Here is a 57,671-nt window from a genome sequence, read left to right as displayed (position 1 = left end):
TCAGTTTCCAAATGAATTTCCAAAAATTATTTTAGAGTCTAGTTTTGAGAAAGCCAAAACAGATAAAAAAATGCTAAAGAAGAAACGTTGGTTAGAAAAAAGGATAGCCAAACTTAATATTACAGACTCGTTTATATTTGGTTCCACAGTATATACGCCTAATAAAGCAAATGATTTCGATTTAGCTATGTTAGTCGAACAAAATTCAATACCATTAAACGGCAACCTGAACAAAAATTTAGAAGACATAAAGTTTGATTACAAGATTAAATTTAAACAAGATTTGCATCTTACTATTTTTAATAAAACCGAAAAGTCAGATTATGAAACATTTGCCAATGACAATAATTTAAAAATAGTAATGTAAAAAATGGGAAAAAATTTACACTACTCTATTCGACCATTTATAGAAAAAGCATTAAATAATCATAATGCTGTAGAAAAGTTGGAAAAAATAGAAACCGATGACTTTTACGCATATAAGATTACACGAAGAAGAGGTTTGTCTAGTTTAATAGTTGTATTAAGTGATGATTATTACTTTAATTCTGAGTCTATTCAAAAAAAACCAGCAATTCTGAAAGATGGAGGCTTTTTTCTTAAAGCTAGACCTGAAGGAGGTGGAATTGAAGAAAGTATTCCTGAAGAAAAATTGGGTTTAGGAAAAATTGGAAAACTTTTGGGAGCTATAAATAAGGAAGACTTTTGGAACTATGAACCACCTGTTAAAGATGATTGAAAACTACTGCCAACAATGTATATAATTCATTGTTAGTTATAACTGACTTACGAAAGTCCTCGCGGATTTTCTATCTGTGGTTTATTTGCTAACTTTAGTACTTAAACCACGCAATGAAATCATACACAAACACATTAAGCGAACTCCTTCAAAATTCATAATCTCACTTCTATTCCGTAACTTTGTTAAGCTATAAAAGAAACAATTTTCAGATTCCTGTTTATTCAGGAATAATACTATGATAAATATCCACAAAAAAACACTACAAGATTTAGAGTTTGCTACTGTTTTAGAACAAATTAGCGAATATTGTGTTACCAATTTAGGCAATAAAGAAGCTTTAACTATAGAACCTTATAGAGATAAAGAGCAATTACTAAACGCCTTACAATTAACAAATGAATATGTATCGTCATTTTACAACGATAACCGCATACCAAATCATGGTTTCGATGCTATAACTAAAGAGTTACAATTATTAAATATTGAAAACACCTATTTAGAAACACATAGTTTAAAAAAAATTGTATCTATCTCGATAACAGCAAACGAGATTGTTAAGTTTCTAAATAAATTTGAAGAATACTATCCAAACTTAAAACAATTTGCTTCACGTATAGAAGTTACTACTGTAATTATAGAAAAAATAGACAGTATTGTTGATCGTTTTGGAGATGTAAAAGATAACGCCTCTACTCTACTTTACGAGATTAGACAATCTATGAATGTGCTTAAAGGTAAAATTAATTCAAGTTTTACATCGGCTTTAAACCAATACCATAATTTAGATTACTTAGACGATATTAGGGAATCTGTAGTAGAAAACAAACGTGTTTTAGCTGTAAAAGCTATGTATAGACGTAAAGTTAAAGGTGCTATTATGGGCGGAAGTAAAACAGGAAGCATTGTTTATATTGAACCTGAAACTACGCTACAACACACACGAGAACTTAATAATCTTGAATACGAAGAAAGCGAAGAAGTTGTACGTATTTTAAAAGATGTCACTAATTTTTTACGAGATTTTTTACCGTTAATAGAACAATATCAAACGTTTTTAATTGCCATAGATGTTATTGCTGCAAAGGCAAAATACGCTAAATCTATGGATGCTATTTTACCAGAAATTAGCGATAAAAAAGAATTATTTTTACGCGACGCCTACCATCCTATTCTATATTTAAATAATTTAGAAAAAAAAGAAAAAACCTTTCCGCAAACCATACAATTAAATAACGATAGTAGAATTATTGTTATTTCTGGACCAAATGCTGGAGGAAAAAGTATTACATTAAAAACAGTTGGCTTACTGCAATTAATGCTACAAAGTGGTATGTTAATTCCTGTTCACGAGCGTAGTGTAGTTACAATTTTCGACAGAATTCTTACAGATATTGGAGACAACCAATCCATAGAAAACCATTTAAGTACTTACAGCTACCGTTTAAAACAAATGAATTACTTTTTAAAGAAAGTAAATAAAAACACATTATTTTTAATAGACGAATTTGGTACAGGATCCGATCCAGAATTAGGTGGAGCTTTAGCCGAAACGTTTTTAGAAGAATTTTATGCCAGAAATGCCTTTGGTATAATTACTACACATTATGCTAATCTTAAAATGTTAGCTAATGAAAAAGATGAAATGATAAATGCTAACATGATGTTTGATGAGCGTACATTAGAACCTATGTACAAGTTAGCATTAGGTCAAGCAGGAAGCTCGTTTACTTTTGAAGTAGCACAAAAAAATGGAATTCCGTATAGTTTAATAAACCGTTCTAAAAAGAAAATAGAACGTTCTAAAGTTAGGTTTGATGCTACAATTGCTAAATTGCAAAAGCAAAGAGCAAAGCTTGAAAAAACAAGTGAATCTCTAAAAGTAAATGAAAAGAAAAAACAATCTGAAGCAGATAAACTTGAGGAAATAAATGCGAAAATTCAAAAAAAACTAGAAAACTACCAAGAATTGTACGACAGTAACCAGCGTTTAATTTATTTAGGACAAAAGGTTAACGATATTTCCGAGAAGTATTTTAGAGACAAAAGAAAACGTGAGCTTATGGCAGAACTTTTTAAGCTAGTACAAATTGAAAACTCTAAGCGTAAAAAGATATCTGCAAAACAAGCTAAAGCAGAAAAAAATAAAGAGAAACAAATAAAGCAAGAAGCAGAGAAAAAGGTAGAAGTTATTCGTAAAAAAAAGAAGGCAGAAAAAGCGAAAGCTAAACTTGTACCAGAAAAACCTAAACCTGTTTTAAAAATTGGTGATCGCGTAAGAATGCACGATGGTCGTGCAATTGGCACCATAGATACGCTAGAAAAAAATAAAGCTGTAGTAAATTATGGCATATTTACTACCAATGTAAATGTAGATTTGCTAGAATTGGTAGAAGCAGTAAAAAAGTAATAAATTATTATTAAAATAAGAGTATAAAAAAAAACGCAATCAAAATAATGATTGCGTTTTTTTTATTTGTGTTCAATCTTAAAGAGATCCCAAAATAAATTTGGAATAAGCGATTCACACAATTTTGTTTTACAAAACTGGTTCTCTGCTTACTTTACTTCTTCAAAATCTACATCCTCAACATCATCTGTAGCGTCTGCTGCTTGACCTTTAGCTCCTGCTCCTGCATCAGTTGGTCCACCTTCTTGTGCTCCACCTTGTGCTTCTTGCTGTGCTTTGTACATTTCTTCACTTGCTACTTTCCAAGCTTCGTTAATTTTCTCTAACGCTGGCTCGATTACAGCAATATCTTTAGTTTCGTAAGCTGCTTTTAATTCTGTTAAAGCTTCTTCAATTGGTGTCTTTTTATCGTCAGATAATTTATCACCAAATTCTTTAAGTTGTTTTTCCGTTTGGAAAATCATAGAATCTGCTTCGTTTAATTTCTTAGCATTTTCTGCTGCTTTTGCATCTGCTTCTGCATTTGCTTCAGCATCTGCTTTCATTTTCTGGATTTCTTCTTCAGTTAAACCAGAAGATGCTTCAATACGAATATCTTGAGATTTGTTTGTAGCTTTATCTGTAGCCGATACTTTAATAATTCCGTTAGCATCAATATCAAACGTTACTTCAATTTGTGGTACACCTCTTTGTGCTGGCGGAATACCGTCTAAGTGAAAACGTCCTATTGTTTTGTTATCTCCTGCCATGGCACGTTCACCTTGTAATACGTGGATTTCCACTGAAGGTTGATTGTCTGCTGCTGTAGAGAATACTTGTGACTTTTTAGTTGGAATTGTAGTATTAGCTTCAATAAGTTTTGTCATTACATTACCCATTGTTTCAATACCTAATGATAAAGGTGTTACATCTAAAAGTAATACATCTTTAACATCTCCTGTTAAAACTCCACCTTGAATTGCTGCTCCTAAAGATACAACTTCGTCTGGGTTCACACCTTTACTTGGCGCTTTTCCAAAGAATTTTTCTACTGCTTGCTGTACCGCTGGGATACGTGTAGATCCACCTACTAATATAATTTCATCGATATCAGATTTTGATAATCCTGCAGATTTTAATGCTGCTTGACAAGGCTCAATAGTTCTTTTTACTAAATCGTCAATTAACTGCTCGAATTTAGAACGAGTTAATGTACGTACTAAGTGTTTTGGTCCAGATGCAGTAGCAGTAATATAAGGTAAGTTAATTTCTGTTTGCTCAGAAGACGATAACTCAATCTTAGCTTTTTCTGCTGCTTCTTTTAAACGTTGTAAAGACATTGGATCTTTACGTAAATCCATAGACTCTTCAGCGTTAAACTCATCGGCTAACCAGTTAATAATTTTCTCATCTACGTCATCTCCACCTAAGTGCGTATCACCATCTGTAGCTAAAACTTCAAATACACCATCTCCTAATTCAAGGATAGATACATCGTGTGTTCCACCACCAAAATCGAATACTACTATTTTTTGGTCTGTTCCTTTTTTGTCCATACCATAAGCTAAAGCTGCTGCTGTAGGCTCGTTAATAATACGACGTACTTTTAAACCTGCAATTTCACCAGCTTCTTTTGTAGCTTGACGTTGTGCATCGTTAAAGTATGCTGGTACAGTAATAACAGCTTCTCCTACTGAAGTCCCTAAGTAATCTTCGGCAGTTTTCTTCATTTTTTGTAATACCATTGCAGATAACTCTTGTGGCGTATATAAACGACCGTCAACATCTACACGAGGTGTATCGTTATCTCCTTTTACTACTTTATATGGTACACGTTCTGCTTCGTTTTTAGACTCAGAATATTTGTTACCCATAAAACGTTTAATAGAATAAACAGTTTTTGTTGGGTTTGTTACTGCTTGTCTTTTTGCTGGATCTCCAACTTTAATTTCTCCACCTTCTACAAAGGCGATTACTGATGGTGTTGTTCTTTTACCTTCAGCATTCGGGATAACTACTGGCTCGTTACCTTCCATTACAGAAACGCAAGAGTTGGTAGTTCCTAAATCGATTCCAATAATCTTACTCATAATTTATGTTTTTGTTTTTATATTTTTCCGCGTAAGCGAAAGTTATTTTAATTAATATTTACGATTGGAATAAGTCAATGATTATGCCATTAGAAAAAATGTGACAGGTTGTCATAACACAAAAAAAATATGAGTTATTTTAAAATACCATAGAAACCAAAAACCTATATTTGCTTAACTAAAAAAAGGATTAAATAATTATGGAATGTATTTCGGTTTTCGATATGCTTAAAATTGGTGTAGGACCTTCAAGCTCTCACACTTTAGGACCTTGGCGTGCTGCCGAAAGATGGTTGCATGAATTAAAACAAGACAATGTTTTTAACGATGTAACTAGAGTTCAAGTAGATTTATATGGTTCTTTATCACTAACAGGTAAAGGTCATGCCACAGACTTAGCTGTAATGTTAGGTTTAAGCGGAAGCGATCCAGAATACATACCAACAGAAACTATAGATATTATTATTGCATCTATAGAGAATACAGAGAAATTGGTTTTAGGGAATGAAAAAATAATAGATTTTGATAAAAACTCTGAAATTATTTTTAACCGCGTATTTCTCCCATTTCATTCTAACGCAATTACATTTACTGCTTTTAGTATGAATACAGAAATTCATCAATCTACATTTTATTCCATTGGTGGTGGCTTTGTTATAAAAGAAGAACGTACCGTTGATGCCGAAAATAAAGAGTTAATAAAAGAATTTCCTTTTCCAAGTCATACCGCAAAACAGCTTTTAAATTTTTGTAATACCGAAAACAAATCTATTTCTGAAATTGTTTTAGAAAACGAACGCTCTCTAAGAGACGATGAAAAAATAGATTTTGAATTAAATAGAATTTGGCAAACCATGCTTGACTGTATGTTTACAGGCTGCCACACAGAAGGCACTTTACCTGGAGGATTAAATGTGCGTAGGCGTGCTTTTGATATGCATAAGAAATTAAATATCGAAATGCCATACGTTACCTCTCAAGACTGGCTACAGTCTATAAGACAAAGTGAAGTAAAATTTCGCCAAATTTTAAAATGGGTAAGTTGCTTCGCATTATCTGTAAACGAAGTTAATGCTTCTCTTGGCCGTGTAGTTACAGCTCCTACAAATGGTAGTGCTGGAGTAATACCAGCTGTATTAATGTATTATATGGTTATAGAAAATCATGATGCAAGTTTTAAAGAAATTAAACAATTTCTTTTAGTAGCCGGAGAAATTGGCAGTATCTTTAAAAAAGGTGCTACAATCTCTGCTGCAATGGGAGGCTGCCAAGCCGAAATTGGAGTGAGCTCTGCAATGGCTGCTGGTGCCTTAACAGAACTTCTTGGTGGTACACCAGAACAAGTTATGATTGCTGCAGAAATTGCTATGGAACACCATCTTGGTCTTACTTGCGATCCTATTGGCGGATTAGTACAAATTCCTTGTATAGAAAGAAACTCTATGGGAGCAATAAAAGCAATTAACGCTGCTGAACTTGCACTAGAAACAGACCCAAAAAATGTAAAAGTACCTTTAGATAAAGTGGTTGATACTATGTGGGAAACAGCAAAAGATATGAATAATAAATACAAAGAAACTTCCACTGGAGGTTTAGCTGTAAGAGTAAATATGGCAGATTGCTAATTTAATTTTTAAATAAGCTTTAAACTATTGCTTACAATTTTCACGTCTTCGTGTATCTACTAAATAAAAAATTTGCCAAGTATTATTCTGTTTAATTAATTGAAAAGAGTTTACACCGCAATGGCTAAATTTTGAATTAAACCAAAACTCGTAATTTGTCCATACATTAGCCATATTGCCATCTATTTGAATATTATAACTCAATATTTTTTCTTGAAATGTGCTTTCTTTTGGTATAGAAACTATAGATTTTAAAAAGTCTGATCCCTTTGTTGTAGAAAGTTCTACAACTACTCCTCTATCTTTACCTACAGTTTGTAATATTAAAGACTTATGCATTAAAGGTTTCATTATCAAACTATCTTGTTTGTGAAAACCTTCAAAAAAAGTTTCAATTGTGTTTTTAATTTCAATTTCATTTTGAGTTTGCGCATTAATACTTCCATATAAAAATAAAGAAAGGATTACTATAACTTGTTTCATAATTTTATAGAATATTTAATAGCAAGGTATTGTTTTTTAGAATTAAATAAAAATAACGCTATATATAGTAAATTTAGTATTTTTACAGTCTATACTTAATTTTAAATAAATGTCTGTAGCAAAAAAAGAATATAAAAGAGTCACTGTCAAATCTTTAGTCGATATGAAAAAACGTGGAGAAAAAATCTCTATGTTAACTGCTTATGATTATACAATGGCAAAAATTGTTGATGGTGCTGGTATTGATGTTATTTTAGTTGGTGATTCTGCTAGTAATGTTATGGCTGGTCATGAAACTACACTACCAATAACTTTAGACCAAATGATTTATCATGCATCTTCTGTTATTCGTGCCATAGAACGTGCTCTTGTTGTTGTAGATTTACCTTTTGGTAGCTACCAAAGCGATCCAAAAGAAGCCTTACGCTCTGCCATAAGAATAATGAAAGAATCTGGTGGGCATGCAGTAAAAATGGAAGGTGGTAAAGAAGTAAAAGATTCTATAAAACGTATTCTTCATGCTGGAATTCCTGTAATGGGACACTTAGGTTTAACACCACAATCTATATATAAATTTGGAACTTATACTGTTCGTGCTAAAGAAGAACAAGAAGCACAACGTCTTAAAGAAGACGCTATTATGCTTGAAAAAGCAGGTTGTTTTGCTATTGTTTTAGAAAAAATACCAGCAAAATTAGCTCAAGAAGTTGCTAAAAGTGTTTCTATACCTGTAATTGGCATTGGTGCTGGTGCTGGTGTAGATGGCCAAGTTTTAGTTACACATGACATGATTGGAATGACTCATGAATTTAATCCTCGTTTTTTACGTAGATATATGAATTTATATGAAGAAATGACCAACGCTTTTACACAATATGGAGAAGATGTAAAATCTGGTGATTTTCCAAATAACGATGAGCAATATTAATCAACTAGCATTTAGCAGTTAAGCTATTTATTATTCTTGTTTTTGTGACTAAATTTTCAGACAAAGTACTATCAAACAAAAATAACTTACAAGTTATTTATGAAGATAACCATATTATTGTGGTTAATAAACGTGCTGGAGATATTGTACAAGGTGATAAAACTGGAGACAAACCATTAAGCGATGTTGTAAAAGAATATATCGCAGATAAATACAATAAGCCAGGTAATGTGTATTTAGGTACAGTACATAGGCTAGATAGACCAACAACTGGCTTAGTAATATTTTCTAAAACTAGTAAAGCATTACCTCGATTAAATAAGCTATTTGTATCTAAAGATATTTCAAAAACTTATTGGGCTTTAGTAAAAAACTCACCAGAAAAAGAGATAGGCACTTTAATACATTGGTTAAAAAAGAATCCAAAAAACAATAAATCCAAAGCTCATAAAAATGAAGTACCAGATAGCAAAAAAGCTATTTTACACTATAAAACTATTAAACAATTAGATAACTATTATCTTTTAGAAGTAAATTTAGAAACTGGTCGTCATCATCAAATTAGAGTGCAATTATCAACTATTGGTTGTCCTATAAAAGGAGATTTAAAATATGGATTCGATCGTAGTAATAAGGATGCAAGTATAAGTTTACACGCTAGAAACATTAAATTTATACATCCTGTTTCTAAAATTAACTTAAATATTACCGCACCATTACCAATAGATACTGTTTGGCAAGCGTGTTTGTAACGCAATTTAATATTCTTAAGATTTATAAATCTAAAAGGATATTGTAACTTTATTCTCTAATATATTTTTTATGATACCTGAATTATTACAATCTCAAAAAGACTATTTTAAAACTGGTGAAACTAAAAATATTAATTTTAGAAAAAAGCTTTTAAAAAAATTAAGAGAAGAACTTGTAAATCAAGAAAATGCTATAATTGAAGCTTTAGCTAAGGACTTTAATAAACCTGCTTTTGAAAGTGTTTTAACAGAAACCTCTGTTGTACTTTCAGATTTAGATTTAATGATTAAAAATCTAAAAAAATGGTCTAAACCTAAGCGTGTAATTCCTGCTTTGTTAAATTTTCCGTCGACCGATAAATTATACTCAGAGCCTTACGGACAGACTTTAATTATTGCACCTTGGAACTATCCTTATCAATTAGCAATTGCACCAATGGTTGCCGCAATTGCTGCTGGAAACACTGTAATATTAAAACCTAGTGAGCTTACTCCTAACACATCTGCTTTATTAAAAAATATAATTGAAAAAGTTTTTAAACCAGAACATGTTAGTGTTGTTGAAGGTGGTGTAGATGTTTCTACAAAATTACTTGAGCAACGTTGGGACTATATATTCTTTACAGGTAGTGTAAATGTGGGAAAAATTGTAGCTAAGGCAGCTGCTAACTACTTAACTCCTGTAACTTTAGAATTAGGCGGAAAAAATCCATGCATAATCGATGAAACAGCAAATATAAAATTAACCGCTAAACGTATTGTTTGGGGCAAATTTATAAATGCTGGACAAACTTGTATTGCACCAGACTATATATTAATTCAAAAAAATAAAAAAGAAGAATTTTATATAGCAATACAAAATGAAATTGAAAATGCTTATTCTAAAAACCCAGAAAATTCAGAAGATTTTTGCCGTATTATAAATACCAAAAATTTTGAACGTTTAAAAAATATGCTTGTAAACCAAAAATGCATTATCGGCGGTATTACTAATGCTAAAAATAATTACATTGCTCCCACTGTAATTGATGAGCCAAGTATAGATAGTGAGGTTATGCAAGATGAAATATTTGGACCAATACTTCCTGTTATTTCATATAAAGATGAAAATGAAATAGAATCTATTATAAGTAACTACAATAAACCTCTATCTCTTTATGTATTTACTAATAATTCTACAAAAGCTAAAAATATAATTGAAAAATACTCCTTTGGAGGCGGCTGCATAAACGATACTGTTGTACACTTTGCAAATCATAGATTACCATTTGGTGGAGTTGGTAATAGTGGAATTGGTGCTTATCATGGTAAACTTTCTTTTGATACTTTCTCTCATAAAAAAGCAATAGTTAAAAAAGGTAATTGGTTAGATTTACCTGTAAGATATGCACCATATAATGGAAAATTAAAAACAATAAAAAAATTCTTAAAATGGATTTAAAACAACTTGCTTTATTAAAATTTTAATAATTAAAATATTTATTTTTACAATATGCTTAAAATAGAATATACTTTAAAAGATATAGACACTGTAGCAAAAAAAATTTTACAACAATCAACGTCTAAAACCTTTCTCTTTAAAGCCGAAATGGGAGTTGGCAAAACAACACTTATTAAAGCACTAGTTAAAGCTTTAGGCTCTAACGATACAGTAAGCAGCCCAACTTTTTCTTTAGTAAATGAATATCAATCTAACACTGAAACTATATATCATTTTGATTTATACAGAGTTGAAGACCAAAACGAATTATACGATTTTGGTATAGAAGATTATTTAGACACTGAAGCTTATCTATTTGTAGAATGGCCTCAATTAGCAGAAAATTTATTTACAAATTATAATACAATATCAATTTCATTAGAAAAGGATAGTTTTAGGATTCTAAAAATGACTGAAAATTAATTTTTTTACATTTTTATATCTCCCTAAAAAGTGTATTTTTGGGCAGATTACGGTTTTTACCGTAACGAAAAATTAATAAAAAAGGTTTTTTAACATAAATTTAACATTTAGCGACTTTTTTGACTAGAGATTTATATAAATTTGAGTAATTAATTAATTTAAATCCCTATAATTATGAAAACAAAAAAGTATGTAATAGCATTAGCTATTTTCGGAGGTGCATTGTTCACCGCAAACGCAACAAACATCATTGACTTAAATGAGCAAACAGAAACTGGAATTGAAAAATGGAGAATTAAAATCCCTACACACGGATAAAAAGAAATTTATCCTAGGGAGTTTCATTGCTTTAATGATAGCAATATCTCCTTATTTATTTTACTTATACGAAAGTGTTCCAGACGATAAAGTTTGGGACACTTTTCTTTTTACTTACGACAGTAATTTTTATGAAAGTGCACAAATTGCTTTCTGGACTTTAAGTAATAAACTAATTCCATTATATTTTTTAATATTATGGTTCTTTACTTGTAGACATTGGTGGCATCATGCTATAATAATTCCTATATTAACATATATTTTTCAAATAGCTTTTATATTAAATGAGGACATGAAATATGTAGATAGTTTTCAATTTAAATATTCAATACCTATAATGGCTATTATTATACCTTCTATTTATTTAATTAGAGCAAGAATATTTAACAGATTAAACACTGTAGATAAAACAACTCAAGAGCTTGAAGACGAGCTTAAGTTTAAGCCAAAAACGTTTTGGGGGAAAGTAAAACAGTATTTTTAGTAGAATTTATATTCTATAAATTCCATTTAAAAATGTCTTGTTCTTTTGCATTTTATTTGTAATTTAAAACTCTATAAATAACGCATAATAACACATGGCAAAATCCATTACTCCGTTTTCTAAAGCAGAATTATTACCTCAAGAAGAAACCTTAGAAATTTTAAAACAAAAAAGTTCATTATTTATAGGTATACCAAAGGAAACTGCTTTTCAAGAAAAACGTGTTTGCTTGACTCCGGATGCTGTTTCTGCTATTGTAAACAATGGTCATCGTGTACTTATAGAGTCTGGCGCAGGAAAAGGTTCAAAATTTAGTGATAAAGATTATAGCGAAAATGGTGCAGAAATAACTAGCGATGTTGCTAAAGTTTATAGTTGCCCAATGATTTTAAAAGTAGAACCTCCTACTCTAGAAGAATTAAAGTTAATAAACCCTCAAACCATTTTAATTTCTGCATTACAATTAAAAATGCAGTCTAAAAAATATTTTGAGACTTTAGCCAGTAAACGCATAACTGCTTTAGCGTTCGAGTTTATTCGAGATGACGATGGTGCATATCCAGCAGTTCGTGCTTTAAGTGAAATTGCAGGTACCGCATCTGTATTAATTGCATCAGAGTTATTAAGTAATACCAGTAACGGTAATGGTTTAATGTTTGGTAATATTAGCGGTGTACCACCTGTAGAAGTGGTTATTTTAGGAGCTGGAACAGTTGGAGAATTTGCTGCTAGAAGCGCTATTGGTTTAGGTGCAAATGTAAAAATATTTGACAACTCTATAACTAAGCTTCGCTGTGTACAAACAAATCTAGGAAGAACGCTTTATACTTCTACAATTCAGCCCAAATATTTAAACAAAGCTTTAAAGCGTTGTGATGTTGTAATTGGTGCAGTTCGTGGAAAAGATCGCTCGCCTGTTATAGTTACAGAAGCAATGGTAGAGCAAATGAAAAAAGGTTCTGTAATTATAGATGTTAGTATAGATATGGGTGGTTGTTTTGAAACTAGCGATGTTACTACTCACAAAAATCCAGTTTTTGAAAAACATGGAGTTATACACTATTGCGTACCTAACATTCCTGCTCGTTACTCTAGAACAGCTTCTGCTTCTATAAGTAATATATTTACGCCATACTTGCTTAAAATTGGAGAAGATGGAGGTTTAGAACATTCATTACGTATGGATCGAGGTCTTAAAAGCGGACTTTATTTCTATCATGGTATTCTAACAAATCGTGCGGTTGGCGAGTGGTTTAACATGAGTTATAACGATATTAACTTACTTATTTTTTAAAATAGATTTTCTTTAATTAATCAGTTTAATTCACGAATTTTGCTTTTAATTAAATTTCCTATATAATAAGAACTATAGGAGTTTTTAACAAAAATTAAAAAATCTATGAGTTTACTAAAAAGGTTTGGTTATTATTTTGGAGGATTTGCAATTGGACTAGTAATTTTAGCATTTTTCCTAAATGGCAAAAAAGCATCTTGCGATTATGGACCAGATGCTAGAGTTTTAAAAAATATAAGATCTAAAACCTTAGCTTATTCCAATAATGCAGAAATATTTATGTCTTCAAAAAACATAGATACTACTAAAATAAACTACATTTTATATAAAGGAGATGTTAATTTTTCAGATAGCGATACTAGAAAAAAACCTTGTGGTATCTATCTTGTAGAAGGAAAAATAGAAGAAAACAAAACCAGATTAACAGTAGAAAACTGTGAAACTATAGCAACTATAAACAATATAGAATATATAGATTAAGCTTTTCTACGTGAGCGTTCTTTTTTAAGTAAAGACAACTCACGACTTGTTTGTCCGGCAACAGAAGTATTCTCTTCTGCACGACGTATTAAATAAGGCATAACATCTTTTACCGGTCCAAATGGTAAGTATTTTGCCACATTGTACCCTCGTTTAGCAAGATTAAAACTAATATGGTCACTCATACCATACAATTGCCCAAACCAAACACGATTATCTTCTTTACTTATATTTAAGTTCTCCATCTGCTCTAAAGCCAAATAAGTACTTTCTTCATTATGCGTTCCTATAAATATAGAAATCTCGTTTAAGTTTTCTAAAATATATTTTTGGCAATTATTAAAATTATCATCTGTAGTTTTCTTATCTGCACAAATTGGAGACTCGTAACCTTTCTCTAAAGCACGTTCACGCTCTTTTTCCATATATGCACCACGAACAATTTTATATCCTAATTTATAACCGTGTTCTTTAGCTCTTTTATGGGTTGCTTTTAAAAAGTCAAACCTATCCCAACGGTAAGTTTGTAATGTATTATAAACGTAAGGAACTTCTTTATTATAGCGTTCCATCATTTTCTCTATAATCTCATCTGCTGCATCTTGCATCCAGCTTTCTTCAGCATCTATTAAAACTTCAACATCGCTAGCTTTTGCAAGATTGCATAATTTATCTAAACGTCCTATTACTCTATTCCACTCCGCTTCTTCTTCCTTAGTAAACTCTTTACCTTCTCCTCTTTTTTGAAATAAATAAAAACGCCCTAAAGCCGTAGGTTTAAAAACAACAATTGGCATTGCGTCTTTTTTCTCTGAAAATTCAATTATTTTAATAAGTCTTTCGGTAGCATCATCAAATTGATTTTCTGAAGCTTTACCTTCAACCGAATAATCTAATACAGAACAAACACCTGCAGTATACATATTGTCTATTACTGGCAAACAATCTTTCTCGTTTACACCTCCACAAAAATGATCAAAAACTGTTGCTCTAATTAAACCTTCTACAGGTAATTTAGCCTTTAAAGCAAATCTAGTTGCTGCTGTACCAATACGAACTAATGGCTCGTTTGCAATCATTTTAAATAAAAAATAAGCGCGTTCTAATTGAGAATCACTTTTTAAACTGAAAGCAACTTCAGTATTATCGAAGATATTTTTTAATGTCATTTAGTAAAAAATAATTTCTACAAATATAAATTATCAAAGTTATAATTCTTTTAAAAGTACGTATTTTTACAGTATAATAATTCACATTTTAATGACAACAATTACAACTCAAGATTATTCTATATATTTTAACAATAATGGCTATAAAGCTTTAAATAAACACTTAAAAAAATTAAAATATTCTAAAGTTTTTATTTTATGCGATACCAATACAAATATAGATTGCGTACCATTTTTATTAGCTAATATAGATACAGATATAACTTACGATATTTTAGAAATCGATCCAGGAGAAGAGTCTAAAAACCTTGATATATGTTTAGGGCTTTGGGAAACGCTATCTGAGTATGGTGCCGATAGAAAGAGTGTTATTATAAATGTAGGTGGCGGAGTTGTTACAGATTTAGGCGGATTTGTAGCCTCTACTTTTAAACGAGGTATAGATTTTATAAACGTTCCCACATCCTTATTAGCAATGGTAGATGCCTCAATTGGTGGCAAAACAGGAATTGATTTAGGTGCTTTAAAAAATCAAATAGGAGTTATAAGTACTCCAGAATTAATTGTAGTCGATACTTCATTTTTAGGCACTTTACCTCAATTAGAAATGCGCTCTGGTTTAGCTGAAATGCTAAAGCATGGCCTTATTTACGATGAAAGCTATTGGAATAAACTACAAGATTTATCTGAATCTACAATAGATGATTTAGATGCGTTAATTTACGAGTCTATAATTATAAAGAAGAATATTGTTGAGCAAGATCCTACAGAGCAAAACTTACGTAAAACATTAAATTATGGTCATACTTTGGGTCATGCTATAGAATCCTATTTTATGAAGAATGACACTAAGAAAAGACTTTTACATGGCGAAGCTATTGCTATAGGTATTATTTTAGCTAATTACTTATCTGTAAAATACTGTGGTTTTTCAGAAAACAAAAGCAATTCTATAAAAGCTATCATAAAAGCTATTTATGGACATGTAGAGATTAATGAAACTGACTACACTCCTATAATTGAGCTTTTAAAATATGATAAGAAAAATGAACACGGCAACATTAACTTTGTACTATTAGAAGCCATTGGTAAACCTAAAACAGATTGTATAGTAGAAAATGAAGCTATATTAGAGGCTTTTAAGTTTTACGATGCTTAATATGTTTTTTAGCTAAAAATTTGTATTTTTATATAACACCTTACTAAAATTAACTTTTAACTTAAAAATTAAATGTTATGAAAAGAGTTATTGTAGATTATAAAAAACTAACACCACAAGTTCTAAACTTACTTACATTAAAATATCCAGATGGTTACGGTGATGATGATATTGTTGTTTTCGACAATCATAAAAATGAAACCATAGAAGCGGTTGAAGTTAAAACCGAAGACACAGTTTATTTAGTAAAAGTTGGTAGTAAACTGCATTATACTATGGCCAATCTTGGTGATACCGATGATTTATTACTAAATGAAGATGGACATATTTTAATTGAAGAATCTATAAAAAACGGAGAAGAAGAATAATTACAAATATCTTTCTTTAATAACTTCGCAATGGTGCTTTTCATGGCCTGATACCAAAAAACCTAATGCTCTAACAGACACTTCTCCTCCACTTGCAATACCAGTTCTTTTAAGTATTTCACTATCACTACCAAATGTTTTATACAATGCAATGGTAGATTTTCTTACTAATATATATTCCTCTAATAAGTCCTCTATAGTTCTATTATTAGCAAAACTCTCTATAGCATAGTCGTTTTCTTCAAAACCAGCAACAGGAGTTTTATCTTTTCTTGCAAAACGTAAAGCTCTATAGGCAAAAACACGTTCGGAGTCTATTAAATGATTAATAATTTCTTTTATAGACCACTTACCTTCCGCATAACTATACTCTAACTTTTCAGCAGGAATAGATTTAAAAAACTGTATTGTTTTATCCAAACCATCTTCTAAACCGTCTAACAATATTAAATCACCTATTCTATCTATATAAGGTTGAAAATATGGCAAGTATTCGTTTTTATTTAAGTCTTTTACTTTCATAATATTTAAAATAAGAATAAAAAAAATCCTTTAGCAAGATAACTAAAGGACTTTAATATAAAATTTTTAAAACTACAAAGAATTAAAAATATCGTGCATTAAACGTTTTTTATCGTTTAAACTCTCTTCTAGAGAGATCATAGTTTCGGTTCTATAAACACCTTCAATATCATCTAGCATAAATATAACATCTTTTGCATGCTCCGTATTTTTTGCTCTAATTTTACAAAAAACATTAAACTTACCAGTAGTTACATGAGCTACAGTTACAAAAGGAATTTCGTTAATACGCTCTAAAACAAACTTTGTTTGTGATGTGTTTTTAAGAAAGACACCTACATAAGCAATAAAAGAGTATCCTAACTTTTTATAATCTAAAGTTAAAGAAGAACCTTTTATAATTCCTGCATCTTCCATTTTCTTAACTCTAACATGAACAGTTCCTGCAGAAATTAGTAATTTTTTTGCAATATCTGTAAAAGGAACTCTAGTGTTATCGATTAACATATCGAGAATTTGATGATCTACTTCGTCTAATTTAAATTTCGCCATTTTGTATTTTTTCTTATATAAAAAACAAAAATAATACATTTTTGATGAATTATCCTCACCTAAAATGCAGATTAATCAAATTTTAATGAATATTTTGAATTATTTACAATTACGAAATCGTTTTCGACACCTATAGATAATGTATGGCCATCCTTATCTAAAACTGTATTATTACTAGCATCAATAACATTATGAGCAAAATAATTATCTAACTTATCAATTTTTTCAACTTTTGGCGAAAAAATTATCTTATCATCAATTAATTTTTCTTGATACTGTATTGCAATGTCTAAAATTTCATTATTAAAGCGCGCATTTTTAATTATAACATCAAAAAATAACTTTTCGTTTTGTGGTATTTTAAGATACTCGTTAAAATCTTCTAAATTAATATCATTATTAACTATAGTAGTTAAAGCAATTAAATAAGACTGAAAAACATAACGTCTTACCTCTTCTCTATCATAATCGTTACTGTAATGTCCTGCCTCAAACAGCACTGTTGGTACATTTAAACTTTGAAATGTATCTCCTACACAGTTTATATTATAAGCATCATCATAAGTACCTACTTGATTAGGAATTTCTGCTTGAAGCATAGTGTTTATTTTTACTATAATAGACATTGCTTTTTTTCTATTATCTGTAATTGTACAATCTTTATCTTGAGCAGGAGATAGAAACGAAAGACTAGCAGAGTTATTAGTAGCACCAGCACTAAAAATAGTACGTTGTCCATGCAAATTAAAGCAGTAATGAGGTTTAAAACTATTAAATAAGTCTTTTAACACAATACTTTCTGGCTGAGTTAAATTTTGCGCATCTCTATTTAAATCTACATTATTAGCATTTAAGCGCGTGTAAGCTTTAGCACCATCTGGATTTAAAATTGGTATTATAACAATTGTACAAGCATTTAAAATAGATTCTGAAAGTGGATTATCTGTAAAAAAATTAAGTAAGTCGAATATTGATTTTGTGGTTGTAGATTCATTACCGTGCATTTGAGACCACATTAAAATTCTTTTTTTTCCAGCACCAATTTTTATAGAATGAATATTTTCTTTTAAAACCGATTGCCCTATAACTTCAATTTTAAAATTATCCTCATGCTTTTTTAAAAGAGGAATAATATGTTTTAAGTTTATATAACGACCAAAAAGAGCAGTCTCTTTATGCTCATTAAATATAGCCTTTAGTGCTTTATCTTTCATATTAGATTTTATTTGTGTTACAAATGTAAACAATATCTATTTTACAAATGTAAACAACAAAATTTACAATTGTAATTTACATATGTAACGGTTTTTATAAGTATTTTATTCGCATTACTCCTTTAAAGACAACAAAATAAATCACATATTAAAATAAACTCACAAAATACTTATTTTCAGTCATTTAAATACGTTTATTTAAAGTTAAAGTTTTGATAAAAACACCTTTAAATAGCCTTATTTGTATAATTATTTGTGTTAAATATACAAATGTAAACACTGTGTTTTAATAAGATTGTTTACATTTGTATAGCTATGATAAACAACGAAGAATTTACTAAAAGACTTAAAAAAGTAATTGATTTTTACGGAGAAAGCGCCTCTTCCTTTGCCGAAAAAATTGGTGTGCAACGCTCTAGTATTTCGCACATACTTTCTGGTAGAAATAAACCAAGTTTAGAATTTGTTTTAAAAGTACTCTCCTCTTTTCCTGAAGTAGAATTATATTGGTTAATGAATGGAAAAGGAAATTTTCCTTCTGGAAAAAATAGCGAACCGCAAATTGAAAAAAAATCAACTGTACAAAATCAAAATTTATTTTCAAGTTCAGAAAACGAAAATGCACAAAAAGAAATTACAGTTGAAAAAATAATTTCTTCAAATTCTAAAAAAGAAATTGAACGCATCATTATATTTTATAAAGATGGTAGTTTTTCAAATTTTGAAAATTAAGCACTATCTTCTATTTATTTTGAAATATGCAATTCTAAGAGATTAACAAAAAAGTGTTTTCTATCTATTCATTTTGTAATTTTGCTAAAACTTATATTTAAAATGAAAAATATATTCCTATTAGTTACACTTAGTATAATAATTTTAAGTTGCCAACAACCTGAAAGAAATTGCACAGATTTTAAAACAGGCTTTTTTAAATTTAATTATACTGAAAAAGGAGTTGAAAAAACTGGATATATTTTAAGGAGTGAGAATCTTCAAATTGAAACCTACGATGGCAAAACAGATTCCTCAGAAGTTAGATGGATTAATGATTGTGAAGTTATTTTTAAAACTATAAATCCTAAACGTATGGTTGATAAAAATGATATTCATTTAAAAATTCTTACCACTACAGATTCTAGTTACACTTTTGAATATTCCTACGTTGGAGAAACAAAAAAACAAAAAGGAACTGTTACAAAAACAAAGCTAACAAAATAATTATGTTAGATTTTTTATTATCATCAGACGCTATTTTTGCACTATTAACTCTTACTTTTCTAGAGATTATTCTTGGTATAGATAATATTATATTTATTTCTATTGCCGCAAATAAATTACCAGAAGAACAAAGAAAAAAGGCTACTAATATTGGCTTGTTATTAGCCATGGTTCAACGTGTAATTTTATTATTTTTTGTATCATTTTTAATAGGCTTGTCTGAACCTTTTTATTCTATTAAAACGAGCTGGCTTACTTTAGATTTAACTTGGCAAAGTATTATTCTTTTTGCTGGAGGATTGTTTTTAATATATAAGAGTACTTCTGAAATTAGAGAAAAAGTGGAAACACCAAATCATGATGAAAATAGCATGAAAGGAAAAGTGATAAAATCTTTACAACAAGCTTTAGTACAAATTTTAATTATTGACTTTATTTTCTCTATAGACTCCATATTAACCGCAGTTGGTATGACTAATGGATTAAGTGACAACCACAATTACAATCTTGTTTTAATGATTATTGCTGTAATAATTTCTATTGCAGTAATGATTGGTTTTGCTAATAAAATTAGGCTTTTTATAGAAAAACACCCAAGTATTCAAGTGCTAGCTTTAGCCTTTTTAATATTAATAGGTTTTATGCTAATAACAGAGGCTGCCCATTTAAGCGAAACTGCATTATTTGGAAAAACCGTTGGAGCGATACCAAAAGGTTATTTGTATTTTGCAATTGCATTCTCTCTTTTTATTGAATTTTTAAACCACAAAATTAGCAGGTCTAAAACCAAGAAATAATTTTAAAATTACTTATTGTTAAAACAATGTGGTTTGATCTTTTCCACCTTGATTATCTTTTTTCTTTTTAATAGCACGTTCTAAAGCTTTTTTAGCCTTTTCTTCTTTGCTAATAAAATCTTTTTTAGGTTGTTGCTCTACTTCAGGAACATCTATCGGCAGTTTGTTTTCTACAACAATTTCATCACTAACCTCTAATTCTTCGGCATGAATTTCTTCTGGAGCTTCGTAAGGTAAAGGATCTAATAAACTTACTTGATTTACTTTGTATTTAGTAAGTTGGTTTCCTAAAGCTGATATGCCTTTAACTGCAATAAAATCTTCAATATTAACCTCTTCATTATCTCGTCTATCTTTACCTCTTTCTTTAGCAAATACAATTTCTGCAACTGGTCTCCAATCTGTAGATACAATTTCTAGTTGTGAATTTTCATGATCTGAGATAAATAACTCTTCTTTATCTTCATTTTCAATTAGAAAACGTTTTACGTAATATTTCTCCTTTTCTCCATCATAATATATTGCAGAAATAGGTTTTTTAGGAATCCATTTTTCCATAACTATCATATCACTATCAAAATGCAGTGTTACTTCTGGTGTTACGGTTTTTGCAATTCCTTTTTGATTTATAATTAGTAATTTATCTTCTCCTCTAAATTCTCCAACTAAATCTCCTCTTCCATCTACATTTAATCGCTGTACAGCATCGTCAAACCAAATTTTTCTTGGTTTTAATGTAGAAACACCTTCTTCTTTTAGTTCTATTTTTTTAATGGCATATTTTGTAACCACATTTCCTTTACTTGCTCGACCTTTTATTAAAATATCGGCAAAATCAATATCCCATTTTAATTTTTTTATACTACCTACTTGACGTAAAAACACCGATATAACTTCGGCTTCACCATTTGGATTTGCAGAAAAATACCAAAGTTTAGAGCCTTTACTACCGTTTGTTAAATCGTACTCTTTATCTCTTGTCATAGAGGTTACAGCAAAACGCTTAATATAGCTCGCTCCTTTTGTACCATCGCGATATATCATATTATAGATAGTACGTTTGTCTTTCTTTTTAAAGACTGCAACATGAATAATATTTTTACCTATAAACGTTTTAGAGTCTACTTTGGTAACCATCATTTTTCCAGATGCTGTAAAAGCTATAATATCATCTATGTCACTACAATCACAAACATACTCATCACGACGTAATGATGTACCTATAAAACCTTCTTCTCTATTTACGTAAAGTTTTGTGTTTCTAATAACTACTTTTGTAGCATCTACATCTTCAAAAGCACGAATTTCTGTTTTACGCTCTTTACCTTCGCCATATTCTTTTTTCAACCTTTTAAAATAAGCAATGGCGTAATCTATTAAGTTTGCTAAATGATGTTTTACTTCTGCTATTTGCTCTTCTAAAGCATCAATTTTTTGCTGTGCTTTATCGATATCAAATTTTGAAATACGTTTAATTCTAATTTCGGTTAAACGTGTAATATCTTCAACTGTTATTGCTCTTTTTAAATGTTTTATATGTGGCTGAAGTCCTTTATCTATAGCGCTAATTACACCATCCCAGGTTTCTTCTTCTTCTATATCGCGATAAATTCTATTTTCTATAAAAATACGTTCTAAACTTGCAAAGTGCCATTGCTCTTCAAATTCGCCAAGTTTTATTTCTAATTCTTGTTTTAATAATTGAACGGTGTTATCTGTAGAGCGTCTAAGCATCTCTGTAACACCAATAAATAATGGTTTGTTATCTTCAATTACACAGCCTAATGGTGAAATTGAACTTTCGCAACTTGTAAAAGCGTATAAAGCATCGATGGTTTTATCTGGCGATAAACCTGATGGTAAATGAATTAATATTTCTACTTCGGCAGCAGTATTATCTTCAATTTTTTTAATTTTTATTTTTCCTTTATCATTTGCTTTTAGAATAGAATCTATAAGTGATGATGTTGTGGTACCAAAAGGAATCTCGGTTATTGCTAGCGTTGTTTTGTCTACTTGAGAAATTTTTGCACGAACACGCACTTTTCCTCCACGTAAACCATCGTTATAATTAGAAAAATCTGCAATTCCTGCTGTTGGAAAATCTGGAACTAGCGTAAAGCGTTTGCCTTGTAAATGTTTAATTGAAGCTTCTATTAACTCTATAAAATTGTGAGGTAAAATTTTTGTTGAAAGTCCAACTGCAATTCCTTCTCCTCCTTGCGCTAACAATAGCGGAAACATTACTGGTAAATTTACAGGCTCTTTTCTACGCCCATCATAACTTGCCTGCCACTCTGTTATTTTAGGATTATAAACAACATCTAAACCAAATTTTGAAATACGAGCTTCAATATATCTTGAGGCTGCTGCACGATCTCCTGTTAATATATTTCCCCAGTTTCCTTGGGTGTCTATTAGCAAATCTTTTTGGCCAATTTGCACCATAGCATCTGCAATACTGGCGTCACCGTGCGGATGATACTGCATGGTATGACCAACAATATTAGCTACTTTATTGTAACGCCCATCGTCAAGATCCTTCATTGAGTGCATGATACGACGTTGTACAGGTTTAAAACCATCTTCAATTGCTGGTACTGCACGTTCTAAAATTACATACGAAGCGTAATCTAAAAACCACTCTTTATACATACCAGTAATCCTGGTAATAGTTTCTTGTGGTTCTTGATTTTCTATGTTTTCGTTTGTTAGGTCGTCGTTTTCTTCTGTCATATTTACTATTTCTGCAAAAACAGAAATTTATTTTTTCTTTTGTGGATTCCGCATTAAATACAGAATGACAAATGGTTTATTTATCTTCCTCAATTAAATCTAATTCCACCTTTAAATTATCAATAATAAATTCTTGTCTTGTTGGTGTGTTTTTTCCCATGTAAAAAGATAATAGCTCGTCTATAGACATATTATCGTCTAACATTACAGGATCTAAACGAATGTCTTCACCAATAAAATGAACAAATTCATCTGGTGAAATTTCACCTAAACCTTTAAATCGCGTGATTTCTGGTTTTGGTTTTAATTTTTCTATGGCATCGCGTCGTTCCTCTTCAGAATAGCAATAAATAGTTTCCTTTTTATTTCGCACTCTAAATAATGGCGTTTGTAATATATATAAATGGCCTTCTTTTATTACTTCTGGAAAAAACTGAAGAAAAAATGTTATTAGTAATAAGCGAATGTGCATACCATCTACATCGGCATCGGTTGCTATTACTACATTGTTATAACGCAAATCTTCTAGAGATTCTTCAATATTTAATGCTGCTTGCAAGAGATTAAACTCTTCGTTTTCGTAAACAATTTTCTTTGTTAAACCGTAACAATTTAATGGTTTTCCTTTTAAACTAAATACAGCTTGTGTATTTACATCTCTTGATTTTGTAATACTACCAGATGCTGAGTCTCCCTCGGTAATAAACAAGGTCGTTTCAAGGTTTCTTTCGTTTTTAGTATCGCCAAAATGCACACGACAGTCACGTAGTTTTTTGTTGTGTAAACTGGCTTTTTTTGCTCTGTCTTTAGCTAATTTTCTTATTCCAGATAATTCTTTACGCTCACGTTCTGCTTGAAGAATTTTACGTTGTATTTTTTCTGCAGTGTCTGGGTTTTTATGTAAATAATTATCTAAATATGTTTTTAAAAAATCGTTTATATAGGTTCTTACGGTTGGCAAATCGCCTCCCATATCTGTAGATCCTAATTTTGTTTTTGTTTGACTTTCAAAAACAGGTTCCATTACTTTTATGGCTATGGCAGAAATTATAGATTTTCTAATATCTGAAGCATCATATTGTTTACCATAAAAATCACGAATGGTTTTTACAACAGCTTCTCTAAAAGCATTTAAATGCGTTCCTCCTTGAGTAGTATTTTGTCCGTTTACAAAACTATTGTACTCTTCGCTATACTGCGTTTTACTGTGCGTTAGTGCAACTTCAATATCATCGCCACGAAGATGAATAATTGGATATAATAAATCGGTTTCACTAGTTTTTTCAGCTAAAAGATCCTTTAAACCATTTTCGCTGTAATATTTTTCGCCATTAAAAACTATGGTTAATCCTGGATTAAGGTATACGTAGTTTTTAAGCATTTTAACAACATACTCACTACGAAATTTATAGTTTTTAAAAATTATATCGTCTGGAATAAAAGATACCTTTGTTCCTTTTCTACGTGATGTTTCTTCTAAAAACTCTTGATTTACAAGGTTTCCTTGTTCAAAATCTGCCGATGCACTTTTTCCGTCTCTTGAAGATTCTACTCTAAAGTATGATGATAATGCGTTTACGGCTTTTGTACCAACACCGTTTAATCCTACAGATTTTTTAAAAGCTTTAGAATCGTACTTTCCGCCGGTATTCATTTTAGATACAACGTCTACTACTTTTCCTAAAGGAATACCACGACCGTAATCACGAACAATCACTTTGCTACCTTGCACAGAAATTTCTATTGTTTTTCCTGCTCCCATAACAAACTCATCTATAGAGTTATCGAGTACTTCTTTTAAAAGTATATAAATACCATCGTCTGGCGACGATCCATCTCCTAATTTACCAATATACATACCTGGACGCATACGTATATGCTCTTTCCAATCTAACGAGCGTATATTATCTTCGGTATATTTGGTTTGTTCAGACATAGAATTGAGTAAATTTTCGTGATAGGTTGCTAATATAATACAACGCCATAAAAAATGAAATAGGCTTTGCAGAAAGTAATTAACAATAAAAAGCCAATGTTGTTGAGAACATTGGCTTTTATATTGTTATGGTAAAATGAGCTTATACATTGAATAAAAAATGCATAACATCGCCATCTTTTACAACGTACGATTTACCTTCTACTCTCATTTTACCTGCTTCTTTTACTTTTGCCTCACTTCCATACTCTATATAGTCGTTATAGCCAATTACTTCGGCACGAATAAAACCTTTTTCAAAATCGGTGTGTATTACTCCTGCTGCTTGTGGAGCTGTTGCTCCAATATTAATAGTCCAAGCTCTTACTTCTTTTACTCCTGCTGTAAAATAGGTTTGCTGATTTAATAATTTATATGCAGAACGAATTAACTTGGCAGATCCCGGCTCATCTAAACCTATATCTGCTAAAAACATTTGACGCTCTTCGTAATCATCTAATTCTGTAATATCTGCTTCGGTTCCAACAGCAAGTACTAGAACTTCAGCATTTTCATCTTTTACTGCTTCTTTTACTTGATTAACATAATCGTTTCCATTTACAGCTGCACCTTCATCTACATTACAAACGTACATTACTGGCTTATCTGTAATAAGTTGCGCTGGTTTAACAAACTCTTTATCTTCTTCTTCTGTAAACTCTATTGCTCTTACAGATTTTCCTGCTTCCAAACCTGCTTTAAGTTTTAAAAGTACAGCCTCTTCTTTTTGCGCTTCTTTATTTCCTGTCTTTGCAGCACGCTTAACTTTATCAAGTTTTTTCTCTACAGTATCTAAATCTTTTAACTGCAACTCGATATCTATAGTTTCTTTATCACGAATTGGATCTACACTACCATCAACGTGTACAATATTATCATTGTTAAAACAACGTAATACATGCAAAATAGCATCGGTTTCACGAATATTTGCTAAAAACTGATTTCCTAATCCTTCTCCTTTACTTGCTCCTTTTACCAAACCAGCAATATCCACAATCTCTACAGTTGCAGGCATAACTCGTTCTGGATTTACTAATTCTTCTAATTTTTGAAGTCTTGGATCTGGCACATTTACCACGCCAATGTTAGGTTCTATGGTACAAAAAGGAAAGTTTGCACTTTGCGCTTTTGCATTAGACAAACAATTAAATAATGTCGATTTTCCTACGTTTGGTAAGCCTACAATTCCTGCTTTCATTGTAAATATATTTTCATTTCCATAAAAATGGAAAATTTATTGTTTTTAAGTTCTTTTTAATCGATTGCAAATGTAGTTAATTCTTTAAATCTTCGGTTAATGAGAAACATAATTATTTAACTAACTTAGGAAATATTAAAAGTGAGTTGTTATATCTATATAATCAATAAAACCAATTATTATGAAACCAATTATCCTATCTGCATTTATTTTGCTATTTCTATTCTCTTGTTCTAAAGACGAAGCACCAGATGCTATTCCAGAGAGCATCAACATATCAGGAAAATTATTAGCACCAAATAATCAAGATCCTATTGTAAACGCGAGGGTTTCTGCCATGCAGAATAATATTTTAAAAGCTGAAACAACTACAGATGCTCAAGGTAACTTTACCATTGCATTAGAAAAAGGTGAATACACTTTAAATTTAGCAAAAGGCTTATTTACAACACAAAAACAAATAGTTGTAGAACAAGAAACAACTTTAGATAATTATAAAATTGATACCTTACCAAATATTGGTGTTATAACTGGTAGTTTTGACAATATTGAAAGCGTATTGTATGGCATAGGTCTTGTAAACCCAATAACAAACGAACCTTTATTTGATATAATTGATGGTATAACAACCAATAAAAATTCACACATTTCTAACCAAGCACATTTACATGGTTTAAATAAAAGTAGTGACTTAGAAAGCAGAAATCCTATTTTAGATCCTAATGTGAGTTTTTCTTACACAGATTTAATGTCAGACCCTACTCTTTTAGCTTCTTATGACATTTTGTTTATTAACTGTAGTTCTCATTCAGACAACCCAACATACGAACAAAACCTTATGGATTATGTTAATAATGGTGGTTTTCTATATGTAACAGACTGGTCTTCTAGTTTATTAAACACTGTTACTAATAATGATACAGATTATTTAAGTTTTTATACACCAAGAAGAAGTGGGCAGTCTTTAAGCACAACCGCTACTATTTTAGATGGTAATTTAAGCGCATGGCTATTATTAAATTTTGGTATTTCTATTAACGATACTGTTTTTATAGATGAATTTTTAGGCTCTTGGCAAGTAGTAGACTCTTACGACCCAACAACTACAATATCTTGGTTAAATGGCGTAGTAGATTATAGAGATAATAATAATGTAACCGTTACAGAAAATAAAGATTTAGCATTTACATTTTTGTTAGGACAAGGCGCTGTTTTTTATTCTTCTTTTCATACTGAAAATGATGAATTCGATTTCACTACTACCGATAGAATAATGGAATACTTAGTGTTTGAAATGACTGCTATCGAGTAATTAATAGATTATATATAGATAAAAAAAAATCCTAAGTAAAACTTAGGATTTTTTTATTTTAATTTAGTTTAATCTTCAGGATGCATAAATCTCTGTTTACCCAATAAAACTTCGTCGCTTTCAACATGGTCATCATCAGGAACGCAACAATCTACAGGACAAACTGCTGCACATTGTGGCTCTTCATGAAAACCTTTACACTCTGTACATTTATCTGGTACAATGTAGTAAATTTCATCACTAATAGGCTCTTGTGCTTCATCTGCATCTACAGTTTTTCCATCAGGAAGCACTAAACTTCCTTCTAAACTTGTTCCATCTTTATATCTCCAATCGTCAGCACCTTCGTATATTGCAGTATTAGGGCATTCTGGCTCACATGCACCACAATTTATACATTCGTCTGTTATAATAATTGCCATAGTAATTGTTTTATTTTGTTTGCGTAAATTTGCAACTGCAAAAATAACGACAAAACACGTATTACGCAAGTATAAATGGAATTACAACAAAGAATTAACGCTTTCTCAAAATTAGGAACTTTTATAAGTCAATTTTCTTCAGAAAAATTTATAAAACAAGATAACATTCCGCACAACGACTTATTTTTTGAAGGCTTTAAACACCAAATAAAATTAGCTCAAGAAAACAATGGATGGTTTACAAAAACTAATATTGTTTTTTCTTTAAACGGATGGAGTAAATTACTAACTAATAAAAACTTAACTAAATGGACTTCATCTTATAGTTTTAGTAATAAATCTTATAAAAATGTAGCCATTATTATGGCAGGAAATATTCCTTTAGTTGGTTTTCACGATTTTTTATCTGTATTAATTTCTGGACATTCTGTTATTGTTAAACAATCGTCTAACGACAAACATTTGTTACCATTTCTAGCTAAATATTTAGAACATATAGAACCAAAATTTAAAGGCAAAATTACTTTTACAGAAGGTAAATTAGAAAATTTTGATGCCGTAATTGCGACAGGAAGTTCTAACACAGCACGTTATTTTGATTATTATTTTAAAAACAAACCATCTATAATTAGAAAAAATAGAAACTCAGTTGCTGTACTTACAGGAAATGAATCAAAAGAAGATTTAGAAAATCTATCTGAAGATATTTTTAGATATTATGGCTTAGGTTGTAGAAATGTATCTAAATTATTTGTACCAAAAGATTATAATTTTGATGCCTTTTTTGAAGCTATTTATAAATGGCATCCAATTATTAACGAAGCTAAATACGCTAATAATTACGATTATAACAAAGCAGTATATTTAATGAGTGAATTTGATATGCTTGAAAATGGTTTTCTTATGATAAAAGAAGACAAAAGTTTTGCCTCACCAATTGCAACAGTATTTTATGAATATTACAACGATATAGTAAGCCTAAAAAACACTTTGGAAGCCGAAGCAGAAAACATACAATGTATTGTATCCAAAGAGCTTAACAACACTAATGTAGCATTTGGAAAAACCCAAAAACCAGAGCTTTGGGATTATGCAGACAACGTAGACACTATTGCTTTTTTGTTAAAATAATAGCCAATAAATTATGATATTATTAATAAAAAAACGCTCATTATTTAGCACCTTTGTTAACTTAAAATGTAAATCATTTTTTTTATTAAAATGAAAAATTAACTGATACTGAAATAAATTCAGCACAACATGAAAAGACATAATTTTAGCGCAGGACCTTGCGTACTACCAAAACAAGTAATAATGAAAGCTTCTGAAGCTTTATTAGATTTCGATAACGGCTTATCTTTAATCGAAATATCCCACAGAAGCAAACCTTTTGTAGATGTTATGGAAAAGGCAAGAGCTTTAGCATTAGAACTTTTAGGTTTAGAAGGAAAAGGTTATAAAGCACTATTTTTACAAGGTGGTGCTAGTACTCAATTTTTAATGGTAGCGTTAAATTTATTAGAAAAACGTGCTGGTTATTTAAACACCGGTACTTGGAGCGCAAAAGCTATTAAAGAAGCTAAAATTTACGATGATATTTACGAAGTAGCATCATCTAAAAACGCAAATTATAATTATATACCTAAAGGTTTTGATGTACCTTCAGATTACGATTATTTCCATTGCACCTCTAACAATACTATTTTTGGAACTCAAATGAAAAGCTTTCCTAAAATAGATATCCCAATGGTTTGCGATATGAGTAGCGATATTTTTTCAAGAACTTTAGATTTTTCTCAGTTCGATTTAATTTATGCCGGAGCACAAAAAAATATGGGACCAGCCGGTACTACTTTAGTAGTAATAAAAGAAGATATACTTGGTAAAGTATCTCGTAAAATTCCATCAATGATGGATTATAAAGTACACATAGACAAAGGTAGTATGTTTAATACACCTCCCGTTTTTGCTGTTTACACTTCTATGCTAACCATGCAATGGTTAAAGGATTTAGGAGGTATTAAAGCTATAGAAGCAGAAAATGAAAAGAAAGCCACATTAATGTATTCTGAAATAGATTTAAATCCACTATTTAAAGGTTTTGCAGCTAAAGAAGATCGTTCAATAATGAATGCAACATTTACTTTAGAAAACGAAAACCTTAAAGAAACGTTTGATGCCATGGTACAAGAAGCTGGAATTAATGGTATTAATGGTCACCGTAGTGTTGGTGGCTATAGAGCTTCAATGTATAATGCTTTATCTTTAGATAGCGTTAAAGTTTTAGTTGAAGTAATGAGTGAATTAGAAAGTAAAGCTTAATAATTAAGCTGTTTCTCACAAACAAATAAAAATAATTTAATAATTAAGATTCCCTTCCAATAGTTATCGGAATTATGGGAATGAAAAATAAACTTTTTCATGAAAATATTAGCAAACGATGGTATTTCTAAAAGCGGAATTGACGCTTTAGAAAGTGCAGGATTTGAAGTATCAACTACAACAGTTGCACAAGAACAATTAATAAATTACATAAACGAGAATAATATCACGGTACTTTTAGTTAGAAGTGCAACAACCGTAAGAAAAGATTTAATTGATGCTTGCCCAAGTTTAAAAATTATTGGACGTGGTGGTGTTGGTATGGATAATATTGATGTTGACTATGCACGCGAAAAAGGATTAAAAGTTATCAATACTCCTGCAGCTTCATCACACTCTGTTGGAGAATTAGTTTTTGGACATTTTTACGGGATTGCTCGTTTTCTACATAATGCCAATAGAGACATGCCATTAGAAGGAGACACTAATTTTAAAGGATTAAAAAAAGCTTATGCTAAAGGTATAGAATTAAAAGGTAAAACTTTAGGTGTTTTAGGTTTTGGTCGTATTGGTCAAGCTACTGCTAAAATAGCTTTAGGCGCTGGAATGAAAGTTGTAGCCTATGATCCTTACATGGAAAAAGCTAATCTAAAATTAGATTTTTTTGATGGACAAAGTGTAGATTTTAATATTACAACTATCTCTAAAGAAGATGTTTTAAAACAATCAGATTTTATTTCTCTACATGTACCAGCCCAAAAAGAATATATAATAGACGATGCCGAATTTAATATCATGAAAGATGGTGTTATAATTGCTAATGCTGCTCGAGGAGGTGTATTAAATGAAGTTGCTCTTGTAAAAGCTATAGAAAGTGGGAAAGTTACAGGTGCCGCTTTAGATGTTTTTGAAAACGAACCAAAACCAGAATTGCAATTACTTATGAATTCTTCGCTATCTTTAACACCACATATTGGTGCTGCCACAAACGAAGCTCAAGATCGTATAGGTACAGAACTAGCAACGCAAATTAAAGAAATACTACTTTAATCGTTAAAACACGACACTTTAACGAAACAAATAGACGTTATAAATTTTATAAAAGCCTTAATAATTACATTAAGGCTTTTTTTATGTAACTTTTCACTTCAAAAGTAACTTAAAACATATATTAAAAAATGTCAGGAATTTTAGATTTATTAGGAAGCGATTTAGGAAAATCAATAATTAGCGGTGTTGCAGGATCAACAGGAAACGATACTAGCAAAACAAGTAGCGTACTTACAATGGCTTTACCGGTTTTAATGAAGGCAATGCAAAGAAACGCTTCAACTCCACAAGGAGCAGAAGGATTAATGGGAGCTATACAAGGAAAGCACAATGGAAGTATTTTAGATAATCTTGGAGGATTATTTGGTGGAGGTGTTGATGAAGAGGTGAAAAATGACGGAGATAAAATTTTAGGTCACGTTCTTGGAGCTAAAAAACAAGGTGTAGAAAAAATTATTGGAGAAAAATCTGGTTTAGATGCTGGATCCGTAGCAAATATTTTAAAAGTAGCTGCACCTATATTAATGGGCGTAATTGGTAAACAAGCACAACAACAAAACGTTAGTTCATCTAATGGTATTGGTGATTTATTAGGCGGATTATTAGGAGGAAGCTCTGCAGATAAAGAACAAAATTTCTTAGAACAAATTTTAGATGCAGATGGAGACGGTAGTATTGTAGACGATGTTGCTGGAATGGTATTAGGAGGAGATAGCAAAAAGAGCGGTCTTGGTGGATTATTAGGAGGTTTATTTGGAAAATAAACCATTCTTTAAATAAAACAATTATAAAAAGAGTCAAACACAAGTTTGGCTCTTTTTGTTTTTGTTATTGTAGTCCTATATTAAATTTGTATTTTTAATAAAAAACTGAACTTATGAAAAATGCACTATTTATATTTATTGTAATTATTATGCTTTTTGCATGTAATACCACAAAAAAAGCATCTAGTTCTAACGAAGCTTTACAACAAACACAAGTTGGTGATACAATTAAAATTTCTGGAGACAACCAAGAATACGATGTTATAATTATAGAGCCAGGTTTTGGCACCTATCTAGCATCAAGAGCGCAACCAAAAGGATATTATACACAAAATTATATGGAAAGTAGAAATATACGTTATGTTCAAGAATGGAACAGGCGTGTATTAGAACCAAGACGCTATAATCCAAATTTATATGAAATGGAAATTAATTATAGACAAGGTGTAGATTATGGTTACGATGTAAATTATAAAATTTATAACTACTTTATTTATTTTCAAAATACATATAACCAAAATCTTTTAGGGACCAGAGTTCCTCAAAATTAAATTATATTTGCACTCTTGAAAAAACACTTTAATGCAGGAGTTTAAAAAACGTTGGGAGATAACAAAAAATTGGCAACTATTATTCCCTCTATTGGGATTAATAGGTCTCTTTTATTCTGGTTATAAAATTGCAGGACTATTTAGAGAAGAAAATTATATTGCTTTTCAAATTGCATTTGCACTTTTAATTACTTTTTTTCTTTTAAAATTAACATTACTAATTTTTAAAAAGCTAGAAAAAAAATGGATTGTTAATCAGCGTTGGGAAATAATAAGAATCTTTATTGTTTTTGCAATTACTGGATCTTCATCATTATATATAGGAAAGCCTTTTATTAAATTTATAGGAATTACTAAAGAAAACTTAAATACTTTTGCTTATTGGATTTTATATATTATCATTGGGCTAATTTTTTACCAAATTTTATTGGTAACTATTGGATATTTATTTGGACAAGGTAAGTTTTTCTGGGAATTCGAAAAGAAAATGCTACGTCGTTTTGGTTTAGGTAGGTTTTTAGATTAAATGAAACATAAAACACAACATATACTATTTAAAAGTGCCGCAATACTGCTTTTGCTTGTTGTTTTGTTTCCTTCTGCTGTAAAATTTACACATGTTTTTGAAAACCACAAGCATGAAGTTTGTTCAAATCCATCAGATAGTCATTTTCATGAAATTGAAATAGATTGTGAATTCTATAAGTTTAAATTAAACAATACTTTTTCGTTAGTTTTAAACGATGTTATTATACTTAATATAAAGAATAACCACAAAAATATTATTTCTCAATATTTTTATATTAACAGCTATAAAAGCCTTGGTATTGCTTTAAGAGGCCCTCCTTCTTCATTTATTTAATCTCCTATAAATTGCATTATTAAAATGTAATTTACCATTCTTTTTTTTATGATTATTTCATAAAAAACATTCTATTATATAATTAGCTAAATGTATTTATACATTTAACTAATAATACGCTTTAAATTTATGCGTTTATTTTTATTAAGTATACTTTTTATAAGTTGCCAAATTTCAATCTCTCAAAATTGTAGTAATACTATTACTGGTAAAGTAATAGACCAGCACGATGGTACTATTTTAGTTGATGCAAAAGTTACTATTTTAGAAACTCAACAATTTGTATTAACTAATTTTGAAGGCGAATTTAGCATCTCAAATTTATGTAATAAAACATATACATTTGAAGTATACCATGCCTTTTGTGACTCTAAAACTTATAAATTGGAAGTTTCTGGAGATACCTATAAGATTTTTCGTTTAGAACATCATTTAGAAGAATTAAATGAAATTATTTTAGAAGGAAAAAGTGTAGAAATAAAATCTAATACAACTTTAGAAAATAAAATATCTAAAGAAGACTTAGAACATAATAGCGCAAACTCCCTTGGTGATGTTTTAAATAATATCTCAGGAGTTTCCTCTCTAAATACTGGAAACACTATTGTTAAGCCAATTATTAATGGCTTACATAGTAGCAGAGTTGTAGTTATGAATGATGGTTTAAGAATGGAAGATCAAGATTGGGGATCCGAACATGCTCCTAATTTAGATGTTAATGCAATAGACAATATTACTGTAATAAAAGGTGCAAGTGCATTACAGTATAGTGGAAATGCAATAGGAGGAATAATAATTACAGAAAATTCTAAAACACCTGTAAAAGATAGTTTATACGGTAAAACAATAGTTACCGGCGCAACAAATGGCCGTGGAGGGACTGTAACTTCTCAACTAACTAAAAGTTTTAAAAGCGGTTGGTACGGGAAAGCACAAGGTTCTATTAAGCGATTTGGCGATTTTAATGCACCAGATTACAACCTAAGCAACACTGGTGTTTTTGAGCGCAGTTTATCTTTACGTGCTGGTGTTAATAAATTTAACTCTGGCATAGAAGCCTATTATTCTTTATATAAAGTGGAAACAGGTATTTTAAGAGCCTCGCATTTAGGAGGTGCCGAAGACCAAGTTAGAGCTATTAATAGTGCTCAGCCTTTATATATTGATGATTTTACATACAATATAGATGCACCATATCAAGATGTTACACATCATATAGCAAGGATTAAAGCCTTTAAAAAGTTTAATGATATTGGCACATTAAATTTTCAGTATGGATATCAACAAAATAATAGATTAGAATTTGATGTAAGACGTGGAGACGATAAAGACAAAGCATCTTTAGATTTAAAACTTGATACTCATACTCTACTTTTAGATTTAGACTCTAAAATCTCCAGTACTACTAAATTAAAATTAGGCTTAACAGGACAATACCAAACTAATTTTGCAGATCCTAACACTGGAGTAAGAAGATTAATACCAGATTACGATAAATACAATTTTGGAGCTTATGCCATTTTAGATAAAAAAATAAACAACCAATTACTTTTTGAAATTGGAGCAAGGTTTGATTATACTTATCTAAATGCTTTAAAATTTTATAGAACATCGTTTTGGGAAAGTAGAGATTACGACACTACTTTTCAAGATATTGTTATCGATGGAGATTTTGGAGATCAAGTTTTAGCTAACCCAAAATTAAGTTTTTATAATCCTTCAGCAACTGTAGGGTTAAACTATAAATTTAACAACGGTTATAAATTATTATTTAATTACGCTTTATCTTCAAGAGCACCAAATCCTTCAGAATTATTTAGTGAAGGCTTGCACCACTCTGCTTCACGAATAGAATATGGAGATTTACAATTCGATTCTGAAACATCTAGCAAAGTATCTATAACATTGCTACGCGAAAACGACAATTTTAGTTTTTCAATAAATCCATATGCAAATTTTATTAACAATTTTATTGTTATTGAGCCTATAGGTATTTCTCAAACTATAAGAGGAAATTTTCAAATTTGGGAATATAGACAAACCAATGCTAGATTATTAGGAGTAGATATTAATAGCGGCTTTAAATTAACAGATTATTTTCAATTAAAAAACCAATTCTCTTTAGTTAAAGGAAAAGACACCTCTCAAGACGAAGCTTTAATTAATATGCCCGCTGCGAGCACAAAAAACACTATTGTTTATAACAATAAAAAATTGAACAATTTAAATTTAGCATTAGAAAGTGAATATGTTTTTAGGCAAAATGAATATCCTAATAACAATTTTGAAGTATATATCGCCGAAACAGAAACCACAGAAATTGTAGATGTAAGTACACCTCCAAGTGCTTACCATCTACTTAATTTTAACTCTAGTGTAGATTTTAAATTAAATAATAAAACATCATTAACAGTAGGTTTTGATGTTTCTAATATTTTTAATAAATCCTACCGCAATTACTTAAATCGAACACGCTATTATGCAGACGAATTAGGTAGAAACTTTTTAATAAACCTTAAAATAAATTATTAATTTTAGTTACAAAACAATGAAAAACTTTAAATTTATAACAATTACAATTTTATCTCTTTTTTTAGCCACTTCATGTTCTGATGATGATGACAATATCACTATTCCAGTACCTGTAAACGAAGAAGAGTTAATTACAACAGTTAATGTAACACTAACACCTAACGGAGGTGGAACTGCTATTACTTTTCAAATGCAAGATTTAGATGGAGATGGACCTAATAATCCAGTATTTACTTATCCTGATGATTTAACTAATGCTGTTTTAGATGCTGGAGTTACTTACAATGGTGAAATACAACTATTAAACGAAACTGAGGATCCTGCAGAAGATATTACTGAAGAAGTAGAAGAAGAAGACGATGAGCACCAATTCTTTTACACAGCTAGTAGTAGTTTAGATTTAACTACAGAATATGCTAATTTTGATGGTGATAACAATCCATTAGGAACAGAGTTTACAGTTACTACTGGAGCAGCTAGTACTGGAACTTTAACGTTTACGTTACGTCACGAACCAACTAAACCAAACACAGGTTTAAGTGATGCTGGTGGTGAAACAGACGTTGAAGTAGCTTTCTCTATAGAAATACAGTAAACAGAATATTAAAAATAAGTTTATAAAAAAACTCAGAACCATAGCGGTTCTGAGTTTTTTTTTATAATTAAAAATAAAATATTATAATTCTAATATCTGTGCTGCGTGATCTTTAGTTTTTACTTTATCAATTACGTGCTCCACTACTCCATTTTCATCTATTAAAAAGGTTTTTCTATGGATACCTTCATAAGTTTTACCCATAAATTTCTTTTCTCCCCAAACTCCAAACGCATTAATAACTTCTTTGTCTTCATCTGCTAAAAGCGGAAATGGAAATTTATATTTATTTCTAAAATTAGTTTGTCGTTTTTCAGAATCTGCACTAACTCCTAAAATCTCATAGCCTTCATCTTGTAATGCTTTATAATTATCTGTTAAATTACAAGCTTCTGCTGTACAACCTGGTGTACTTGCTTTAGGGTAAAAAAATACTATTAGTTTTTTTCCTTTATAATCGCTTAAGGAAATAGCATTTCCATCTTGATCATTAACTGTAAAATCTGGTACTTTATCTCCTTGCTTTAATGTATTCATAGTTGTAATTTTGAGTTTTCAATAATTTTTATCAAAAATACAATTAATGACTAAACAAGAAAAGGTTGATTTCGTTATAAATACGTTAAATGAATTATATCCAGAAATTCCTATTCCGTTAGATCATAAAGATCCATACACTTTATTAGTTGCTGTCTTACTTTCTGCGCAATGTACAGATGTTCGTGTAAACCAAATTACACCTTTACTGTTTGCAAAAGCAGATAATCCTTACGACATGATTAAAATGAGTGTTGAAGAAATAAAAGAAATTATTAGACCTTGCGGTTTATCACCCATGAAAAGTAAAGGCATTCATGGATTGTCTCATATTTTAATAGATAAACATAATGGTGAAGTTCCAAAAAGTTTTGAAGCTTTAGAAGCCTTACCTGCTGTTGGCCATAAAACAGCAAGTGTAGTAATGTCTCAAGCTTTTGGCGTACCTGCCTTTCCTGTAGACACGCACATTCATAGATTAATGTATAGGTGGAATTTAACTAATGGCAAAAACTTAGCGCAAACCGAAAAAGATGCAAAACGTTTGTTTCCAAAAGAAACTTGGAACGATTTACACCTTCAAATTATTTGGTACGGTAGAGAATACTCTCCTGCTCGTGGTTGGGATTTAGATAAAGATATTATTACCAAAACCATTGGTAGAAGTACTGTTTTAAAAGAATACGAAAAACTTAAAAAGAAAAATTAAATGTATTAATAAAAAAAATCCTGATTTAATAAATCAGGATTTTTAGTCTAATTCAGAAGCGCTTCAAACTTCAATTTTTCATAATTTATAACACTTAAAGCTTTGGAATAATTAAGAATGAAACTTATGGTTTCATCTTTTGGGTTCATTTTGTTTTTTGTTTTAGAATTTTTAGAGTAAATTTTTGCCATGCATTTGTTTGTTGATTCAAATAAATAACGCAGCTTTTATTTTATTATTGTATATGTTTTAATTCGTTAATATTATATTGTGTTTGTCTATTACTTTGCGCATATTAATTAAAGCATAACGCATACGCCCTAATGCAGTATTTATACTTACTCCTGTACGTTCTGAGATTTCTTTAAAACTCATATCTTGATACATACGCATTACTAAAACTTCTTTTTGGTCGTCTGGCAACTCTTCTATTAAACGCCTAACATCACTCTCTACCTGATCTTTAATAATTGCTTTTTCTGCATTTAAACTTGTATCACTTAACACAGAAAAAATACTAAACTCTCCACTATTATCAAATTTAGGCATACGATTGTTTTTTCTAAAATGATCGATTACTAAATTATGTGCAATACGCATTACCCAAGGTAAAAATTTACCTTCTTCGTTGTATTTACCTCTTTTTAGAGTACGAATAACTTTTATAAAAGTATCTTGAAAAATATCTTCAGCAATATCTCTATCATATACTTTAGAGTATATAAAACTATAAATGCGTTGTTTGTGTCTTTTTATTAGAATTTCTAGAGAAGATTCATCTCCATTAATATAACTGCTTATTAATACAGCATCAGTGATAAGTTCTTGTCGCATAACGTTACTTTTTATTGCAGAAGTTAGGGCTTCAGCTTAGGTTAATTAATTTAAAAAGTAATATTATGTAATAGGCTCGACAATTTAATTTGTTAATAACAAGGTAAATATAACAACAATCATTCCGAAAAAACAAAAAAAAATTAATTTTTAACATTTTATTGCACAATAATCTTTTTTATAAGCTTCTTATTAAGTACTATCTTTGCAATTACTTTTATTACAATACTTATGAATATTAAGCTTTCCGAAGTAAATCCTAAACAAAACATTATTATAAAAGGTGCTAATCTGCACAATTTAAAAAATATAGATGTTGTAATTCCTAGAAACAAATTAGTTGTTATTACTGGTTTATCTGGTTCTGGAAAGTCTAGTTTAGCCTTCGACACTTTGTATGCTGAAGGTCAAAGACGCTACGTAGAAAGCTTATCTAGTTATGCTAGACAGTTTTTAGGTAGGCTAAATAAACCTAAAGTAAATTATATAAAAGGTATTGCGCCTGCTATTGCCATTGAGCAAAAGGTAAATTCTACAAATCCACGTTCTACAGTTGGTACAACTACAGAAATTTACGATTATCTTAAACTCCTTTTTGCTAGAATTGGTAAAACATATTCTCCAGTATCTGGTCAAGAAGTTAAAAAAGACACTGTTACAGATGTTTTAAATTATGTAAAATCTATTGCTCTTGGAGAAAAACTATTGCTCCTCGCTCCTATTCATTTAGAAGAAGGTCGTGAAATAAGCGACAAACTAAAAACTTTAAATGCGCAAGGTTATGCCAGAATTAAAGCTAATGGAGAGGTTTTACGTTTAGATAAAACCGAAAGTATTACAGAAAACACCAAAGATTTATTTTTAGTTGTAGATAGAATTGTAACCAAAGATGATGAAGATTTTTATAACCGTTTAGCAGATGCTATACAAACTGCTTTTTTTGAAGGTAAAGGCGAATGTTTTATAGAAAAATTAAGCGATAATAGTGTACAACAATTTTCTAATAAATTTGAGTTAGATGGTATTACTTTTTTAGAACCAAACGTTCATTTATTTAGTTTTAATAATCCGTATGGTGCTTGCCCAAAATGTGAAGGTTATGGCGATGTAATTGGTATTGATGATGATTTGGTTATACCAAATACAGCATTATCGGTATACGAAAATGCTATTTTTCCGTGGCGTGGCGAAAGTATGAGTTGGTACCGTGACCAATTGGTTAACAACTCGCATAAATTCGATTTCCCTATACATAAGCCTTATTTTGAGCTTAGCCAAAAAAACAAAGATTTAATCTGGAAAGGAAATAAATATTTTGAAGGTTTAAATGCTTTTTTTGCAGAATTAGAAAGTAAAGCCTATAAAATTCAAAATCGCGTCATGTTATCGCGTTACAGAGGTAAAACAAAATGTAAGGTGTGCAATGGTAAACGTTTAAGATCAGAAGCTAATTATGTAAAAATAGGTAATGCTACACTTACAGACTTGGTTGAAATGCCACTAGATAAACTTACCAATTTCTTTAAGCAACTGGAATTAAACGATCACGATACAACCATTGCAAAACGTTTATTAAAAGAAATTGAAAACCGATTAGAATTTTTATCTAACGTAGGTTTAGATTATTTAACATTAAACCGAAAATCTAATACATTATCTGGTGGTGAAAGCCAACGTATAAACCTTGCCACTTCGCTTGGCAGTAGTTTAGTAGGCTCTATGTATATTTTAGACGAACCTAGTATAGGTTTACACCCTAAAGATACAGAAAGGTTAATATTAGTTTTAAAAGCATTGCGCGATTTAGGAAACACAGTAATTGTAGTTGAGCATGATGAGGATATCATGAAAGAAGCTGACGAAATTATAGATATTGGACCAGAAGCTGGTACACTTGGAGGCCAAGTTGTAGCAACAGGAACGTTTAAAGATATTTTAGCTTCTAAATCATTAACAGCACAATATTTAAATGAAACTTTAAAAATTGAAGTTCCCAAAAAACGAAGAACCTCTAAATACAGTATAGATATTAAAGGTGCTCGTGAAAACAATTTAAAAAATATTGATGTTTCTTTTCCGTTAGGTATGCTAACTGTAATTACAGGAGTTTCAGGAAGTGGAAAAAGTACTTTAGTTAAAAAAATATTATATCCAGCAATACAAAAAGAACTAACTGGTTTTGGTGATAAACCTGGACAATTTTCAGAATTAAAAGGAAATTATAGCAACGTAAAACATATAGAATTTGTAGACCAAAACCCTATTGGGCGCTCGTCTAGATCGAATCCTGTTACATATATAAAAGCTTACGACGATATTAGAGCACTTTACAGCAAACAAAAAATTAGTACTATAAGAAATTATGCGGCTAAGCATTTTAGTTTTAATGTAGATGGCGGACGTTGTGAAACTTGTAAAGGTGAAGGCGAAGTAACTATAGAAATGCAGTTTATGGCAGATGTGCATTTAGAATGCGAAACATGTAAAGGTAAACGCTTTAAAAAAGAAGTACTTGAGGTTACTTTTGCCGATAAAAATATAGACGATATTCTAAACATGACTATTGATGATGCTATTGCATTTTTTGATGCCAATCATGTTACTAAAATTAAAAACAAATTACAACCATTACAAGATGTAGGTTTAGGTTACGTAACTTTAGGTCAAAGTTCATCTACACTTTCTGGTGGTGAAGCTCAACGTATTAAATTAGCATCGTTTTTAGGAAAAGGAAACACTAAAGAAACAGCTTTATTTATTTTTGATGAACCAACAACAGGTTTACATTTTCACGACATTCAAAAACTATTAAAATCTTTTAACGCCTTAATAGAAAAAGGACATTCTATTATTGTTGTAGAGCATAATTTAGAATTAATTAAATGTGCAGATTATATAATAGATTTAGGTCCAACTGGTGGAGAAAATGGTGGTAATTTAGTGGCTTTTGGTACACCAGAAGAAATTATAAAAGTAAAAACCTCTGAAACAGGAAAGTATTTAAAAGAAAAATTATAATGTTTTAAATTGCTTTTTAGTATAGTAAAAAAGTAATAAAACCAAGTGCTACAAAAGCTATAGGCATTACAAATATTAAAAAGAAAAAAGTAATTAAAGCACTTTTTAAATAACTTAAAAACCAACCTTGATTATAAAACTTTTTTAATGCAATTACCAAGTATATAAAAGTAGATAGTAATATTAATAAATCTATCCAACCTGGTACTGTAGTTATAAAATCGGCAATTAAAAGAATACTAAATACTACAAACAAATAAGAAAAAAAGTAAAATGTAAATACTAAATGGTATGCATATTTTCCTTTATTATAATAGAAAATTTTTAATAATAATGCGAATATTGGTAAAAGTATAAATAGAGCTATTGGCGTTGCTTTTATCATAGAATTCCAAATGGTTCCTATATTTTGCTCTTGATGAAATTTTAAAACTTGTGGATAGATTATTTTCTCTATCCAGTAAGGGTTTTCATGCATACCCATTTCTAGATAAATATCATTTTTAGGTGCATTAATTTCTAATAAAGAATCTACTTTTTTTACATCGTAACCAAAACTAATTTTATTTTTAGATTTACTAAAATCTGTATTTGCAACAATAGAATCTATTACTTTATCATTTTGTCCTGTAAACTGCTGTGTTTTTTTTAAAGTGTTATACAATTCTATTCTATTTAAAGAATCACTTTTTTGAGCTTCTAATTCATTTTTAATTTCTGTAGTTGCTTTATTAAATTCTTGATTTAGTTTTAATTCTTGCTTATTGGTTACAAACGAGAACATAAAAAAGAAAATAAAAGTTACAAACAAGTACAATTGGGCAGGATGTAAAAACGACAAACGCTTTCCAGCTATAAATTTATTAGCCAAAAAACCTGGTTTAACCATTAATGGTATAAAACTTTTAAAAAACTTAGAGTCGTAAAGTAAATAGTTATTTATTGTATTGTAAAAAAGTACACCTAAGGTAAGTTCTTCTTTAGATTTCATGCCACACTCTGGACAGTATTTATAAATACTTCTAAAATTAGAATCGCAGTTTTTGCAACTTTTATATTCTAAAGACATTGGGTTGGTTTCTACATGTAAATATAGTATAAAAAACCAATTTTGAAAAACTTAAACAATAACTAAACTCTATTTAAAATAGGCTGAAACACCTAGTAAAAATAACACTTTTACAGTTTGGCACGCATATTGAAAACTTATATAACAAATAGCGTAGGCTTTTAGCTTTTTTTGAAACGTTCAGAAATACGCATAAATTTAATACCGCAATACTATGAAAAAATTAGTACTATTATTTACAGGATTGTTAATGGGATTAACTACTGTAACAGCAATTGAAAAAAAAGAGAAATCTTTAAATGAAGTTAAACAATTAGAAAATAGAATTAGTAATTATAATTTTATAGAACCTATTCAATTTATTGAGCGCGGAGTAGAATTTTTAATTTTTGCAGATGGTTCCTTCGATTTTAATACAAACTTAGAATCTAACCACAGTAATTATGACGATTATTATAGAAAAACAAATACTAAACGTAGCGCCATAAACAGAACGTTTGGTGCTCCTGGAACTCAAGTCTCCTACTCTACGCCAAGAAGTCGTGGTGTAATTGTAACACACGACAACAATGGTAAAGTAAGACGTATTGGTAATGTATTTGTAAATTATACCCGAAATGGTCAAGTAAAAAGACTTGGTAGTGTTTACATGAAATATAATAGAAACGGGTTATTAACTCAAGTTGGAGGTTTAAAATTAAAATACAATAGACATGGGCAATTAATTAAAACTATTGGCCAAGTAAATTTTAATAATACAAATTATTATAACATTCCAACTCAACAAAATAATAACTCGGGCAACAACTGGAATAGTAATAATGGGCATTTTTACTATAGAAATAATGAAAAAGCACTAAGCTAAAAAGTTAAAAACTTTAATACAAAAGCAACTAAATAAGAAAACCCACAAATTATACAATTTGTGGGTTTTTATTTTAAATAAAATAAATATTATGATCCCATTGCAGAAGCACCAATACCTAAAATAGTAAATAGTATATTAATAACAATTGCAGCTCCTGCTCCATAAAGAGCCATATGGCATGCTTGTTTTGCTTTGTTTGGAGACTTATCTTTACTTGTAAAATAAATAATTGCACCAGCTAAAGGAATACAAAATGATAATATTTTCATTCCTGTTTCCAATTGATCGTTTGGATTGTGGTTTGGGTTGTTTAATTGATCAGACATAGTTTTAGTGTATAAAGGTTAATATTAGTTTTCCTATTGCAATTCCTATAATTGTTAATAAAGACACAGTACCTATTCCAGAAATAATTCCTGTAGTAAATCTTAATATATTATTGCTTTCGTATTTTGTATATGCTTGAATTGTACCATCTATATATGTTGGCAATATCATTATTATAGACCACCATAAAGAGATTTTAATAAAACCAAATGCAAAAACAGGAATTAAAAAATAAGCAAGATTAATACCAGTGCATCTAGCGCAAAGCGGAAACTGTTTTCCTTTGTAAAAAAAAGAGCGCTCCGGTAGCCTATGGCAATAAGAGAAACTTAATTTTGCTCCTTTTATACTATAATTACTTATTTTTATCATTTAAAATAATTGCTTTTTTCTTAAAAAAGCATGTACAAGTTTAAGAATTCATTTTTATAAATAAAAATTATTGAATACTTATTTAATAAAGCATTAAACTTTAACAATTTGAGATCGAAACATAAACGTATTTTCAAAACGTTTTAATTTAGGGCTCAAATTTTCGGCAAAAATAAGATATTGACATCTGTCTATACTTTCTGGAATTCTATTAATTGCCGCAAAATAAAGTCCTTTTTCTGCAAACTCTGCATCTTCAAGAATATACATTTTTAATTGACTAAGATCTAAACTATTCATTAAATACAATTTATTTAAGCGTTTAGGAGTTGCTATTAAAATATCTTGGCCATAGTAAATTTCTTCTCGTTGCTGCTCTAGTGTTTGTTCATCGTAAGCTGCATATATTCTTAATTCTCTAAGTTTAATAAAATCTTCAAATGCTTCTTTAAGCTTTAGTGCTTCAGCTTTTGTTTCAACTAAAATTAAAGCACGAGGCGCATCACCTTCTGGTTTACATTTTAATTTTTGTAAAACACTAATTATAATTGCTGTAGTTTTTCCGCTACCTTTTTTTCCAATACAAAATACATTTGCTCCTCCCTTAATTATTGGCAAGATTTTTTTTTGCAATGGAGTTGGCGCTTCAAAATTATTATTTTCTAAAGCTTCTAGAATTTGTGGGTTTAATTTTTTAAACGACATATTATGTTCTCTAATATTAAGAATATCGCGAAACTACGTGTAATTCTTCAGTTTACAAAACTACAACGTTTTCCTTTTTGGCACGATGCTTGTAAATTAAATAATATTCAATCTTAAAAACGAATATTATGAAACATTTAATCTATTTATTTTCTTTATTACTTTTCACAAGTTTTACAGTAAATGCAGAAAATACTAACAACCTAAAAACCTTAGAAAGTAACGCTACGACCTCTTATAGAGGATATGGAAAATCTTTTATCTTTATGGAACAAGGTATTGAGTTTTCTGTTTATGCAGATGGGCAATTTGATTTTTACATGCCAAATCGTGGACCTCAAGTAAATGTTTCGGTTGGTACTCCCAATGTAAATATTAGCTTTAATTCTGGTTATAATTATGATGCTTATGTACAATACGATGAGTTTGGTGCTATTATTCAAATTGAAAATACTCCCATTTTTTACGATTATTATGGACGAATTATTCAAGCCGGAGATATATACATAAATTATAATAACCGAGGATATGTAACACGTGTAGGTGGCTTATATATTCATTATAACAGATATAATGTTTTTTCTCACTATACTGGATTTATAAACGTATATAATAGAGCGTATGTTTTTAGACCATGGCATAGATATTATGCAGTACCTAGCGTAAACTACTGTGTAGTTTTTAATAGACCTTACAGACAATATTATACTCCAATTAGATATAAATATAACAGACCTTATACTAATAATTATAGAAGAAAAACTGCTGTTGCAAGTCGAAGAGGTAATACAATTACAAGAAATAGAAGTTATGCATCTAGAACCGAAGGTAGGACTCGTTTAGCAGCAACACCAAGAGCTAGAACTCGTAACAGTTTATCTAACTCAACACCTAGAACAAGAAGCAATACTTCTACTACAACTAGAACTAGAGTTAAAACTACTTCTACTCCAAGAACAAGAAGTAATGCAACACCTAAAACAAGAACGCGAACTAATACTGTATCATCAACTCCAAGAACCAACAGAAGTGTTACTAAAAACACTGCTACTAGAACTAGAACAAGAAACAGTAGTGCAAGCACACCTAGAACAAGCTCAAATAGAACGGCACAACGTAGTACTAAAAAAGTTCAAAACAGAGTTGCATCGACTAGTAGAAATACTAAATCAAGTTCTAAAAGAACATCTACAAATAGATCTCGTAGATAATATCTATTATTTTAATTAATAGGATTAAACATCTTGTTACTTGTTACCCAAAGCAAGTTTCAAGATGTTTTTTATTGCTTTAATAATTTATTTAAAATAGTTGTAATATCTTCTGAAAGATTAAAACGATATACAATAAATCCATATAGCGCAACAACCACTGTCGATTTTATTATAATATTTATAATTGAATGAAAACCAAAATCCAAAAAATAAAATGTAAGTGAGAGCAATAATATTAACAATAATATATAAAAAGTATATACCGAAAAAGGATGCATTTTAAATTTTTTATTTACATACCATAATTTTAAACTGCCATATAAAAACATAGCTAAAAAAGTAGCTATAGCAGCTCCATTTATATTATAAATAGGAATTAATAAATAATTAAGTAATACTGCAACAAGTATTATTAATACACCAAAAAAGAGTATAATTCTATAGTAGTTTGAATTAAATATAATAGAATTATTTATACCTAATAAATTATCTAATAATTTTACTATAGAAATTATAATAACTACATATAAAGCTTTGCTATATTCTGGGTTTAACAATGCATATAAATCGTTAATATTTACTATAACTAAAGTGAAGATAATGCCACTTACAATTATTAAATTTAAAGAAGATTTTTTATATAAATTAACAAGCGATACCTTATCATTTTCGTTTAAATACTTTGCAGTTAATGGATATGTTATTTGATGCATAGCTCTTGAAGGCACTGCTATTACAGTAGCAACAAATATTGCTACATTATAATAAGCTATATTATCTATAACTATAAGTTTACCTAACATAAACTTGTCTAAATCCAGCATAAACATAGCAACAGATCCTGCTATAATAATTAAAAAACTATATTTTAATACACTAGATACATTAAAATTAAAATTGAAATCTAGCTTTGGAATTCTTAAACTAAAAGCATAAAATTTCATAATTAACATTCTTATTACATACACTATAGCAACAGCAATTATAAATTGGTCTACAGTAAGCAACTTGTAATGCAAAGCAAAAAGTAAAATAAAAATACAAACACGATGAAATACCTCTTTCATTATATTTCCAAAAGCACTTTTATAATGAATTTTACTCCACGCAAAAAAAATTTCGAAGTAAGCCATAGCAACAGCTATAATGTAAATTAAGTACGTGTAATTTTTAATAATCTCATTTTCTGATGATAGCCATCCACTTATAGCCTGATATCCTAATACACCAATAAAACCAATTGGTACAATAACCAATAAAGGCAAAAAAAGCATTAATGTTAAAAAACCATTTTGCTGTTTTTTAGTTTTATATGATGAAAAAAATTTAACAAGTGTATTGCTAACTCCAAACATAAATAAAGGCATCATAACATTAGCTGTAGAAAGCAAATACCCTATTAAACCATAATTTTCTGGAGTTAAAAATTGAGTGTAAAGAAATAAAGCGTTTACAGCACCAACTACAAAACCTAAGTAAGTAGTTATTGTGTTTTGTATAGATTGCTTTATTACAATTCCCATAACATTTTAAAGATTAAGAATACTATTATATTGCTATTTAAAAATTACTTCTGATAATTTTTTGGTTAAATTTTCTCGACTATATTTCTCAACACCTATTGGACTAACTTCTAAATTTTTAGTTTTAAAAGCGTTAAAATGAGATAATATTTTAGATTTTAGTGTTTCTAAATCTGAATAATAAAAATAGTCTCCTGTCTTAGTTTCTTTTATTATACTTTCAACATCAGAACCAGTTGGTCCAATAGCAATAATTGGTCTATTTGACACTAAATATTCAAATAATTTTCCAGGAATAATAGCCTTAGTATCTTGAGAATCAATTTCTATTAACAATAACGATTGAGATTTTTTTTGATACTTAACAGACTCTATATGCGATACATAACCTATGTTATTTACATAATTAGTTAAACCATATCTTTCTATAGTTTTTATTATTTCTTCTCCTACCAAACCTACTAAATTCAATCTAAAATATTTAGCAAAATCTTGGTGTTCTTCAATTAATTCATGCAGAGACTGCCATAAAATTTCAGGATTACGTTTAGATAAAAAAGATCCTATATGCGATAATGTAAATTGAGTATCTAGAACTATATCACTTTCTTTTTCTATATCATAACCATTTGTAATAACTTCTATTTGCTTACTAGTTATATCTTGAAATTCTTTTTTAGTTACTTCGCTAGTTACAATAATTGTATTCGCTGTATTAAGTACTTCTTTTTCTAATTTTTTATGCTTATTTGCCGCTACATTTGTAAGCTTAAGTTGTTTGTGATATCCAATGGTTGTCCATGGATCACGAAAATCTGCAATCCAATTAATATCTAATTGTTTTTTAAGCTTTAATCCTATAATATGTAAACTATGTGGTGGACCAGTAGTAATTACTGTATCTATATTAAAGTCTGCAATATATGTAGATAGATACCTTACCGATGGTTTAATCCAATTTTTTCTAGCATCTGGTATAAAAAAATTTCCACGAATAAAAAGCATTGCTTTTTGCATTAAGGTTTGCTTCTTTTCTTCGGGTATAATGCCTTTACTAATAGTTTTAGAATCTTTAGAGAAGAAATTAGCCACTTTATAAGGCTCATTTATAGGCTGTTTTAGTATCGTTATACCATTTGACACTTCCTTTAACAAACTTTTATCGGTTTGAGGATAAATAGGATTAGAAGGACAATAAACAATAGGTTCTATACCATACTGAGGTAAATATTTTACAAATTTTAACCACCGTTGTACTCCCGGACCTCCAGCTGGTGGCCAATAGTAAGTAATGATTAAAACTTTTTTTTTATTCATTTTTTCTTCTAAAATTAAAAAACAAACCTCCTAAAGCTATTAAAATTAATGCAATAGAACTCGCTAAAGCTATAGAACCTCCTGTTTTTACAACTTGTGGTTCAAATTTAAACTCTATAATATGTTTTCCTTTAGGTATTTCCATACCTCTTAAAAGGTAATTAACTCGATTATAATCTGATTCTTTATTGTCTATATAAGCATTCCAACCATTTTTATAATACATTTCTGAAAACACAGCATAACCATCATTATTGTTAACAGATTCGTACTTTATATAATTTGGTTTGTAATCTAAAACTTTAATTGACGCTAAAGAATCTAACTTAAATGTATTTTTATTAATATTTGAAGTTAAGGTAACAGCTTCATTTTTAGTATTCAAATCTAAAAGAGATAACATCTCTTCGTCTGCAGAGTTTACCTTTGTAATTTTTTCAACAAACCATGCATTACCATTAGCTTCAGTATTTAAATAAGGATAAGGTTGGTTACTCTCATCTTCAGAAATAATGTATTTAATATTAAACATATTAAGCATTTCTGGGTGCCTAGTAAATGGAAAGAAATCTGACAGTTCATCGAATCTTTTTAATTTAGCTGCATGGTAACCATTAACCGTATTATGAAAATATGGTGCAGATGTAGCTCCAGAAGTCATATCGTTTACATTTTGAGAAATCGCTCTTCCAGCTCCAGAACTAACATCGTAAACTCTAAAGTTTCCTTTTTCGCTTAATATTTTCTTATCGGCATTATTAGGTTTAAATGGTGATTGTACTTCTCTACTCGATACAAAATTCTCGGTATTAACATAGCGTCTATCTACGCCTACTAAATCAAAAAGAATTAAGACTGCAAAGACAATTACCACTTTACCTTCAGAAAGTTTTTGTTTTAAAAATAAATAAACTGTTCCTGCTGATAGTAAAACTAAAAATAATGTACGTAATGTATCTTTTGTAAAAATAGATTTTCTATCTGCTACAATAGCATCTACAAATGGCTGTCCTCCACCTTCTGCCCAGCTTGCATCTCTTATACCTTCAAAGTCTAAAACTATTCCTGTATATCTAAATATTAAAAATGTAGCACATAAACCTGCAGTAATTAATGTTGAAAATTTTAAGGCTTTTAACTTTTCTTCATTTTTTTCAAAATCATTAAATAGTTTAACCAAACCAAAGATTGCTAATACAGGAATACAAAGTTCTAAAATAACTTGAATTGAAGTAACGGCTCTAAACTTATCGTATAATGGTACAAAATTTATAAAAAAGTCTGTTAAGAACCCTAAATTTTTTCCATAAGATAATAATAACGCTAATATTGAGCCGGATACCAACCACCATTTAAGTCTTCCTTTTACTATAAATAGTGCAAAAACAAAAAGAAACAATACTACTGCTCCAATATAAGCTGGAGCTTCTACAATTGGTTGGTCTCCCCAATAAGTAGGCACTCCTTTAGAGGCTTCTGCTGCTTCTAAAGGTGGTACACCTTGACTTCTATAAAAATTATAAAACTCAGATTCTTTACCTAAATCCTCTCCCATTCCTCCTCCTAAAAATCGTGGTATAAAAAGATTAAAGGTTTCAAGATATCCGTAGCTATATTCTGTTATTTTCTCTTTTGCTAAGCCTGAACTTATATCTTTTTTAGCTGAGCCATCTGGGTTTATGGTTAGATTAGTTTTACTTCTTGTACTTTCTTCTCCATATTCTATTGTGGCCATTATATTTGCTGCATTTAAGCCAATAGCTAAAAAAACAGCGGCTAATAAAATGCCTACAGATTTAAAAAAATGTGGTAAAACGCTCTTTTTATATGCATCTATTAAATATACTATTCCTAAAACTATAACTAGAAACATTAAATAATACGTCATTTGCAAATGGTTAGCTACTAACTCTAATCCCATTGCTATAGCAGTTACTACAAAACCTAGAATATACTTTTTTCTAAAGGTTAAAATAATACCACTTAAAACTAAAGGCATATAAGCAATAGCATGTGCTTTACTATTATGCCCAACACCAATAATTATTATTAAATATGTAGAAAAACCAAATGCTAGTGCGCCAAGTGTAGCTAATTTAAAATTAACTTTTAAACATAATAGTAGTATATAAAAACCTGCAAAGTATAAAAAAAGATAATCTGCTGGTCTTGGCAAAAATCTAAGTCCTAAATCTAAACTCTTTATATATGTATATGGATATCTTGCTCCAAGTTGGTAGGTTGGCATACCGCCAAAGGCACTATTTGTCCAATATGTTTCTTCTCCTGTAGCTGCTTTAAAATCGCGTTGTTGCTTAGCCATACCATTATAATGTAGTATATCGCTTTGCAATATTTGTTTTCCTTGTAAAACAGGACTAAAATAAGCTAAAGAAAGTATAATAAATCCTACAAACACAAGTATATGTGGTAGAATTTTTTTAATATTTGATTGCATAAATAATAGAGTATATCTTTAAAAACGGAAATTAATCAATTTCCTCGTAATCTACATATTCACCAACCGTTTTGTTTGAAGTTTTATTTTCAGGCATTTTATCTATAGATATTTCGCCTGTTTTTTGTTGTGGTTGCTGTTGTTTTTGGTTACTGAAATCTCTAAATTGTCCACCAAAACGCTCTACAGCTTTTTTAGTGAAGTATTTTAATATTGAAGGTCCAAAATATTTTGAAATAATTTTTATTCCAAGATAAATTAATAAAATTATGAGTAATACTTTCAAAATAATAATCTAAAAATGAATAACAAAAATACAAATCTTATAGAGTAATTTAATATATAAACACTTAAAAAAAATATAAAATCTCTATATTTGAAGCTAAACCAAAACTTATGTTATTAAACAAAACCTATTTAACAATAGTCTTATGTATTGCAAGTTTAACAGCCTACGCGCAATACACTGAAGTTATTAATTCTAACCGTCCAGGAGTTTCTAGATCGGCTTTTTCGGTTGGAACAAATGTTGTTCAGTTTGAAGCTGGACCATACACAGTAAAAGAAGAACACACACCTTTAAAATATGATGTTTCTGGTTTTGGTGTTGATTTTGCTGCTCGTTACGGTTTACTACTGCCACAATTAGAAATTAACATAGAAGGAATATACCAAAACGATACACAAACCGATTACCGTTCCTCAATTCCTTCAGAATTAGAAAGATCTAATTTTAAACAGTTAACACTTGGTGCAAAGTATCTGGTGTACGATCCATATAAAAATGCGGAGGAAGAAAAACCTAATATATTTAGCTATCACGCAAATAGACGTTTTAAATGGAAAAATTTAATTCCAGCCGTTGCCGTTTACGTTGGCGCCAATTTTGATTCTAAAGACAACCCATACACTGCTTCTGGAATTGAAGGTTTTAGTCCAAAAGTAATGCTTGCAACTCAAAATAACTTTTCTAGTGGTTGGGTATTTGTTACCAATTTTTCTAAAGATAGGATTGGTAGTGATTTTTCAGATTTTCAGTACATACTAACGCTAACTAAAGCCATAAACGAACAATGGGTGTTATTTGGTGAAACACAAGGTATACATAGCGATTTCTATGCCGATAATCTATTTAGGTTTGGAGGCGCTTATCTTTGGAATAAAAATTTTCAATTGGATACAGCTGTTACATTTAATACCAAGGACACACCATCGGTTTTTAGTTTAAATTTAGGAGTATCTTATCGTTTAGACTTCCATAAAGATCCAGGTTTAGATAATGGAACTTCTGCCGAAGAAGAAGCTGAAAGAAAAGCAAATAAGAAAAGAAATAAAAAGAACAAAAAAAATGGTGACGACACATCAAATAATAAACGAAAAAAAGAGACTCAGGAGATAGATTTTGATGACAACTAATCCTTATGATAACAACCAAAATAGTTAAAACAAAAAAGGACTTAAAGTCCTTTGTTAAATTTCCTTTTTCGTTATATAAAGACTCTAAATATTGGGTACCACCAATTATTAGTCAAGAAATGGAAACTTTTAATACAGATAAAAATCCTATTTTTAACGATGCTGAAGCAACATTAATTTTAGCTTATAAAAACGAAAAACTTGTTGGTCGTGTTGCAGCTATTATTAATTGGCTTGAAGTAAAAAACCAAAATCAACTTAAAATGCGTTTTGGTTGGTTTGATTTTATAGATGATTTAGAAGTCTCTAAAAAATTAATAGAAGAGGTTATTAAAATAGGAAAACAGCATAATCTAAAATTTACAGAAGGACCGGTAGGTTTTTCTAACTTAGATAAAGTTGGAGTTATGACCGAAGGTTTTAACCAAATAAGCAACATGATAACCTGGTATAACCACGAATATTATGTTAAACACTACGAAGCATTAGGATTTAAAATAGAGAAAAGCTACTCCGAAAGTAAGTTTCCTTTTGAAAACGTAAAACCAGATTTTTTTAAAAAAGCACAAGAACTTATTAAAAGAAGATATAAGTTAAAAGCACTTCAACTTACAAAAACATCTGATGTAATGCCATATGCAGATAAAATGTTTGATTTGTTTAACGCTTCATATGGAAAATTATCTTCTTTTGTTGAAATAACAGATATTCAAAAAGAATATTTTAAAAAGAAATTTATCTCTTTTGTTAATCCTGAATATATAAAATTTGTTGTTGACGAAAATGATAATATGGTTGCTTTTGCAATTGTAATGCCTAGGTTTGCATATGCTTTACAAGAAATGAATGGTAAATTATTTCCTTTTGGCTTTGCAAAATTATTAAAAGCAAAAAAGTCTAGTAAAGATGTTGTTTTCTATTTAATTGGTGTACATCCAGATTACCAAAATAAAGGTGTTCACGCTGTTATTTTTAACGAATATTACGAAACTTTTAAAACAAAAGGTATTGTTGATTGTTATAGAACTCCTGAATTAGAGGATAATGAAGCTATACATAAAATATGGAAACACTTTAATCCTAAAGTTATAAAACGAAGAAAAACATATCGAAAAAATATTGAATAGTTTTTTATAAAAAACTGTTTTAAAACAAAAAAATCCGATTCATTAGAATCGGATTTTTTATATTATAATTGAAAAAAAATTACTCTCCCATTGCTTTAATTAAAGCGGCAGACATTCTTTTATACGTTCCATTTTCTAAACGATCTCTAATAGCATCAAATGCATCTAAAGTTTCTGCTACATCTTGTAACGTATGTGTTGCTGTAGGAATCATACGCAGTAATATTAATCCTTTTGGTATTACAGGATACACAACTATAGAACAGAAAATACCATAATTTTCACGTAAATCTCTAACTAATGCCATAGCTTCAGGAATACTTCCTTTTAAGTATACTGGCGTAACACAACTTTGTGTGGTACCAATATCGAAACCTCTTTCTTTTAAACCAGATTGTAATGCATTAACAATTTTCCATAAGTTTTCTTTTAACTCTGGCATTGTGCGTAACATATCTAAACGTTTTAAAGCACCTACTACTAATTGCATCTGTAAAGATTTAGCAAACATTTGCGAACGCAAGTTGTACTTTAAATAATCTATAATTTCTCTATCTGCAGCAATAAAGGCTCCTGTACTTGCCATAGATTTTGCAAAAGTTGCAAAATAAACATCTATATCATCTTGTACTCCTTGCTCTTCTCCTGCTCCTGCTCCTGTTTTTCCTAATGTACCAAAACCATGAGCATCATCTACAAATAACCTAAAATTAAATTTCTTTTTAAGAGCTACAATTTCTTTTAAACGTCCTTGTTCTCCACGCATACCAAAAACACCTTCAGAAATTACCAAAATTCCTCCTCCGGTTGTTTCTGCCATTTTTGTAGCACGTTCTAAGTTTTTTTCTAAGCTTTCAATATCGTTGTGCTTATATGTAAAACGTTTGCCATGGTGTAATCTAACTCCATCAATAATACATGCGTGTGCATCTACATCGTAAACAATAATATCATCCTTTGCTACTAAAGCATCAACAGTAGACACCATACCTTGGTATCCAAAATTTAATAAATAAGCCGCTTCTTTATTAACAAATGCTGCTAATTCGTCTTGTAATTGCTCGTGTAATTCTGTGTGACCAGACATCATTCTAGCTCCCATTGGGTATGCCGAACCATACTCTGCAGCTGCTTCTGCATCCACTTTACGCACTTCTGGATGATTTGCTAAACCTAAGTAATCGTTAATACTCCATGTAATAACATCTTTTCCTTGGAATTTCATTCGGTTAGAAATTTGTCCTTCCAATTTTGGAAAAACAAAATAACCTTCTGCCTGCTCTGCCCATTTTCCCAATGGTCCTTTATCCTTATATATCTTTGCGAATAAATCTTTCATTTGTACTTAATTAGTTTAGAATTTACAAAAATACGCAATTCTCAGTTTTTTGCATAATATTTTTTCCTTCTATTCTTAAAATAAAAAAAGCTGATATCTTCTTTAAGGTTATCAGCTTCTTTTTTAATTATCTATAAATTTTATTTAATGTATTGAATGCTTTCTGCGGCTTCCACATTTTGACTATCAAAAAATCCTTGCTCATTCATCCATTTATCGCTATAAACTTTACTCATATAGCGTGAACCGTGATCTGGAAATATAACAACTACCGTATCATTAGCTTTAAATTCTCCTTCTGCGTCTAGTTGCTTAATGGCTTGCATAGCTGCACCAGATGTGTAACCTACAAATAAACCTTCTGTTCTTGCAATTTCTCTTGCTGTATGTGCACTTTCTTCATCTGTTACCTTAACAAACTTGTCTATTGCATCAAAATCTGTAGCGGTTGGTATTAAGTTTTTACCTAAACCTTCTATTCTATATGGATAAATTTCCTTTTCATCAAATTCTCTGGTCTCATGGTATTTTTTTAATACTGAACCAAAAGCATCTACACCAATAACTTTAATGTTTGGGTTCTGTTCTTTTAAATACTTAGCTGTACCAGAAATTGTTCCTCCTGTTCCACTACACGCTATTAAGTGTGTAATTTTTCCATTTGTTTGATTCCAAATTTCTGGACCTGTTGAGGCATAATGCGCATCCATATTTAATTGATTGAAATATTGGTTAATATAAACCGAACCTTTTATTTCATCATGTAAACGTTTTGCTACTTGGTAATAAGATCTTGGGTCATCTGCACTTACATTTGCTGGACAAACATAAACTCTTGCTCCCATGTTTTTAAGCATATCTATTTTATCTGCCGAAGATTTTGAACTTACTGCAAGAATACAATCGTAACCTTTTATTACGCTAACCATTGCTATACTAAATCCAGTGTTACCAGATGTAGTTTCAATAATTGTATCGCCAGGTTTTAAAATACCTTGCTTTTCAGCTTGCTCTATAATATATAATGCTATTCTATCTTTTGAAGAATGTCCTGGGTTAAAAGCTTCTACTTTAGCTAAAAAGTTTCCTTTAAACTCGGATGTCATTTTTTTTAGTTTTATCATCGGTGTATTGCCAATAAGGTCTAATACATTATCAAAAACTTGTTTGTTGTGTGCCATAAACAATTTTAGTTCTGTTCCTTTAGTTAGTTAAATGCAACATAAAACCTGGCAAAAATAAGCATTTTTTTTTTAATGGTCAATTCCTTCTAAATCAAATAGAAACGCATATTCTAATGCAACTTCTTTTAAACTTTCAAATCGTCCTGAAGCACCACCATGTCCTGCTTCCATATCTATATGAAAAAGTAACTTATTATTGTCTGTTTTTAATTCTCTTAATTTTGCTACCCATTTTGCTGGTTCGAAATATTGTACTTGAGAGTCATGCAATCCTGTTGTTACCAAAAGATTTGGATAATTTTTAGAAACTACATTATCATAAGGTGAATATGATTTCATATAATCGTAATATTTCTTTTCGTTTGGGTTTCCCCATTCATCATATTCTCCTGTAGTTAAAGGTATGGTATCATCTAACATTGTAGTTACAACATCTACAAATGGTACTGCAGCAATTACTCCTTTATATAATTCTGGATTAAGATTAATTACAGTTCCCATTAATAAACCTCCTGCACTTCCGCCCATTGCATATAAATGCTCTGCAGATGTGTAATTTTCTTCTATTAAAAATTTAGAACAATCTATAAAATCTGTAAAAGTGTTCATTTTAGTTAATAACTTACCATTTTCATACCATTCTCTCCCTAAATACTCTCCTCCTCTTATGTGTGAAATTGCATAAATAAACCCTCTATCTAATAAACTTAATCTTATAGTTGAAAAATAGGGATCTATAGTTGAACCATAAGATCCGTAAGCATATTGAAGTACTGGATTTTTTCCATTAAGTTTAATTCCTTTTTTGTAAACAATAGACATTGGTATTTTAACACCATCTTTAGCTGTTG

57 protein-coding genes (2 of these 57 running past the window's edge) are annotated in these 57,671 nt (G+C 30.0%); 33 read left to right on the top strand and 24 right to left on the bottom strand.

Annotated features, from left to right (window positions below):
- The 3 genes from CLV86_RS01105 to CLV86_RS01095 form a co-directional block, all read left to right on the top strand.
- On the top strand, positions 1-367 hold the final stretch of the coding sequence (locus CLV86_RS01105) for a hypothetical protein (protein WP_147427008.1). Its footprint begins 599 nt before the window's first position; only the last 367 of its 966 coding nucleotides appear in the window; the start codon falls outside the window, past its left edge; the stop codon is at positions 365-367.
- Positions 368-370: 3 nt separating this feature from the next.
- Positions 371-739 carry a hypothetical protein gene (locus CLV86_RS01100; RefSeq protein ID WP_121048620.1) on the top strand — a complete coding sequence of 123 codons (369 nt, stop codon included), beginning with the start codon at positions 371-373 and terminating at the stop codon, positions 737-739.
- Between the two features lie 238 nt (positions 740-977).
- Positions 978-3,149: an endonuclease MutS2 gene (locus CLV86_RS01095; RefSeq protein ID WP_121048617.1), complete on the top strand. Its 2,172-nt coding sequence runs from the start codon at positions 978-980 to the stop codon at positions 3,147-3,149.
- A 149-nt stretch (positions 3,150-3,298) separates the two neighbouring features.
- Here CLV86_RS01095 and dnaK read toward each other — a convergent pair whose 3' ends face one another.
- Entirely contained in the window at positions 3,299-5,218 is a 1,920-nt protein-coding gene (gene dnaK, locus CLV86_RS01090; RefSeq protein ID WP_121048614.1) for a molecular chaperone DnaK, read from the bottom strand.
- Positions 5,219-5,418: 200 nt separating this feature from the next.
- Between dnaK and CLV86_RS01085 the strand changes: the two genes are divergently transcribed.
- On the top strand, positions 5,419-6,843 hold the full coding sequence (locus tag CLV86_RS01085) for an L-serine ammonia-lyase (RefSeq protein WP_121048610.1): 1,425 nt from the start codon (positions 5,419-5,421) through the stop codon (positions 6,841-6,843).
- A 24-nt stretch (positions 6,844-6,867) separates the two neighbouring features.
- Here CLV86_RS01085 and CLV86_RS01080 read toward each other — a convergent pair whose 3' ends face one another.
- Positions 6,868-7,326 (bottom strand): nuclear transport factor 2 family protein, encoded by a 459-nt coding sequence (locus CLV86_RS01080; RefSeq protein ID WP_121048607.1) that lies wholly within the window; start codon positions 7,324-7,326, stop codon positions 6,868-6,870.
- A gap of 109 nt (positions 7,327-7,435) precedes the next feature.
- Here CLV86_RS01080 and panB point away from each other — a divergent pair, with 109 nt between their 5' ends.
- The 8 genes from panB (at position 7,436) to CLV86_RS01045 (ending at position 13,485) form a co-directional block, all read left to right on the top strand.
- Entirely contained in the window at positions 7,436-8,254 is an 819-nt protein-coding gene (gene panB, locus CLV86_RS01075) for a 3-methyl-2-oxobutanoate hydroxymethyltransferase (RefSeq protein WP_076733249.1), read from the top strand.
- A gap of 44 nt (positions 8,255-8,298) precedes the next feature.
- A complete protein-coding gene (locus CLV86_RS01070) occupies positions 8,299-9,006 on the top strand; it encodes an RluA family pseudouridine synthase (protein ID WP_121048604.1) in 708 nt (235 codons plus the stop codon).
- 70 nt (positions 9,007-9,076) lie between these two features.
- A complete protein-coding gene (locus CLV86_RS01065; RefSeq protein WP_121048601.1) occupies positions 9,077-10,447 on the top strand; it encodes an aldehyde dehydrogenase in 1,371 nt (456 codons plus the stop codon).
- A 51-nt stretch (positions 10,448-10,498) separates the two neighbouring features.
- Complete coding sequence (gene tsaE / locus CLV86_RS01060) at positions 10,499-10,909, top strand: tRNA (adenosine(37)-N6)-threonylcarbamoyltransferase complex ATPase subunit type 1 TsaE (RefSeq protein ID WP_121048597.1); 411 nt, start codon at positions 10,499-10,501, stop codon at positions 10,907-10,909.
- Positions 10,910-11,083: 174 nt separating this feature from the next.
- Positions 11,084-11,227, top strand: a complete 144-nt coding sequence (locus CLV86_RS14190; RefSeq protein WP_170148499.1) for a hypothetical protein — start codon at positions 11,084-11,086, stop codon at positions 11,225-11,227.
- Positions 11,228-11,261: 34 nt separating this feature from the next.
- A complete protein-coding gene (locus CLV86_RS01055; protein WP_241828197.1) occupies positions 11,262-11,711 on the top strand; it encodes a hypothetical protein in 450 nt (149 codons plus the stop codon).
- A 94-nt stretch (positions 11,712-11,805) separates the two neighbouring features.
- Positions 11,806-13,005: an alanine dehydrogenase gene (locus CLV86_RS01050; protein WP_121048594.1), complete on the top strand. Its 1,200-nt coding sequence runs from the start codon at positions 11,806-11,808 to the stop codon at positions 13,003-13,005.
- A 105-nt stretch (positions 13,006-13,110) separates the two neighbouring features.
- Positions 13,111-13,485, top strand: a complete 375-nt coding sequence (locus CLV86_RS01045; RefSeq protein WP_121048591.1) for a DUF4258 domain-containing protein — start codon at positions 13,111-13,113, stop codon at positions 13,483-13,485.
- Here the strand turns inward: CLV86_RS01045 and CLV86_RS01040 are convergent.
- Positions 13,482-14,654, bottom strand: coding sequence for a proline dehydrogenase family protein (locus CLV86_RS01040; RefSeq protein WP_121048588.1), 1,173 nt, complete (start codon positions 14,652-14,654; stop codon positions 13,482-13,484). The genes CLV86_RS01045 and CLV86_RS01040 overlap by 4 nt on opposite strands.
- A 91-nt stretch (positions 14,655-14,745) precedes the next feature.
- Here CLV86_RS01040 and aroB point away from each other — a divergent pair, with 91 nt between their 5' ends.
- Complete coding sequence (aroB, locus tag CLV86_RS01035) at positions 14,746-15,813, top strand: 3-dehydroquinate synthase (protein ID WP_121048585.1); 1,068 nt, start codon at positions 14,746-14,748, stop codon at positions 15,811-15,813.
- Positions 15,814-15,890: 77 nt separating this feature from the next.
- Positions 15,891-16,181: a hypothetical protein gene (locus CLV86_RS01030; RefSeq protein ID WP_076733258.1), complete on the top strand. Its 291-nt coding sequence runs from the start codon at positions 15,891-15,893 to the stop codon at positions 16,179-16,181.
- Here the strand turns inward: CLV86_RS01030 and CLV86_RS01025 are convergent, their stop codons facing one another.
- The 3 genes from CLV86_RS01025 to CLV86_RS01015 form a co-directional block, all read right to left on the bottom strand.
- A complete protein-coding gene (locus CLV86_RS01025) occupies positions 16,182-16,703 on the bottom strand; it encodes a DinB family protein (RefSeq protein ID WP_076733259.1) in 522 nt (173 codons plus the stop codon).
- A gap of 72 nt (positions 16,704-16,775) precedes the next feature.
- Positions 16,776-17,255 carry an Lrp/AsnC family transcriptional regulator gene (locus CLV86_RS01020; RefSeq protein ID WP_076733260.1) on the bottom strand — a complete coding sequence of 160 codons (480 nt, stop codon included), beginning with the start codon at positions 17,253-17,255 and terminating at the stop codon, positions 16,776-16,778.
- A gap of 71 nt (positions 17,256-17,326) precedes the next feature.
- Complete coding sequence (locus tag CLV86_RS01015) at positions 17,327-18,469, bottom strand: M14 family zinc carboxypeptidase (protein WP_121049410.1); 1,143 nt, start codon at positions 18,467-18,469, stop codon at positions 17,327-17,329.
- A 315-nt stretch (positions 18,470-18,784) separates the two neighbouring features.
- Here CLV86_RS01015 and CLV86_RS01010 point away from each other — a divergent pair, with 315 nt between their 5' ends.
- The 3 genes from CLV86_RS01010 to CLV86_RS01000 all read left to right on the top strand — a co-directional run bounded on the left by CLV86_RS01010 (position 18,785) and on the right by CLV86_RS01000 (position 20,484).
- Complete coding sequence (locus CLV86_RS01010) at positions 18,785-19,201, top strand: helix-turn-helix domain-containing protein (protein WP_076733262.1); 417 nt, start codon at positions 18,785-18,787, stop codon at positions 19,199-19,201.
- Between the two features lie 102 nt (positions 19,202-19,303).
- On the top strand, positions 19,304-19,687 hold the full coding sequence (locus tag CLV86_RS01005) for a DNA topoisomerase IV (RefSeq protein ID WP_076733263.1): 384 nt from the start codon (positions 19,304-19,306) through the stop codon (positions 19,685-19,687).
- Between the two features lie 2 nt (positions 19,688-19,689).
- Positions 19,690-20,484 carry a TerC family protein gene (locus CLV86_RS01000; RefSeq protein WP_076733264.1) on the top strand — a complete coding sequence of 265 codons (795 nt, stop codon included), beginning with the start codon at positions 19,690-19,692 and terminating at the stop codon, positions 20,482-20,484.
- A gap of 18 nt (positions 20,485-20,502) precedes the next feature.
- Here the strand turns inward: CLV86_RS01000 and CLV86_RS00995 are convergent, their stop codons facing one another.
- The 3 genes from CLV86_RS00995 to ychF all read right to left on the bottom strand — a co-directional run bounded on the left by CLV86_RS00995 (position 20,503) and on the right by ychF (position 26,393).
- Positions 20,503-23,220: a DNA gyrase/topoisomerase IV subunit A gene (locus CLV86_RS00995; RefSeq protein WP_121048582.1), complete on the bottom strand. Its 2,718-nt coding sequence runs from the start codon at positions 23,218-23,220 to the stop codon at positions 20,503-20,505.
- Positions 23,221-23,296: 76 nt separating this feature from the next.
- The gene (locus CLV86_RS00990; RefSeq protein WP_076733266.1) at positions 23,297-25,156 is read right to left on the bottom strand and encodes a DNA topoisomerase IV subunit B; all 1,860 of its coding nucleotides are present in this window, start codon (positions 25,154-25,156) and stop codon (positions 23,297-23,299) included.
- A gap of 142 nt (positions 25,157-25,298) precedes the next feature.
- Positions 25,299-26,393: a redox-regulated ATPase YchF gene (ychF, locus tag CLV86_RS00985; RefSeq protein ID WP_121048579.1), complete on the bottom strand. Its 1,095-nt coding sequence runs from the start codon at positions 26,391-26,393 to the stop codon at positions 25,299-25,301.
- Positions 26,394-26,574: 181 nt separating this feature from the next.
- Between ychF and CLV86_RS00980 the strand changes: the two genes are divergently transcribed.
- Positions 26,575-27,705, top strand: coding sequence for a carboxypeptidase-like regulatory domain-containing protein (locus CLV86_RS00980; RefSeq protein WP_121048576.1), 1,131 nt, complete (start codon positions 26,575-26,577; stop codon positions 27,703-27,705).
- A 68-nt stretch (positions 27,706-27,773) separates the two neighbouring features.
- On the opposite strand, the gene CLV86_RS00975 is transcribed toward CLV86_RS00980, so the two are convergent.
- The gene (locus tag CLV86_RS00975; protein ID WP_076734398.1) at positions 27,774-28,127 is read right to left on the bottom strand and encodes a 4Fe-4S dicluster domain-containing protein; all 354 of its coding nucleotides are present in this window, start codon (positions 28,125-28,127) and stop codon (positions 27,774-27,776) included.
- 75 nt (positions 28,128-28,202) lie between these two features.
- On the opposite strand from CLV86_RS00975, the gene CLV86_RS00970 reads away from it, so the two are divergent.
- The 9 genes from CLV86_RS00970 to CLV86_RS00930 all read left to right on the top strand — a co-directional run bounded on the left by CLV86_RS00970 (position 28,203) and on the right by CLV86_RS00930 (position 36,803).
- Positions 28,203-29,258 (top strand): acyl-CoA reductase, encoded by a 1,056-nt coding sequence (locus CLV86_RS00970; protein WP_121048572.1) that lies wholly within the window; start codon positions 28,203-28,205, stop codon positions 29,256-29,258.
- Between the two features lie 129 nt (positions 29,259-29,387).
- On the top strand, positions 29,388-30,449 hold the full coding sequence (gene serC / locus CLV86_RS00965) for a 3-phosphoserine/phosphohydroxythreonine transaminase (RefSeq protein WP_076733270.1): 1,062 nt from the start codon (positions 29,388-29,390) through the stop codon (positions 30,447-30,449).
- A 99-nt stretch (positions 30,450-30,548) separates the two neighbouring features.
- Positions 30,549-31,499: a D-2-hydroxyacid dehydrogenase gene (locus CLV86_RS00960; RefSeq protein WP_121048568.1), complete on the top strand. Its 951-nt coding sequence runs from the start codon at positions 30,549-30,551 to the stop codon at positions 31,497-31,499.
- Between the two features lie 128 nt (positions 31,500-31,627).
- On the top strand, positions 31,628-32,263 hold the full coding sequence (locus CLV86_RS00955; RefSeq protein WP_076733272.1) for a DUF937 domain-containing protein: 636 nt from the start codon (positions 31,628-31,630) through the stop codon (positions 32,261-32,263).
- Positions 32,264-32,376: 113 nt separating this feature from the next.
- Positions 32,377-32,814, top strand: coding sequence for a DUF6146 family protein (locus CLV86_RS00950; protein WP_076733273.1), 438 nt, complete (start codon positions 32,377-32,379; stop codon positions 32,812-32,814).
- A 31-nt stretch (positions 32,815-32,845) separates the two neighbouring features.
- Complete coding sequence (locus CLV86_RS00945; RefSeq protein WP_121048565.1) at positions 32,846-33,340, top strand: DUF6787 family protein; 495 nt, start codon at positions 32,846-32,848, stop codon at positions 33,338-33,340.
- On the top strand, positions 33,341-33,676 hold the full coding sequence (locus tag CLV86_RS00940; protein ID WP_121048562.1) for a hypothetical protein: 336 nt from the start codon (positions 33,341-33,343) through the stop codon (positions 33,674-33,676). It abuts the gene before it with no gap.
- 129 nt (positions 33,677-33,805) lie between these two features.
- Positions 33,806-36,208 carry a TonB-dependent receptor gene (locus tag CLV86_RS00935; protein ID WP_121048558.1) on the top strand — a complete coding sequence of 801 codons (2,403 nt, stop codon included), beginning with the start codon at positions 33,806-33,808 and terminating at the stop codon, positions 36,206-36,208.
- A 16-nt stretch (positions 36,209-36,224) separates the two neighbouring features.
- A complete protein-coding gene (locus tag CLV86_RS00930) occupies positions 36,225-36,803 on the top strand; it encodes a type 1 periplasmic binding fold superfamily protein (RefSeq protein ID WP_121048556.1) in 579 nt (192 codons plus the stop codon).
- An 81-nt stretch (positions 36,804-36,884) separates the two neighbouring features.
- Here the strand turns inward: CLV86_RS00930 and bcp are convergent, their stop codons facing one another.
- Positions 36,885-37,340 (bottom strand): thioredoxin-dependent thiol peroxidase, encoded by a 456-nt coding sequence (gene bcp / locus CLV86_RS00925; protein ID WP_121048553.1) that lies wholly within the window; start codon positions 37,338-37,340, stop codon positions 36,885-36,887.
- A gap of 46 nt (positions 37,341-37,386) precedes the next feature.
- On the opposite strand from bcp, the gene CLV86_RS00920 reads away from it, so the two are divergent.
- The gene (locus CLV86_RS00920) at positions 37,387-38,049 is read left to right on the top strand and encodes an endonuclease III domain-containing protein (protein ID WP_121048550.1); all 663 of its coding nucleotides are present in this window, start codon (positions 37,387-37,389) and stop codon (positions 38,047-38,049) included.
- Positions 38,050-38,096: 47 nt separating this feature from the next.
- On the opposite strand, the gene CLV86_RS14185 is transcribed toward CLV86_RS00920, so the two are convergent.
- Entirely contained in the window at positions 38,097-38,240 is a 144-nt protein-coding gene (locus CLV86_RS14185) for a hypothetical protein (protein WP_170148498.1), read from the bottom strand.
- Between the two features lie 58 nt (positions 38,241-38,298).
- Positions 38,299-38,883, bottom strand: coding sequence for an RNA polymerase sigma factor (locus tag CLV86_RS00915; RefSeq protein WP_076733280.1), 585 nt, complete (start codon positions 38,881-38,883; stop codon positions 38,299-38,301).
- Positions 38,884-39,114: 231 nt separating this feature from the next.
- Here CLV86_RS00915 and uvrA point away from each other — a divergent pair, with 231 nt between their 5' ends.
- Positions 39,115-41,901: an excinuclease ABC subunit UvrA gene (gene uvrA / locus CLV86_RS00910; protein ID WP_121048547.1), complete on the top strand. Its 2,787-nt coding sequence runs from the start codon at positions 39,115-39,117 to the stop codon at positions 41,899-41,901.
- Positions 41,902-41,917: 16 nt separating this feature from the next.
- Here uvrA and CLV86_RS00905 read toward each other — a convergent pair whose 3' ends face one another.
- Positions 41,918-42,970 (bottom strand): DUF3667 domain-containing protein, encoded by a 1,053-nt coding sequence (locus CLV86_RS00905; protein ID WP_121048544.1) that lies wholly within the window; start codon positions 42,968-42,970, stop codon positions 41,918-41,920.
- Between the two features lie 214 nt (positions 42,971-43,184).
- Between CLV86_RS00905 and CLV86_RS00900 the strand changes: the two genes are divergently transcribed.
- A complete protein-coding gene (locus tag CLV86_RS00900; protein ID WP_147427007.1) occupies positions 43,185-43,835 on the top strand; it encodes a hypothetical protein in 651 nt (216 codons plus the stop codon).
- Between the two features lie 89 nt (positions 43,836-43,924).
- Here the strand turns inward: CLV86_RS00900 and CLV86_RS00895 are convergent, their stop codons facing one another.
- The 3 genes from CLV86_RS00895 to CLV86_RS00885 all read right to left on the bottom strand — a co-directional run bounded on the left by CLV86_RS00895 (position 43,925) and on the right by CLV86_RS00885 (position 45,242).
- Positions 43,925-44,164 (bottom strand): hypothetical protein, encoded by a 240-nt coding sequence (locus CLV86_RS00895; protein WP_076733284.1) that lies wholly within the window; start codon positions 44,162-44,164, stop codon positions 43,925-43,927.
- 4 nt (positions 44,165-44,168) lie between these two features.
- Positions 44,169-44,537, bottom strand: a complete 369-nt coding sequence (locus tag CLV86_RS00890; RefSeq protein WP_076733285.1) for a DUF2085 domain-containing protein — start codon at positions 44,535-44,537, stop codon at positions 44,169-44,171.
- 93 nt (positions 44,538-44,630) lie between these two features.
- Positions 44,631-45,242, bottom strand: coding sequence for a DEAD/DEAH box helicase (locus tag CLV86_RS00885; RefSeq protein WP_121048538.1), 612 nt, complete (start codon positions 45,240-45,242; stop codon positions 44,631-44,633).
- A gap of 128 nt (positions 45,243-45,370) precedes the next feature.
- On the opposite strand from CLV86_RS00885, the gene CLV86_RS00880 reads away from it, so the two are divergent.
- Positions 45,371-46,453: a hypothetical protein gene (locus CLV86_RS00880; protein WP_121048534.1), complete on the top strand. Its 1,083-nt coding sequence runs from the start codon at positions 45,371-45,373 to the stop codon at positions 46,451-46,453.
- A gap of 71 nt (positions 46,454-46,524) precedes the next feature.
- Here the strand turns inward: CLV86_RS00880 and CLV86_RS00875 are convergent, their stop codons facing one another.
- The 4 genes from CLV86_RS00875 to CLV86_RS00860 are packed head-to-tail and all read right to left on the bottom strand — an operon-like array spanning position 46,525 to position 52,040.
- Positions 46,525-47,979, bottom strand: coding sequence for an oligosaccharide flippase family protein (locus CLV86_RS00875; protein ID WP_121048531.1), 1,455 nt, complete (start codon positions 47,977-47,979; stop codon positions 46,525-46,527).
- Between the two features lie 33 nt (positions 47,980-48,012).
- The gene (locus CLV86_RS00870; RefSeq protein WP_121048528.1) at positions 48,013-49,296 is read right to left on the bottom strand and encodes a glycosyltransferase; all 1,284 of its coding nucleotides are present in this window, start codon (positions 49,294-49,296) and stop codon (positions 48,013-48,015) included.
- Positions 49,289-51,754 carry a YfhO family protein gene (locus CLV86_RS00865; protein WP_121048525.1) on the bottom strand — a complete coding sequence of 822 codons (2,466 nt, stop codon included), beginning with the start codon at positions 51,752-51,754 and terminating at the stop codon, positions 49,289-49,291. The genes CLV86_RS00870 and CLV86_RS00865 overlap by 8 nt, the downstream gene beginning before the upstream one ends.
- 31 nt (positions 51,755-51,785) lie before the next feature.
- Positions 51,786-52,040 (bottom strand): DUF4834 family protein, encoded by a 255-nt coding sequence (locus tag CLV86_RS00860; RefSeq protein WP_317042510.1) that lies wholly within the window; start codon positions 52,038-52,040, stop codon positions 51,786-51,788.
- Between the two features lie 110 nt (positions 52,041-52,150).
- Here CLV86_RS00860 and CLV86_RS00855 point away from each other — a divergent pair, with 110 nt between their 5' ends.
- Together CLV86_RS00855 and CLV86_RS00850 are read left to right on the top strand one after the other, a co-directional pair.
- Positions 52,151-53,170, top strand: coding sequence for a transporter (locus CLV86_RS00855; protein ID WP_121048522.1), 1,020 nt, complete (start codon positions 52,151-52,153; stop codon positions 53,168-53,170).
- Between the two features lie 5 nt (positions 53,171-53,175).
- On the top strand, positions 53,176-54,297 hold the full coding sequence (locus tag CLV86_RS00850) for a GTP cyclohydrolase (RefSeq protein ID WP_121048519.1): 1,122 nt from the start codon (positions 53,176-53,178) through the stop codon (positions 54,295-54,297).
- Positions 54,298-54,376: 79 nt separating this feature from the next.
- On the opposite strand, the gene capB is transcribed toward CLV86_RS00850, so the two are convergent.
- The 3 genes from capB to CLV86_RS00835 form a co-directional block, all read right to left on the bottom strand.
- Positions 54,377-55,636: a cysteate-C-fatty acyltransferase gene (capB, locus tag CLV86_RS00845; protein WP_076733294.1), complete on the bottom strand. Its 1,260-nt coding sequence runs from the start codon at positions 55,634-55,636 to the stop codon at positions 54,377-54,379.
- 140 nt (positions 55,637-55,776) lie between these two features.
- The gene (gene capA, locus CLV86_RS00840; protein ID WP_121048516.1) at positions 55,777-56,817 is read right to left on the bottom strand and encodes a cysteate synthase; all 1,041 of its coding nucleotides are present in this window, start codon (positions 56,815-56,817) and stop codon (positions 55,777-55,779) included.
- A 72-nt stretch (positions 56,818-56,889) separates the two neighbouring features.
- Positions 56,890-57,671: the end of a S9 family peptidase gene (locus CLV86_RS00835; RefSeq protein ID WP_121048513.1), read on the bottom strand. 1,288 nt of this gene lie beyond the right edge of the window; the window shows 782 of its 2,070 coding nt (coding positions 1,289-2,070); the start codon falls outside the window, past its right edge; its stop codon occupies positions 56,890-56,892.

Origin of the sequence: Lacinutrix venerupis, assembly GCF_003663945.1 — a bacterium.
Lineage (GTDB): Bacteria > Bacteroidota > Bacteroidia > Flavobacteriales > Flavobacteriaceae > Lacinutrix > Lacinutrix venerupis.
This window is presented reverse-complemented; position numbering and strand designations above follow the sequence as displayed.

Bases quoted from the DNA above. Each gene is read 5' to 3' on its own strand.
- CLV86_RS01100 (WP_121048620.1), top strand. From the start codon at position 371: ATGGGAAAAAATTTACACTACTCTATTCGACCATTTATAGAAAAAGCA.
- CLV86_RS01095 (WP_121048617.1), top strand. From the start codon at position 978: ATGATAAATATCCACAAAAAAACACTACAAGATTTAGAGTTTGCTACT.
- dnaK (WP_121048614.1), bottom strand. From the start codon at position 5,218: ATGAGTAAGATTATTGGAATCGATTTAGGAACTACCAACTCTTGCGTT.
- CLV86_RS01085 (WP_121048610.1), top strand. From the start codon at position 5,419: ATGGAATGTATTTCGGTTTTCGATATGCTTAAAATTGGTGTAGGACCT.
- CLV86_RS01080 (WP_121048607.1), bottom strand. From the start codon at position 7,326: ATGAAACAAGTTATAGTAATCCTTTCTTTATTTTTATATGGAAGTATT.
- panB (WP_076733249.1), top strand. From the start codon at position 7,436: ATGTCTGTAGCAAAAAAAGAATATAAAAGAGTCACTGTCAAATCTTTA.
- CLV86_RS01065 (WP_121048601.1), top strand. From the start codon at position 9,077: ATGATACCTGAATTATTACAATCTCAAAAAGACTATTTTAAAACTGGT.
- tsaE (WP_121048597.1), top strand. From the start codon at position 10,499: ATGCTTAAAATAGAATATACTTTAAAAGATATAGACACTGTAGCAAAA.
- CLV86_RS14190 (WP_170148499.1), top strand. From the start codon at position 11,084: ATGAAAACAAAAAAGTATGTAATAGCATTAGCTATTTTCGGAGGTGCA.
- CLV86_RS01055 (WP_241828197.1), top strand. From the start codon at position 11,262: ATGATAGCAATATCTCCTTATTTATTTTACTTATACGAAAGTGTTCCA.
- CLV86_RS01050 (WP_121048594.1), top strand. From the start codon at position 11,806: ATGGCAAAATCCATTACTCCGTTTTCTAAAGCAGAATTATTACCTCAA.
- CLV86_RS01045 (WP_121048591.1), top strand. From the start codon at position 13,111: ATGAGTTTACTAAAAAGGTTTGGTTATTATTTTGGAGGATTTGCAATT.
- CLV86_RS01040 (WP_121048588.1), bottom strand. From the start codon at position 14,654: ATGACATTAAAAAATATCTTCGATAATACTGAAGTTGCTTTCAGTTTA.
- aroB (WP_121048585.1), top strand. From the start codon at position 14,746: ATGACAACAATTACAACTCAAGATTATTCTATATATTTTAACAATAAT.
- CLV86_RS01030 (WP_076733258.1), top strand. From the start codon at position 15,891: ATGAAAAGAGTTATTGTAGATTATAAAAAACTAACACCACAAGTTCTA.
- CLV86_RS01025 (WP_076733259.1), bottom strand. From the start codon at position 16,703: ATGAAAGTAAAAGACTTAAATAAAAACGAATACTTGCCATATTTTCAA.
- CLV86_RS01020 (WP_076733260.1), bottom strand. From the start codon at position 17,255: ATGGCGAAATTTAAATTAGACGAAGTAGATCATCAAATTCTCGATATG.
- CLV86_RS01015 (WP_121049410.1), bottom strand. From the start codon at position 18,469: ATGAAAGATAAAGCACTAAAGGCTATATTTAATGAGCATAAAGAGACT.
- CLV86_RS01010 (WP_076733262.1), top strand. From the start codon at position 18,785: ATGATAAACAACGAAGAATTTACTAAAAGACTTAAAAAAGTAATTGAT.
- CLV86_RS01005 (WP_076733263.1), top strand. From the start codon at position 19,304: ATGAAAAATATATTCCTATTAGTTACACTTAGTATAATAATTTTAAGT.
- CLV86_RS01000 (WP_076733264.1), top strand. From the start codon at position 19,690: ATGTTAGATTTTTTATTATCATCAGACGCTATTTTTGCACTATTAACT.
- CLV86_RS00995 (WP_121048582.1), bottom strand. From the start codon at position 23,220: ATGACAGAAGAAAACGACGACCTAACAAACGAAAACATAGAAAATCAA.
- CLV86_RS00990 (WP_076733266.1), bottom strand. From the start codon at position 25,156: ATGTCTGAACAAACCAAATATACCGAAGATAATATACGCTCGTTAGAT.
- ychF (WP_121048579.1), bottom strand. From the start codon at position 26,393: ATGAAAGCAGGAATTGTAGGCTTACCAAACGTAGGAAAATCGACATTA.
- CLV86_RS00980 (WP_121048576.1), top strand. From the start codon at position 26,575: ATGAAACCAATTATCCTATCTGCATTTATTTTGCTATTTCTATTCTCT.
- CLV86_RS00975 (WP_076734398.1), bottom strand. From the start codon at position 28,127: ATGGCAATTATTATAACAGACGAATGTATAAATTGTGGTGCATGTGAG.
- CLV86_RS00970 (WP_121048572.1), top strand. From the start codon at position 28,203: ATGGAATTACAACAAAGAATTAACGCTTTCTCAAAATTAGGAACTTTT.
- serC (WP_076733270.1), top strand. From the start codon at position 29,388: ATGAAAAGACATAATTTTAGCGCAGGACCTTGCGTACTACCAAAACAA.
- CLV86_RS00960 (WP_121048568.1), top strand. From the start codon at position 30,549: ATGAAAATATTAGCAAACGATGGTATTTCTAAAAGCGGAATTGACGCT.
- CLV86_RS00955 (WP_076733272.1), top strand. From the start codon at position 31,628: ATGTCAGGAATTTTAGATTTATTAGGAAGCGATTTAGGAAAATCAATA.
- CLV86_RS00950 (WP_076733273.1), top strand. From the start codon at position 32,377: ATGAAAAATGCACTATTTATATTTATTGTAATTATTATGCTTTTTGCA.
- CLV86_RS00945 (WP_121048565.1), top strand. From the start codon at position 32,846: ATGCAGGAGTTTAAAAAACGTTGGGAGATAACAAAAAATTGGCAACTA.
- CLV86_RS00940 (WP_121048562.1), top strand. From the start codon at position 33,341: ATGAAACATAAAACACAACATATACTATTTAAAAGTGCCGCAATACTG.
- CLV86_RS00935 (WP_121048558.1), top strand. From the start codon at position 33,806: ATGCGTTTATTTTTATTAAGTATACTTTTTATAAGTTGCCAAATTTCA.
- CLV86_RS00930 (WP_121048556.1), top strand. From the start codon at position 36,225: ATGAAAAACTTTAAATTTATAACAATTACAATTTTATCTCTTTTTTTA.
- bcp (WP_121048553.1), bottom strand. From the start codon at position 37,340: ATGAATACATTAAAGCAAGGAGATAAAGTACCAGATTTTACAGTTAAT.
- CLV86_RS00920 (WP_121048550.1), top strand. From the start codon at position 37,387: ATGACTAAACAAGAAAAGGTTGATTTCGTTATAAATACGTTAAATGAA.
- CLV86_RS14185 (WP_170148498.1), bottom strand. From the start codon at position 38,240: ATGGCAAAAATTTACTCTAAAAATTCTAAAACAAAAAACAAAATGAAC.
- CLV86_RS00915 (WP_076733280.1), bottom strand. From the start codon at position 38,883: ATGCGACAAGAACTTATCACTGATGCTGTATTAATAAGCAGTTATATT.
- uvrA (WP_121048547.1), top strand. From the start codon at position 39,115: ATGAATATTAAGCTTTCCGAAGTAAATCCTAAACAAAACATTATTATA.
- CLV86_RS00905 (WP_121048544.1), bottom strand. From the start codon at position 42,970: ATGTCTTTAGAATATAAAAGTTGCAAAAACTGCGATTCTAATTTTAGA.
- CLV86_RS00900 (WP_147427007.1), top strand. From the start codon at position 43,185: ATGAAAAAATTAGTACTATTATTTACAGGATTGTTAATGGGATTAACT.
- CLV86_RS00895 (WP_076733284.1), bottom strand. From the start codon at position 44,164: ATGTCTGATCAATTAAACAACCCAAACCACAATCCAAACGATCAATTG.
- CLV86_RS00890 (WP_076733285.1), bottom strand. From the start codon at position 44,537: ATGATAAAAATAAGTAATTATAGTATAAAAGGAGCAAAATTAAGTTTC.
- CLV86_RS00885 (WP_121048538.1), bottom strand. From the start codon at position 45,242: ATGTCGTTTAAAAAATTAAACCCACAAATTCTAGAAGCTTTAGAAAAT.
- CLV86_RS00880 (WP_121048534.1), top strand. From the start codon at position 45,371: ATGAAACATTTAATCTATTTATTTTCTTTATTACTTTTCACAAGTTTT.
- CLV86_RS00875 (WP_121048531.1), bottom strand. From the start codon at position 47,979: ATGGGAATTGTAATAAAGCAATCTATACAAAACACAATAACTACTTAC.
- CLV86_RS00870 (WP_121048528.1), bottom strand. From the start codon at position 49,296: ATGAATAAAAAAAAAGTTTTAATCATTACTTACTATTGGCCACCAGCT.
- CLV86_RS00865 (WP_121048525.1), bottom strand. From the start codon at position 51,754: ATGCAATCAAATATTAAAAAAATTCTACCACATATACTTGTGTTTGTA.
- CLV86_RS00855 (WP_121048522.1), top strand. From the start codon at position 52,151: ATGTTATTAAACAAAACCTATTTAACAATAGTCTTATGTATTGCAAGT.
- CLV86_RS00850 (WP_121048519.1), top strand. From the start codon at position 53,176: ATGATAACAACCAAAATAGTTAAAACAAAAAAGGACTTAAAGTCCTTT.
- capB (WP_076733294.1), bottom strand. From the start codon at position 55,636: ATGAAAGATTTATTCGCAAAGATATATAAGGATAAAGGACCATTGGGA.
- capA (WP_121048516.1), bottom strand. From the start codon at position 56,817: ATGGCACACAACAAACAAGTTTTTGATAATGTATTAGACCTTATTGGC.